At 69.3% G+C, this 54,070-nt stretch carries 53 protein-coding genes, 1 tRNA gene and 1 pseudogene (1 of these 55 cut by a window edge); 28 read left to right on the forward strand and 27 right to left on the reverse strand.

Going from position 1 to position 54,070, the window contains the following annotated elements; translation table 11 throughout:
* The 6 genes from selA to ABL843_RS24365 form a co-directional block, all read left to right on the forward strand.
* On the forward strand, positions 1-517 hold the end of the coding sequence (gene selA, locus ABL843_RS24340) for an L-seryl-tRNA(Sec) selenium transferase (RefSeq protein ID WP_418117624.1). It extends 932 nt beyond the left edge of the window; the window shows 517 of its 1,449 coding nt (coding positions 933-1,449); the start codon falls outside the window, past its left edge; it ends in the stop codon at positions 515-517.
* A gap of 34 nt (positions 518-551) precedes the next feature.
* Positions 552-1,667: an acyl-CoA dehydrogenase family protein gene (locus ABL843_RS24345; protein WP_418117625.1), complete on the forward strand. Its 1,116-nt coding sequence runs from the start codon at positions 552-554 to the stop codon at positions 1,665-1,667.
* Positions 1,668-1,683: 16 nt separating this feature from the next.
* A complete protein-coding gene (locus tag ABL843_RS24350; RefSeq protein WP_418117626.1) occupies positions 1,684-2,544 on the forward strand; it encodes a phosphate/phosphite/phosphonate ABC transporter substrate-binding protein in 861 nt (286 codons plus the stop codon).
* Positions 2,510-3,700, forward strand: coding sequence for a ferritin-like domain-containing protein (locus ABL843_RS24355; protein WP_418117627.1), 1,191 nt, complete (start codon positions 2,510-2,512; stop codon positions 3,698-3,700). The genes ABL843_RS24350 and ABL843_RS24355 overlap by 35 nt, the downstream gene beginning before the upstream one ends.
* 13 nt (positions 3,701-3,713) lie before the next feature.
* The gene (selB, locus tag ABL843_RS24360; protein WP_418117628.1) at positions 3,714-5,621 is read left to right on the forward strand and encodes a selenocysteine-specific translation elongation factor; all 1,908 of its coding nucleotides are present in this window, start codon (positions 3,714-3,716) and stop codon (positions 5,619-5,621) included.
* Between the two features lie 17 nt (positions 5,622-5,638).
* Positions 5,639-5,731: transfer RNA gene (locus tag ABL843_RS24365), tRNA-Sec, on the forward strand.
* A gap of 84 nt (positions 5,732-5,815) precedes the next feature.
* Here the strand turns inward: ABL843_RS24365 and selD are convergent.
* Positions 5,816-6,883 (reverse strand): selenide, water dikinase SelD, encoded by a 1,068-nt coding sequence (gene selD, locus ABL843_RS24370; RefSeq protein ID WP_418117629.1) that lies wholly within the window; start codon positions 6,881-6,883, stop codon positions 5,816-5,818.
* Positions 6,884-6,957: 74 nt separating this feature from the next.
* Between selD and ABL843_RS24375 the strand changes: the two genes are divergently transcribed.
* Genes ABL843_RS24375 through mnmH form a run of 5 tightly spaced genes read left to right on the forward strand, consistent with a single transcriptional unit; the run spans position 6,958 to position 11,428 of the window.
* Positions 6,958-7,815, forward strand: coding sequence for a putative selenate ABC transporter substrate-binding protein (locus ABL843_RS24375; protein WP_369661040.1), 858 nt, complete (start codon positions 6,958-6,960; stop codon positions 7,813-7,815).
* Between the two features lie 40 nt (positions 7,816-7,855).
* Entirely contained in the window at positions 7,856-8,683 is an 828-nt protein-coding gene (locus tag ABL843_RS24380; RefSeq protein ID WP_418117630.1) for a phosphonate ABC transporter ATP-binding protein, read from the forward strand.
* Entirely contained in the window at positions 8,680-9,507 is an 828-nt protein-coding gene (locus ABL843_RS24385; RefSeq protein ID WP_418117632.1) for a PhnE/PtxC family ABC transporter permease, read from the forward strand. The genes ABL843_RS24380 and ABL843_RS24385 overlap by 4 nt, the downstream gene beginning before the upstream one ends.
* Entirely contained in the window at positions 9,504-10,307 is an 804-nt protein-coding gene (gene phnE / locus ABL843_RS24390; RefSeq protein WP_418117633.1) for a phosphonate ABC transporter, permease protein PhnE, read from the forward strand. The genes ABL843_RS24385 and phnE overlap by 4 nt, the downstream gene beginning before the upstream one ends.
* 44 nt (positions 10,308-10,351) lie before the next feature.
* Complete coding sequence (gene mnmH / locus ABL843_RS24395) at positions 10,352-11,428, forward strand: tRNA 2-selenouridine(34) synthase MnmH (protein WP_418117634.1); 1,077 nt, start codon at positions 10,352-10,354, stop codon at positions 11,426-11,428.
* Here mnmH and fdhD read toward each other — a convergent pair.
* From fdhD to modB, 6 genes are all read right to left on the reverse strand, one after another.
* Positions 11,356-12,279, reverse strand: coding sequence for a formate dehydrogenase accessory sulfurtransferase FdhD (fdhD, locus tag ABL843_RS24400; RefSeq protein ID WP_418117635.1), 924 nt, complete (start codon positions 12,277-12,279; stop codon positions 11,356-11,358). The two genes, mnmH and fdhD, sit on opposite strands and share 73 nt — an antisense overlap.
* 31 nt (positions 12,280-12,310) lie before the next feature.
* On the reverse strand, positions 12,311-12,598 hold the full coding sequence (locus tag ABL843_RS24405; RefSeq protein ID WP_126024758.1) for a hypothetical protein: 288 nt from the start codon (positions 12,596-12,598) through the stop codon (positions 12,311-12,313).
* The gene (locus ABL843_RS24410) at positions 12,595-14,955 is read right to left on the reverse strand and encodes an FdhF/YdeP family oxidoreductase (RefSeq protein ID WP_418117636.1); all 2,361 of its coding nucleotides are present in this window, start codon (positions 14,953-14,955) and stop codon (positions 12,595-12,597) included. Before ABL843_RS24410 ends, ABL843_RS24405 begins: the two co-directional genes overlap by 4 nt.
* Positions 14,956-15,041: 86 nt before the next feature.
* Positions 15,042-15,833 carry an ABC transporter ATP-binding protein gene (locus tag ABL843_RS24415; RefSeq protein WP_184642509.1) on the reverse strand — a complete coding sequence of 264 codons (792 nt, stop codon included), beginning with the start codon at positions 15,831-15,833 and terminating at the stop codon, positions 15,042-15,044.
* Entirely contained in the window at positions 15,830-16,579 is a 750-nt protein-coding gene (modA, locus tag ABL843_RS24420; RefSeq protein ID WP_418117637.1) for a molybdate ABC transporter substrate-binding protein, read from the reverse strand. Before modA ends, ABL843_RS24415 begins: the two co-directional genes overlap by 4 nt.
* A 34-nt stretch (positions 16,580-16,613) precedes the next feature.
* Positions 16,614-17,297: a molybdate ABC transporter permease subunit gene (modB, locus tag ABL843_RS24425; RefSeq protein WP_184642511.1), complete on the reverse strand. Its 684-nt coding sequence runs from the start codon at positions 17,295-17,297 to the stop codon at positions 16,614-16,616.
* Between the two features lie 105 nt (positions 17,298-17,402).
* On the opposite strand from modB, the gene ABL843_RS24430 reads away from it, so the two are divergent.
* Positions 17,403-17,675: a hypothetical protein gene (locus ABL843_RS24430; protein WP_184642512.1), complete on the forward strand. Its 273-nt coding sequence runs from the start codon at positions 17,403-17,405 to the stop codon at positions 17,673-17,675.
* Between the two features lie 36 nt (positions 17,676-17,711).
* On the opposite strand, the gene ABL843_RS24435 is transcribed toward ABL843_RS24430, so the two are convergent.
* From ABL843_RS24435 to apbC, 4 genes are all read right to left on the reverse strand, one after another.
* Positions 17,712-18,059: a winged helix-turn-helix domain-containing protein gene (locus ABL843_RS24435; protein ID WP_126024752.1), complete on the reverse strand. Its 348-nt coding sequence runs from the start codon at positions 18,057-18,059 to the stop codon at positions 17,712-17,714.
* A gap of 89 nt (positions 18,060-18,148) precedes the next feature.
* The gene (locus ABL843_RS24440) at positions 18,149-19,846 is read right to left on the reverse strand and encodes an OFA family MFS transporter (protein ID WP_418117638.1); all 1,698 of its coding nucleotides are present in this window, start codon (positions 19,844-19,846) and stop codon (positions 18,149-18,151) included.
* Positions 19,847-19,987: 141 nt separating this feature from the next.
* Positions 19,988-20,932 carry a LysR family transcriptional regulator gene (locus ABL843_RS24445; RefSeq protein ID WP_126024750.1) on the reverse strand — a complete coding sequence of 315 codons (945 nt, stop codon included), beginning with the start codon at positions 20,930-20,932 and terminating at the stop codon, positions 19,988-19,990.
* 16 nt (positions 20,933-20,948) lie between these two features.
* Complete coding sequence (apbC, locus tag ABL843_RS24450; protein ID WP_184642514.1) at positions 20,949-22,040, reverse strand: iron-sulfur cluster carrier protein ApbC; 1,092 nt, start codon at positions 22,038-22,040, stop codon at positions 20,949-20,951.
* 86 nt (positions 22,041-22,126) lie between these two features.
* Between apbC and ABL843_RS24455 the strand changes: the two genes are divergently transcribed.
* Positions 22,127-23,329: a patatin-like phospholipase family protein gene (locus tag ABL843_RS24455; protein WP_418117639.1), complete on the forward strand. Its 1,203-nt coding sequence runs from the start codon at positions 22,127-22,129 to the stop codon at positions 23,327-23,329.
* A 22-nt stretch (positions 23,330-23,351) separates the two neighbouring features.
* Here ABL843_RS24455 and ABL843_RS24460 read toward each other — a convergent pair whose 3' ends face one another.
* From ABL843_RS24460 to ABL843_RS24470, 3 genes and pseudogenes are all read right to left on the reverse strand, one after another.
* Complete coding sequence (locus ABL843_RS24460; protein ID WP_369662404.1) at positions 23,352-24,560, reverse strand: M20 family metallo-hydrolase; 1,209 nt, start codon at positions 24,558-24,560, stop codon at positions 23,352-23,354.
* A 39-nt stretch (positions 24,561-24,599) separates the two neighbouring features.
* Positions 24,600-25,799 (reverse strand): annotated as a pseudogene (locus ABL843_RS24465) (diaminopropionate ammonia-lyase); the annotation flags it as partial.
* Positions 25,800-25,816: 17 nt separating this feature from the next.
* A complete protein-coding gene (locus ABL843_RS24470; RefSeq protein WP_418117640.1) occupies positions 25,817-27,004 on the reverse strand; it encodes a M20 aminoacylase family protein in 1,188 nt (395 codons plus the stop codon).
* Positions 27,005-27,100: 96 nt separating this feature from the next.
* On the opposite strand from ABL843_RS24470, the gene ABL843_RS24475 reads away from it, so the two are divergent.
* Entirely contained in the window at positions 27,101-27,571 is a 471-nt protein-coding gene (locus ABL843_RS24475) for an Lrp/AsnC family transcriptional regulator (RefSeq protein ID WP_184642518.1), read from the forward strand.
* Here the strand turns inward: ABL843_RS24475 and ABL843_RS24480 are convergent.
* The 3 genes from ABL843_RS24480 to ABL843_RS24490 form a co-directional block, all read right to left on the reverse strand.
* Positions 27,540-28,046, reverse strand: coding sequence for a hypothetical protein (locus ABL843_RS24480; RefSeq protein WP_184642519.1), 507 nt, complete (start codon positions 28,044-28,046; stop codon positions 27,540-27,542). The two genes, ABL843_RS24475 and ABL843_RS24480, sit on opposite strands and share 32 nt — an antisense overlap.
* 129 nt (positions 28,047-28,175) lie before the next feature.
* Positions 28,176-28,865: a YceH family protein gene (locus tag ABL843_RS24485; protein WP_126024743.1), complete on the reverse strand. Its 690-nt coding sequence runs from the start codon at positions 28,863-28,865 to the stop codon at positions 28,176-28,178.
* A 36-nt stretch (positions 28,866-28,901) separates the two neighbouring features.
* Positions 28,902-29,936: an isocitrate/isopropylmalate dehydrogenase family protein gene (locus ABL843_RS24490; protein ID WP_418117642.1), complete on the reverse strand. Its 1,035-nt coding sequence runs from the start codon at positions 29,934-29,936 to the stop codon at positions 28,902-28,904.
* Between the two features lie 366 nt (positions 29,937-30,302).
* On the opposite strand from ABL843_RS24490, the gene metG reads away from it, so the two are divergent.
* Both metG and ABL843_RS24500 read left to right on the forward strand, forming a co-directional pair.
* Positions 30,303-32,423 carry a methionine--tRNA ligase gene (gene metG / locus ABL843_RS24495; RefSeq protein ID WP_418117644.1) on the forward strand — a complete coding sequence of 707 codons (2,121 nt, stop codon included), beginning with the start codon at positions 30,303-30,305 and terminating at the stop codon, positions 32,421-32,423.
* Between the two features lie 28 nt (positions 32,424-32,451).
* The gene (locus ABL843_RS24500) at positions 32,452-32,658 is read left to right on the forward strand and encodes a hypothetical protein (protein WP_184642525.1); all 207 of its coding nucleotides are present in this window, start codon (positions 32,452-32,454) and stop codon (positions 32,656-32,658) included.
* A 15-nt stretch (positions 32,659-32,673) separates the two neighbouring features.
* On the opposite strand, the gene ABL843_RS24505 is transcribed toward ABL843_RS24500, so the two are convergent.
* Together ABL843_RS24505 and ABL843_RS24510 are read right to left on the reverse strand one after the other, a co-directional pair.
* The gene (locus ABL843_RS24505; RefSeq protein ID WP_418117645.1) at positions 32,674-34,389 is read right to left on the reverse strand and encodes an enoyl-CoA hydratase-related protein; all 1,716 of its coding nucleotides are present in this window, start codon (positions 34,387-34,389) and stop codon (positions 32,674-32,676) included.
* Between the two features lie 114 nt (positions 34,390-34,503).
* A complete protein-coding gene (locus ABL843_RS24510) occupies positions 34,504-34,965 on the reverse strand; it encodes an Lrp/AsnC family transcriptional regulator (protein ID WP_311737092.1) in 462 nt (153 codons plus the stop codon).
* 102 nt (positions 34,966-35,067) lie between these two features.
* On the opposite strand from ABL843_RS24510, the gene ABL843_RS24515 reads away from it, so the two are divergent.
* Entirely contained in the window at positions 35,068-37,335 is a 2,268-nt protein-coding gene (locus ABL843_RS24515) for an aminotransferase class V-fold PLP-dependent enzyme (RefSeq protein WP_418117646.1), read from the forward strand.
* Positions 37,336-37,396: 61 nt separating this feature from the next.
* Positions 37,397-37,903: a DsbC family protein gene (locus tag ABL843_RS24520; protein ID WP_184642529.1), complete on the forward strand. Its 507-nt coding sequence runs from the start codon at positions 37,397-37,399 to the stop codon at positions 37,901-37,903.
* On the opposite strand, the gene ABL843_RS24525 is transcribed toward ABL843_RS24520, so the two are convergent.
* A complete protein-coding gene (locus tag ABL843_RS24525; RefSeq protein WP_184642530.1) occupies positions 37,900-38,376 on the reverse strand; it encodes an outer membrane protein assembly factor BamE in 477 nt (158 codons plus the stop codon). The genes ABL843_RS24520 and ABL843_RS24525 overlap by 4 nt on opposite strands.
* Before the next feature lie 71 nt (positions 38,377-38,447).
* On the opposite strand from ABL843_RS24525, the gene ABL843_RS24530 reads away from it, so the two are divergent.
* The 7 genes from ABL843_RS24530 (at position 38,448) to ABL843_RS24560 (ending at position 44,102) form a co-directional block, all read left to right on the forward strand.
* Positions 38,448-38,654 (forward strand): DUF3460 family protein, encoded by a 207-nt coding sequence (locus ABL843_RS24530; protein ID WP_126024735.1) that lies wholly within the window; start codon positions 38,448-38,450, stop codon positions 38,652-38,654.
* Between the two features lie 79 nt (positions 38,655-38,733).
* Complete coding sequence (locus ABL843_RS24535; RefSeq protein WP_019656612.1) at positions 38,734-39,570, forward strand: segregation and condensation protein A; 837 nt, start codon at positions 38,734-38,736, stop codon at positions 39,568-39,570.
* Between the two features lie 10 nt (positions 39,571-39,580).
* A complete protein-coding gene (gene nadB, locus ABL843_RS24540; RefSeq protein ID WP_418117647.1) occupies positions 39,581-41,155 on the forward strand; it encodes an L-aspartate oxidase in 1,575 nt (524 codons plus the stop codon).
* A gap of 69 nt (positions 41,156-41,224) precedes the next feature.
* Positions 41,225-42,127: a 3-methyl-2-oxobutanoate hydroxymethyltransferase gene (gene panB / locus ABL843_RS24545; RefSeq protein WP_418117648.1), complete on the forward strand. Its 903-nt coding sequence runs from the start codon at positions 41,225-41,227 to the stop codon at positions 42,125-42,127.
* Positions 42,128-42,153: 26 nt separating this feature from the next.
* Positions 42,154-42,993: a pantoate--beta-alanine ligase gene (panC, locus tag ABL843_RS24550; protein WP_418117650.1), complete on the forward strand. Its 840-nt coding sequence runs from the start codon at positions 42,154-42,156 to the stop codon at positions 42,991-42,993.
* Positions 42,990-43,628, forward strand: a complete 639-nt coding sequence (queE, locus tag ABL843_RS24555; RefSeq protein ID WP_418117651.1) for a 7-carboxy-7-deazaguanine synthase — start codon at positions 42,990-42,992, stop codon at positions 43,626-43,628. The genes panC and queE overlap by 4 nt, the downstream gene beginning before the upstream one ends.
* A 36-nt stretch (positions 43,629-43,664) precedes the next feature.
* Positions 43,665-44,102, forward strand: a complete 438-nt coding sequence (locus tag ABL843_RS24560; protein WP_418117652.1) for a 6-carboxytetrahydropterin synthase — start codon at positions 43,665-43,667, stop codon at positions 44,100-44,102.
* 54 nt (positions 44,103-44,156) lie between these two features.
* Here the strand turns inward: ABL843_RS24560 and nadA are convergent, their stop codons facing one another.
* The 6 genes from nadA to ABL843_RS24590 form a co-directional block, all read right to left on the reverse strand.
* Positions 44,157-45,278, reverse strand: a complete 1,122-nt coding sequence (gene nadA, locus ABL843_RS24565) for a quinolinate synthase NadA (protein ID WP_418117653.1) — start codon at positions 45,276-45,278, stop codon at positions 44,157-44,159.
* 7 nt (positions 45,279-45,285) lie between these two features.
* Positions 45,286-46,164, reverse strand: coding sequence for a carboxylating nicotinate-nucleotide diphosphorylase (gene nadC, locus ABL843_RS24570; protein ID WP_418117654.1), 879 nt, complete (start codon positions 46,162-46,164; stop codon positions 45,286-45,288).
* Between the two features lie 25 nt (positions 46,165-46,189).
* The gene (locus ABL843_RS24575) at positions 46,190-47,242 is read right to left on the reverse strand and encodes an NAD(P)H-dependent glycerol-3-phosphate dehydrogenase (protein WP_418117655.1); all 1,053 of its coding nucleotides are present in this window, start codon (positions 47,240-47,242) and stop codon (positions 46,190-46,192) included.
* Positions 47,243-47,277: 35 nt separating this feature from the next.
* Complete coding sequence (gene secB / locus ABL843_RS24580) at positions 47,278-47,742, reverse strand: protein-export chaperone SecB (protein WP_093198195.1); 465 nt, start codon at positions 47,740-47,742, stop codon at positions 47,278-47,280.
* Positions 47,743-47,861: 119 nt separating this feature from the next.
* Positions 47,862-48,122, reverse strand: coding sequence for a glutaredoxin 3 (gene grxC / locus ABL843_RS24585; RefSeq protein WP_126024726.1), 261 nt, complete (start codon positions 48,120-48,122; stop codon positions 47,862-47,864).
* A 21-nt stretch (positions 48,123-48,143) separates the two neighbouring features.
* Positions 48,144-48,527, reverse strand: coding sequence for a rhodanese-like domain-containing protein (locus ABL843_RS24590; protein WP_221297874.1), 384 nt, complete (start codon positions 48,525-48,527; stop codon positions 48,144-48,146).
* Positions 48,528-48,632: 105 nt separating this feature from the next.
* On the opposite strand from ABL843_RS24590, the gene gpmA reads away from it, so the two are divergent.
* The 3 genes from gpmA (at position 48,633) to ABL843_RS24605 (ending at position 51,832) form a co-directional block, all read left to right on the forward strand.
* Entirely contained in the window at positions 48,633-49,376 is a 744-nt protein-coding gene (gene gpmA / locus ABL843_RS24595) for a 2,3-diphosphoglycerate-dependent phosphoglycerate mutase (RefSeq protein WP_126024724.1), read from the forward strand.
* Positions 49,377-49,501: 125 nt separating this feature from the next.
* On the forward strand, positions 49,502-50,944 hold the full coding sequence (locus ABL843_RS24600; RefSeq protein ID WP_126024802.1) for a S41 family peptidase: 1,443 nt from the start codon (positions 49,502-49,504) through the stop codon (positions 50,942-50,944).
* A 114-nt stretch (positions 50,945-51,058) separates the two neighbouring features.
* Positions 51,059-51,832: a HesA/MoeB/ThiF family protein gene (locus tag ABL843_RS24605; protein ID WP_126024723.1), complete on the forward strand. Its 774-nt coding sequence runs from the start codon at positions 51,059-51,061 to the stop codon at positions 51,830-51,832.
* Here ABL843_RS24605 and ABL843_RS24610 read toward each other — a convergent pair.
* The gene (locus ABL843_RS24610) at positions 51,829-53,871 is read right to left on the reverse strand and encodes an AsmA family protein (protein ID WP_418117656.1); all 2,043 of its coding nucleotides are present in this window, start codon (positions 53,869-53,871) and stop codon (positions 51,829-51,831) included. The genes ABL843_RS24605 and ABL843_RS24610 overlap by 4 nt on opposite strands.
* Positions 53,872-54,070: the final 199 nt, after the last annotated feature.

Raw genomic sequence — 54,070 nt, forward strand, 5'->3', positions numbered from 1 at the left:
CGGCCTCATCGTGGGAAGCAAGGAGGCCGTCGGCCGCATCCGCAAGTTCCCGATGAAGCGCGCGCTGCGCATGAGCAAGCTGCCGCTGGCGGCGCTCGAAGCCACCCTGTCGCTGTACCTGCGGCCCGAGCGCCTCGCGCAGGACCTGCCGACGCTGCGGCTGCTCACCCGCCCCGCCGATGCGATCCGGGAGATGGCCCAGGCGCTGTGCAAGCCGGTGCAGGCGGCCGTGTCGCCGCGCTTCACGGTCGAAGTGGTGCCGCTGCTCGGGCAGATCGGCTCCGGCTCGCTGCCGGTCGAGCGGCTGCCATCGGCGGGCCTTGCGATCGCACCGGCCGGCACCTCGAAGAAGGGCATCGGCACCGCGCTCGATGCCCTCGCCACCGCGCTGCGCGGCCTGCCGTTGCCGGTGATCGGCCGCGTCGCCGAAGACCGGCTGCTGCTCGACCTGCGCTGCCTGGAAGACAGCGCCCCGTTCACGGACCAGCTCGCCACCCTGCGCGAGCGCCTCCTGTAGATCGATTCCCTCAACCGCCTCCCTGGAGAAAGCGATGAACCCCCTCGACGTGCTCGCCGGTATCGAAACGCAAACGCTGAAGCCCCTGGCCCAGCGCACCGACGCCGAGGGACGCTTTCCACGAGAGACGATCTCGGCGCTGGGCGAGGCCGGCCTGCTCGGGCTGGTCTCGGCCGCGTCGGTCGGCGGCCAGGGCCTGGGCCTGAAGGAGGCCGCGCAGGTGGTCTCGCGCATCGCGCAGACCTGCCCTTCCACCGCGATGATCGTGTGCATGCACTACTGCGCCACGGCAGTGCTGGAACAGTTCGGCCCCGAGGAAACGCGCCGCGCGATCGCCAAGGGCACGCACCTGAGCACGCTGGCCTTTTCCGAGGCCGATTCGCGCAGCCACTTCTGGGCCCCCACCGGCACCGCGCGCGCGGACGGCGGCAACGTGGTGCTCGATGCGCGCAAGAGCTGGGTCACATCCGCCTTCGAGGCCGACAGCTACGTGTGGTCGAGCAAGCCGCTCGCCGCCGAAGGCGCCAGCACGCTGTGGCTGGTCGATGCCAAGTCCGACGGCCTGGGCCAGCCCGGCCGCTTCGACGGGCTGGGCCTGCGCGGCAACGCCTCCACGCCGATCACAGCGAGCAACGTGCGCATTCCCGCGAGCGCCAGGCTCGGCGAGGACGGCAAGGGCTTCGACGCCATGATGGGCGTGGTGCTGCCGTGGTTCTCGGTGCTCAGCGCCGCCTGCTCGACCGGGCTGATGGAAGGCGCGCTGCAGGCCGCCATCGGCCACGTGAGCCAGACGCGGCACGTGCACCTCGATTCGTCGCTGGCCGACCTGCCCACCATCCGCGCCTACCTGGCGAAGGCGCGCATCAAGGCCGACATGGCGCAGGCACTGCTGGACGACACCATCGCCGCCGTCGGCGCGGGCCGTGCCGACACCATGCTGCGCGTGCTCGAGGTGAAGGCAGCCGCGGCCGAGACAGCGCTCGAAGTCACCGACATCGCGATGCGCGTGTGCGGCGGCGCGGCCTTCCGCAAGGAGGCGGGCATCGAGCGCCTCTTCCGCGACGCCCGCGCATCGAGCGTGATGGCACCGACCTCCGACGTGCTCTACGACTTCATCGGCAAGGCCATCACCGGCCTGCCGCTGTTCTGAGGAAAGGATCGACTCCATGCCCGAACCCACGCTGATCATGGGCGCCGTGGCCTACGCGCCCAAGGTCGTCACCATCTGGGAAGGCTTCAAGGCCTTCTTCGCGAAGAACGGCCTGGCCTTCGACTACGTGCTGTATTCGAACTACGAAAGCCAGGTCGAGGCGCAGTTCGACGGCACGCTGCACCTCGCATGGAACTCGCCGCTGGCCTGGGTGCGCGCCGAGCGCATCGCGCGCAGCCGGGGCCTGAAGGTGCAGGCCGTGGCCATGCGCGACACCGACTGCGACCTTCGCTCGGCCATCGTCGTGCGCGCCGACAGCCCCGTGCAGTCGCTGACAGACCTGCGCGGCAAGACCGTCGGCCTCGGCGCGCTCGATTCGCCGCAGGCCACGCTGATCCCGCTCGACCACCTGCGCAGCGAAGGCCTGGTGAAGCAGCGCGACTTCGAGGCTCGCTACTTCGACGTGCTCGGCGGCAAGCACGGCGATCACATCGGCGGCGAGCGCGACGCGGCGCTGGCGCTGATGGCGGGCGAAATCGACGCCTGCTGCCTGATCGACGGCAACCACCTGGCCTTCGGCCTCGACGGCACGCTGCCGCCGGGCAGCACCCGCGTAGTGGCGCGCACCGGCGCCTACGACCACTGCAACTTCACTACCAGCCCCGGCGCGCCGGGGGCGCTGGTCGACCGCTTCGTCTCGCTGCTGATGGCGATGCGCTGGGACGACCCGCAGGTGCGCCCGCTGCTCGAGCTCGAAGGACTGCGCGAATGGCGCACCGGCCGCACCAGCGGCTATGCGCTGCTCGAACGCGCGGTGGACGACGAAGGTTTCTACGACGGCGATGGCCGCATCACCAATCCCGACTATCGATATTGAGTCGCTGGGCCTCGACCAGGGCGCCCTGCTGCTCATCCGCCGCGCACTGGCCGAACGGCCGGTGCGCGGCGAGCTGCGCGTGCGCGGACGCTCGCCGGACTGGCGCATGCACCTGGAGGCCTGGTGCCGGAGCCAGGGGCATGCGCTGCGCTTCGAGGCAGAAGATGCAGTGGTCACGCGCGGCCCGCATGCCGAGGGCCGCTGGCTCGGCGCGCAAACGACCGGCAGCGCCGACGATGCCCCCGCCGAAGATGCCGCTTCCGGCTGGGGCCTGGCCGCGCGCGGTGCCACGGTGGAAGCCGGCAGCCCGCCCTTCTTCTTCGCGCTGCACCGCCGCGACGAACTCTGGGCCGCGACGGCCGGCGAGCTCTACAGGCAGGCGGCCGCGGCCCAGTGGGACCCGGCCACCGCCATCGACTGGGACGCGCCCTTCGAGCTGCCGGACGCCGTCGAGGCTGCAGTCGTGCAGGTGATGACGTACCTCATCGAGAACGAGAACGCCGCGCTGCTGGTGCCGGCACGCCACCTGGGGCAGATCCATCCGCATTTCCGCGAGGTGCTGCAGCTGCTGGCGCTGCAGTGCGCCGACGAGGCGCGGCATGTCGAAGTCTTCACCCGGCGCGCCACGCTGCGCGGCCACCGGCCCGCGCTCTCGACCGCGGGCGGGCAGGCTTCGCTGCGCACGCTGTTCGACGCGCCCGATTTCTCTATTGCCACCTTCCTGCTGGCCGTGCTCGGCGAAGGCAGCTTCGTGAACCTGCTCAACTTTTTGCATGCGCACGCACCCGACCCGGTGACCCGGCAGATCGCGCGGCTCGCCGCACGCGACGAGGCGCGCCACGTCGCCTTCGGCATGGCGCACCTGGAATACCGGCTCTCGGTGCAGCCCGACTACCAGGTGCGGCTGCGCAACGCCATCGAGCTTCGCTACGACACGCTGGCCGGCACGGCGGGCCTCAACGAGGAAGTGTTCGACGCGCTGGTGCTGCTCGCGGCCGGCGAGCTTTCGCCCGCTGCCGTCGCACGCGGCCACGCGGCTGTGCAGCAGCTGCAACGCGACATGGCGGCCGGGCGACGGGCGCGGCTCTCGCGGCTGGGCTTCGGGCACGACGAGGCGCAGCGCCTCGCCGAGCTGCACACCCGCAACTTCATGTGACGGCACACCCACGATGATCATCGGCACCGCAGGCCACATCGACCACGGCAAGACCACGCTGGTGCGCGCGCTCACCGGCGTGGACACCGACCGCCTGCCCGAGGAGAAGCGGCGCGGCATTTCCATCGAACTCGGCTACGCGTACCTGCACGCGCCCGACGGCGTGTCGCTGGGCTTCGTCGACGTGCCGGGCCACGAGCGCCTGCTGCACACCATGCTGGCCGGCGCGACCGGCATCGACCATGCGCTGCTGGTGATCGCGGCCGACGACGGCGTGATGCCGCAGACGCGCGAGCATTTCGCGGTGGTGGCGCTGCTGGGCGTTCGCTCGGCGACGGTGGCTATCACCAAGATCGACCGCATCGATGCCGGCGTGCGCGAGGCGCGGCTCGCGGAGGTGCGGGCCGGCATCGCTGCCCTGCTAGCGCCCACGCCGCTGGCCGGTGCCCCGATGCTGGCGGTATCTGCGACGACGGGCGAAGGCATCGATGCGCTGCGCGAGCGGCTGCTCGACGTGGCGCGCCAGGAGCGCGCGCGAGAAGACGACCTGGCCTTCCGGCTCGCGGTGGACCGGTCGTTCAGCCTCTCCGGCGTGGGCACCGTCGTCACCGGCACGGTCTTCAGCGGCACGGTGCGTATCGGCGACGAGCTGCGCATCGCGCCGGGCAGCCGCACGGTGCGCGTGCGCGGCATCCATGCGCAGAACCAGCAGGCCGAATCGGCTCATGCGGGTCAACGCTGCGCGCTCGCGCTGGCCGGCATCGGCAAGGACGAGGTGCATCGCGGCGAGTGGGTCTGCGCGCAGTCCGTCGCGCTCGCCTCGGCGCGCATCGACGTGCTGCTCACGCTGTGGCCCGACGAGGCGAAGCCGCTGCGCTCGGGTGCGACGGTGCATGCGCACCTGGGCGCGAGCGACGTGATGGCATCGGTCGCGCTGCTCGACCGCGACGCGCTCGCGCCCGGCGAGACCGCGCTGGCCCAGCTGGTGCTGCGCGAACCCGTAGGCGCATGGCACGGCGACCGCGGCGTGCTGCGCGATGCCTCGGCCACGCGCACGGTGGCGGGCGTGCACGTGCTCGATCCCTTCGCGCCGGTGCGCTATCGGCGCACGCCCGAGCGGCTGCGCACGCTGGCGGCATGGGCCATCGACGACCGCGCTGCCCGCGTGACCGCGCTGCTGCACAACGCGCCGATGGGCATCGACACCGCGCAGGTGGTGCGTGCGCTCTCGCTGGCCGACGAAGAAGCGCTGCCGCTGCCTGCCGACGCGGTGCGCATCGGCCATACGGCGATCGCTCGGTCGCACCTGGGGGCGCTCGAAGAACAGATCGCCGAGCGCCTTGCGGATTTCCATCGCACCGCGCCCGACGAGGTCGGCCCCGACGCCCGCCGCCTCAAGCGCCTGGCCGGGCCGCGCACCGACGACGCGCTCTGGCGCCATGCGCTCGACGAGCTGGTCGCGCGCGGCACGCTAGTGCGCAGCGGCACATGGCTGCATCTGCCGGACCACGCCGCACGCCTCAACGAAGCCGAGCAGAAGCTCGCGCAGAAGCTGCTGCCCAGGCTTGCCGATGGCGGCTTCGATCCGCCATGGGTGCGCGACCTGGCGAAGGACTGCGCGGCGAGCGAGGCGATGGTGCGGCAGACGCTCGCGAGCCTCGCACGGCGCGGCGAGACCTTCCAGGTGGTGAAGGACCTGTACTATCCGCTGGCGACCGTGGAGCGCCTTGCGGCGATCGCGCGCGATTGCCTCGACGGGCCCGCAGGCCTGGAGGCCGCGAGCTTCAGGGACGCGACCGGGCTGGGGCGCAAGCGTGCGATCCAGTTGCTGGAATTCTTCGATCGTGTGGGTTACACGCGGCGCGTGAAGGACACGCACCTGCTGCGGCCGGATACGTCGCTGTTCGGGGCGAAGCCTTGAACGACGAAGCAGATCATGGGAGGGGATCGTCCCTGGTGGGGCGGCCGGGCTTCAAACCCGGTTGGTGGCGCCAGTCGTCGCCGGGAAGGTTCGACTCCTTCCCCCTTCCGCCGTCGAGCGGGCATTCGCCTGCTGCGCGATCCGAGCTTGCGACGGCGACTGCCGACTCGACGAGCCGGCGTAGAACCGCCTCTTCAGGGCACCACGTGCAGCGAAGGCTGGCCGGCTTCCACACGGCCGATGACGGCCGCGCGCGAGAAGCCCTCGTCATGGAAGACCTTCAGCACCGCATCGACCGCATCGGGCGCGCAGCTCACGAGCAGGCCGCCCGAGGTCTGCGGGTCGCTCAGCAGGTTCTGCGTGGTGGCGTGCAGTCCGGGCGCGAGGCTCACTTCGGCGCCGTAGCCGGCCCAGTTGCGGCCGGAGGCGCCGGTGACGAAGCCTTCGGCGGCCATGGCCAGCACGTTCTCCAGCAGCGGCACCTTCGACCATTCGACGACGGCCCTGAGCTTCGCGCCGCGCGCCAGTTCGAGCGTGTGGCCGGCCAAGCCGAAACCGGTGACGTCGGTCAGCGCGTGCACGCCGCCGAGCGCCGAAAGCGCGATGCCGGGCGTATTGAGCTTGGTCGTGCTTTCGATGAGCTGGCGGTAGCCGGTCTCGGAGAGCTGTTCCTTCTTGAGCGCGGCGGAGAGCACGCCCACGCCCAGCGGCTTGCCCAGCACGAGCACGTCGCCGGCCTTCGCGTCGGCGTTGCGGCGCACGCGCTCAGGGTGCACCAGGCCCATGGCGACGAGGCCGTAGATCGGCTCGACCGAATCGATGGTGTGGCCGCCCGCAATCGGGATGCCGGCCGCGCGGCACACGTCCTGCCCACCGCGCACGATCTCGGCGATGACCTCCACCGGCAGCTGGTTGATCGGCATGGCCACGAGCGCCAGCGCCATGATCGGGCGCCCGCCCATCGCGTACACGTCGCTGATCGCGTTGGTCGCGGCGATGCGGCCGAACTCGTACGGGTCGTCGACGATGGGCATGAAGAAGTCGGTGGTCGCGATCAGCGCCTGCTGGTCGTTGAGCCGGTAGACGGCCGCGTCGTCGGCGGTCTCGATGCCCACCATGAGCTCGGGCGGAATCAGCCCGCCGGCCTGGTCCTTCAGGATCTGCGACAGCACGCCTGGCGCGATCTTGCAGCCGCAGCCGCCACCATGCGAAAAGCTCGTGAGGCGCAGGGGCGCGAGCGGGTTCATGAGAGTCGGGTTCATGGCGCGATTATCGAATCGGGCCCGCTTTCTACAATCCCGTCCTTTCCAAAACCGCAAGCCTCCGAGGCGCATCCATGAAAAAGACACTCACCCGACTGGCCCTTGCCCTGAGCTTCTGCGCCGCAGGCGCCGGCGCCTTCGCGCAGGGCGTGCTGCGCGTCTCGGCCATTCCCGACGAAGCGCCCACCGAGCTTCAGCGCAAGTTCACGCCGCTGGGCGACTATCTCAAGAAGGAAACCGGCATGGACGTGCAGTTCACGCCCGTGACCGACTACGCCGCCGTGGTCGAGGGCCTGGCCACCAATAAGATCGACCTGGCCTGGCTCGGCGGATTCACCTTCGTGCAGGCGCGCATCCGCACCAACGGCGGCGCGGTGCCCATCGTGCAGCGCGCGGAGGACGAGGTGTTCACCAGCAAGTTCATCGTGCCGGTTGACAGCACCGCCAAGACGCTGGCCGACCTGAAGGGCAAGACCTTCGCCTTCGGCGCGCCCTCCTCCACCTCGGGCAGCCTGATGCCGCGCTACTTCCTGCTGCAGGCTGGCATCAACCCCGAGAAGGACTTCAAGACCGTCGCGTTCTCGGGCGCGCACGACGCCACCGTGGCCTTCGTGGCCGCCTCGCGCGCCGAGGCCGGCGTGCTCAACGCGTCGGTGTGGGACAAGCTGGTGGAGGCAAAGAACCCCAACGCCGCCAAGGTGCGCGTGCTGGCCACCACGCCGACCTACTACGACTACAACTGGACGGTGCGCCCCGGCCTCGACCCCGCGGTCACGAAGAAGCTGACCGACGCCTTCCTCAAGCTCGACCCGGCCAACCCGGCGCACAAGGAAATCATGGCGCTGCAGCGCGCGAGCAAGTTCATCCCGACCAAGTCGTCGAACTACGACGGGATCGAGACGGCAGGCAAGTCGGCCGGCCTGATCAAGTGATTTGTCCGGAGGCGGGTTCGGCCCTCGAAAGCCAGCCGGCATGAGCTTCGCCCTGGACGCCGTCGGCGTGATCCACCCCAACGGCCAGCGCGCCCTGGCCGGCGTGACGCTGTCCGCGCGCGACGGCGAACGCATCGCCGTCATCGGGCCCTCGGGCGCCGGCAAGACCACGCTGCTGCGCGTGCTCGGCGCGGCGCTGCGGCCCACCGAGGGCGAGGTGCAGGCGCTGGGCACCAGGCCTTGGCAACTGCCGGCCGCAGCGCTGAAGAAGCTGCGCGCCAGCATCGGCACCGTGCACCAGTCGCCGCCCATTGCGCCGAGGCTGCGCGTGGTCACCGCCGTGCTCGCGGGGCGCCTCGGCGAGTGGTCGACGCTGCGCGCGCTGGGCTCGCTTTTCCATCCATCGGACATCGCCGGCGCGCACGAGGCGCTCGCGCGGCTGGGCATGGAGGAGCGGCTCTTCGAGCGCTGCGACCGGCTCTCCGGCGGTCAGCTGCAGCGCGTGGGCATCGCGCGCGTGCTGTACCAGCGGCCGGCGCTGCTGCTGGCGGACGAGCCCGTGTCCGCGCTCGACCCCACGCTGGCCGACGCGGCCATCGGCCAGCTCGTCGCGCAGAGCGAATCGACAGGCGCCACGCTGATGGCCTCGCTGCACGCGGTGGACCTGGCGCTGCGCTGGTTTCCGCGCATCGTCGGCATGCGCGGCGGCGCGGTGATGTTCGACCTGCCGGCCGCACAGGTCACGCCCGGGATGCTCGATGCGCTCTACGCGAGCGAAGGCGGCATCGCGACGCAACGACCGCTGCCGGCGGATGCCGCAACAGTCGCGGTAGTGGAGGCGGCCTTCCACCGGCCGGACTGCCCTTGAGCACGGCCGCAGCTTTGCGCGATCCGCACGCCGCGCGCCGGCTGGCTGCATGGACCGCCGTGCTGGTCATCGCATGGCCGATGCTGGCGCTGTCCGAGTTCAAGCCGTGGGCGCTGTTCGGCAGCGGCAATCTCGCGGTCATCGGCGGCTTCCTGGCGGGCTTCTTTCCGCCCGATGGCTCGCCGGCCTTTCTCGCCCTGCTCTTCAAGGCCACGCTGGAGACGCTGGCCATGGCCACGGCCGGCACTGCCCTCGCATTGCTGATCGGCGCGCCGCTGGGCTTCGTGACGACGCGCGCGCTGTCCATCTCGCGCATCGGGCCGGGGCCGGGCCGGGTGCAGGCCGGCGTCGTGCGGCAGGCCGCGCGCTGGCTGCTGATGGTGCTGCGGGCGATTCCGGAGATCGTCTGGGCGCTGCTCTTCGTGCGCGCGCTCGGGCTCGGGCCGGCCTCGGGTGTGCTGGCGCTGGCCATCACCTACGGCGGCATGCTGGGCAAGGTCTACGCGGAGATCCTCGAATCGGCCGACACGCGCCCGGCCCGCGCCCTGCTCGAAGGCGGCAGCGGCCGGCTCGCGGCGCTGTGCTACGGCCTGCTGCCGAACACTGCGCAGGAGCTGGCCTCGTACACCGTCTACCGCTGGGAATGCGCGGTGCGCGCCTCGGTGGTGATGGGCTTCGTGGGCGCGGGCGGCCTCGGGCAGCTGATGGACCAGTCGATGAAGATGCTCAACGGCGGCGAAGCCAGCAGCATCCTGCTGGTGTTCCTGGCGCTGGTGCTGCTGGCCGACCTGCTGAGCAGCGCGCTGCGGAGGCTCTTGGCATGACGACGAAGACGCTGCCTCCGCGCCCGGCGCCGTGCTGGCGCTGCCGCATCGCCCTGCTGCTGATCGGCACGGCGGTGGTCGCGAGCTTCGCCTACCTGGGCATCGACTACCGCGCGCTCGGTTCGATGGAGTCGCTGCGTCTCATGGGCAAGTTCATCGTGGAGTTCTTCCCGCCGGACCTCTCGCCCGACTTCCTCGCCAAGGCGGGCACCGGCGCCCTGCAGACGCTGGCGGTATCGGCCCTCGGCACCGTGCTGGCCGCGCTCGCGGGCGCGGTGCTGGCCTTGCCCGCATCGGGCCGCGCAGGCTGGCCGCCACGCCATGCCGCACGCTTTGCGCTCAACTTCCTGCGCAGCGTGCCCGAGCTGGTGTGGGCTGCGCTGATGGTGCTGGCCGCCGGCATCGGCCCCTTCGCGGGTGCGCTGGCGCTGTCGCTGCACACCACGGGCGTGCTTGGGCGCCTCTTCGCCGAAGCGCTGGAGAACGCGCCGCGCGAGCCCGAGCAGGCGCTGACGCTGTCGGGCGCGAATGCAGTCACTGCCTTCAGCTACGCCAGCCTGCCGCTGGTGCTGCCGCAGTGGGTGGCCTACACGCTCTACCGCTGGGAAATGAACATCCGCATGGCCGCCGTGCTGGGCTTCGTGGGCGGTGGCGGACTGGGGCAGCTGCTGTACTTCCACCTGTCGATCTTCCAGCAGCAGCAGGCGATGACGGTGCTGATCGCGATGTTCGTGCTGGTCACGCTGGTGGACTTTGCCAGCGCTCGCTTGCGCAAGGGGCTCGGGCCAGCCTACGCCTGATCGCCCCTGTCACCGACAATCGGGGGCATGAGGTTCCTTTTGCCATGAGTCATCGCCAGCCCGTGCGGGTGGCCGACCGCCACGCCTTCGACACGCTGATCGACGCCCGCTCGCCGGCCGAGTTCGCGCTCGACCACATCCCGGGCGCCATCAACTGCCCGGTGCTGAACGACGAGGAGCGCCACATCGTCGGCACCGTCTACGTGCAGACCGGCGCCTTCGAGGCGCGGCGCATCGGCGGCGCGATGGTGGCGGCCAACATCGCCAGGCACCTGCGCGAGACGCTGGCCGACCGGCCCGAGAACTGGAAGCCGCTGGTCTACTGCTGGCGCGGCGGCATGCGCAGCGGCTCGATGGTCACCTGGCTGCGCCTCGTCGGCTGGGACGCCCAGCAGCTCGCCGGCGGCTACAAGAGCTTTCGCCGGCACGTCATCTCGCAGATCGATACGCTGACCCCGAAGCTCGACCTGCGCGTGATCTGCGGCGCCACCGGGAGCGCCAAGACCCGGGTGCTGCACGCGCTGGCCGCGCGCGGCGCACAGGTGCTCGACCTGGAAGATTTCGCCCGCCACAAGGGTTCGCTGCTCGGTTCGCTGCCGGGCGTGGCGCAGCCTTCACAGAAGCACTTCGAGACGCGCATCGCGGCGGTGCTCGAGACCGTCGACCTCTCGCGCCCGCTATACGTGGAGGGCGAGAGCATCCGCATCGGGCGGCTGTCGCTGCCGCTGCCGCTGGTGGCGCAAATGCGCGCCGCGCCATGTATCGAGGTGGCAGCCCCGCCCGAGGCACGGCTGGCTTATCTGCTGCGCGACTACGCCTATCTGGGTGATGACCGGGACGCGCTGGCCGACAGGCTGGGCGCGCTCAAGGAACTGCAGGGCAAGGAGACCGTCTCGCGCTGGCAGCAGTGGGCGCATGAGGCGGATCTACCGCATCTGTTCGCGGAGCTGATGGCGCTGCATTACGACCCGCACTATCTGAAGTCGCAGGAGCTGCATTTCCGCGCCTGGGCGCAGCGGCAGCGCGTGGCGGCCGGCGATCTTTCGGATCAGGGGATCGAAGTGGTAGCCGATGCGGTGCTGGCGCTCGAAAGAACCGCCCCGCCCAGCCCATCGGCATAAAGCACGCCCCGCGGCGCGCGGCACAGCCCCCAGAACCGCAGGCCGCACAGCTCGGCCATGCGCACGCCCATGGCGGTCGGCGCGGAGATGGTCGCCATCGACGCGATGCCCACGCGCGCGCACTTGCGCACGAGTTCGTGGCTGCCGCGGCTGGACATCAGCACGAAGCCCGGCTCCTGCAGGCGGTTCGCGCGTGCGAGGCTGCCGATGAGCTTGTCGAGCGCGTTGTGGCGGCCGACGTCTTCCATCAGGTCGGTGAGTTCGCCGTCGACGGTGGCCCATGCGGCCGCGTGGATCGCACCTGCCTCGGCGTTGAACACCTGGCGCGGCGGCATGCCCGCGAAGGCGCGCAGCACGGTGGGCAGGTCGATGCGTTCGATCCAGTCGCGCCGGGGCACGGGCTGCGGAGACAGGTCGAGCCCCGCGAAGCTCTCGACGCCGCACACGCCGCAGCCGGTGCGGCCCGCGAGGCTGCGGCGGCGGTCCTTCAGGCGCTCGAAGCTGCGCGTGGAAATCTCGAGCTGTACCTCGATGCCGGGCATGCCGGCGGGTAGGCCGGCTTCGGAAGCATCGACGGTGCGCACGTCGATGCCGCGGCAGTCGGCGGCGGTGTCGAGGATGCCCTCGCTCAGCGCGAAGCCGAGTGCGAAGGCATCCATGTCCTGCGGGGTGGCCATCATCACCGCGTGCGAGACGCCGTTGAACACCAGTGCCACCGGCACCTCGGCAGCAAGGATGTCGTCGCGCAGCTCGCCTTCGGGCGCGACGCCTCGCTCGCCGAACACGCGCACGGCGTGCCGCGACAGCGGCGGCAGGGTGTCTTCGGAATCGTCGTGATCTGGCTTCGACATGGGGGCTCCGGCTGGTCGAGCCATTGTCGGCTCAGTCGCGGTTCTCGTCTTCGGGAGGAAGTGTTCCCACCTGCGCCCGCCCGGCTTCGAGCAGGTGCGCGACCCAGCGGTCGTCTTGCTGCACCACGCGCACCCAGCCCGGGCCGCGCACGCCGCCGATGGCGGCATCGCCCATCATCGTGAGCCGGCGCATCAGCACGCTGGCACCCTGGCCCAGCCGCTTGCCCAGGCGCGGCAGCGAGACGCCCGTGCCGTCGGGCTCCTGCGCGAGCATGCGCAGGATGGCCACCGACAGGCTGTCCTGCAGCAACGCACTCATGCCGCCACCATGCCGTCTGCCTCGTCCTCCGCCAGTTTCTGGATCGGCAGCTCGTGCGGCACCAGCACCACGGGAATGGACTTGGAAGTCGGCGTGCCGGCGTTCTCGGCCACGGCCGACAGCGGCACCAGCGGATTGGTCTCGGGGTAGTAGGCCGCGATGTTGCCGCGCGGGATGTCGTAGGCCACCAGCTTGAACCGGTCGGCGCGGCGCTCCTGGCCGTCGTTCCACACGGTCTGGATGTCGACCCAGTCGCCGTCCTTCAGGCCGAGCGCGCGGATGTCTTCCTTGTTGATGAAGACCACGCGGCGCTGGCCGAACACGCCGCGGTAGCGGTCGTCCATGCCGTAGATGGTGGTGTTGTACTGGTCGTGCGAGCGCGTGGTCAGCAACGTGAAGACGATGGTGTCGCCCTTTTTCGCGAATCGTGCCCGGGCACGGTGCGAAGGCGTGTCCAGCGGCACGGCATGCGTGAAGAACACGGCCTTCTTCGACGAGGTGTTCCACACGCGCTCGTTCGCGGTGTTGCGCAGGCGGAAGCCGCCGGGGTGCGCCACGCGGGCGTTGAAGTCCTTGAAGTCGTCGAACACGGCTTCGATCTTGTCGCGGATGCGCGAATAGTCCTCGATGAGCCACAGCCACGGCGTGTTGCTGCGCGCGCCCAGCGTGGCCGCGGCGAGCCGCGCGACGATGGCCGGCTCTGACAGCAGGTGCTCCGACGCGGGCGGGTTGATGCCCATGGAGATGTGCACCATGCTCATGGAGTCTTCCACCGTCACGCCCTGCTGGCCGCCGGCCTGCATGTCGATCTCGGTGCGGCCCAGGCACGGCAGGATCAGCGCTTCGCGCCCGTGGATCACGTGGCTGCGGTTGAGCTTGGTGGTCACGTGCACCGTGAGCTCGCACTGCTTCAGCGCCTTCCAGGTCTGGTAGGTGTCGGGCGTGGCGGCCGCGAAGTTGCCGCCGAGCGCGAAGAAGACCTTGCCCTTGCCGTCGAGCATCGACTGGATCGCCTCGACGGTATCGACGCCGTTGCGGCGCGGCGGCTCGAAGCCGAACACCTTCTGCAGGCGGTCGAGCAGCGCGGCGGGCGGCTTCTCCCAGATGCCCATCGTGCGGTCGCCCTGCACGTTGCTGTGTCCGCGCACCGGGCAGGCGCCCGCGCCCTCGCGGCCCATGTTGCCGCGCATCATGAGCAGGTTGCCGATCATCTGGATCGTGGCCACCGAATGCTGGTGCTGCGTGATGCCCATGCCCCAGCAGGCGATGACGCGCTCGGCGCCCAGGTAGACGTCGGCCGCAGCGCGAATCTGTTCCTCGCTCAGGCCCGATTCGCGCACCAGGATGTCCCACTGCTCGGCGCGCAGGTCGGCCGCCAGTGCATCGAAGCCGGTGGTGTGCTCGGCGATGAATGCATGGTCGAGCACCGAAGGCTCGCCGCGTGCCACGGCCTCGTCCTCGCGCTCGATGACGTGCTTCATCATTCCCTTGATGGCGGCGAAGTCGCCGCCCACGCGCAGCTGGAAGTAGTGCGTGCTGATGGGCGTGGAGCCCAGGGTCGCCATCTCCAGCTTGTCCTGCGGGTCGGCGAAGCGCTCAAGGCCGCGCTCGCGCAGCGGGTTGAAGCTCACGATGCGCGCACCGCGCTTCGACGCCGCGCGCAGCTCGCCGAGCATGCGCGGGTGGTTGGTGCCGGGGTTCTGGCCGAAGATGAAGATCGCGTCGGCCTTCTCGAAGTCGTCGAGTGTGACCGTGCCCTTGCCCACGCCGAGCTGCGGGCGCATGCCGCTGCCGCTGGGCTCGTGGCACATGTTCGAGCAGTCGGGAAAATTGTTGGTGCCGTACTCGCGCACGAAGAGCTGGTACAGGAAGGCCGCTTCGTTGCTGGCCCGGCCCGAGGTGTAGAAGATGGCCTGGTCGGGGTCGGGCAGCGCGTTCAGGTGCCGGGCGATGCGCGCGAAGGCGTCGTCCCATTCGATCGGCACGTACTTGTCGCTCGCAGCGTCGTAGGCCATCGGGTGGGTGAGCCGGCCCTGGTCTTCGAGCCAGAAGTCGCTCTGCCCGGCCAGTTCGGCCACCGTGTGCTTCGCGAACAGCTCGGGGCCTGCGCGGCGCGCGGTGGCCTCGGCGGCCACGGCCTTCACGCCGTTCTCGCAGAACTCGAAGGTGGAGGCGTGGTTGCGGTCGGGCCAGGCGCAGCCCGGGCAATCGAAACCGTCAGGCTGGTTGGCCGAGAGCAGCGTCTTCGCGCCCTTGATCGGAATGTCCTGCCGCAGCAGCGCATTCGTCACGCTGCGCAATGCGCCCCAGCCGCCCGCCGGGCCCTTGTAAAACTCGATCTTCTGCTCGCTGCTCATGCGAGCGAGTGTTCGCCGCGGGCCGCTGGAGCGTCAAATTGAATCGGGACATGCGGCGATTCAAAAAGGAAATGAAGCCAGCCGCCTCAGACTCCGCGGGTGTCCCTCATCAGCAGCCCCCTCAGCTTGCGCCGCAGCGGCGTGTCTTCCGCGAGGCGAGCACCGGCCGCCTCGTGCAGCGCGACATCGCGGCTCTCGGCGTTGTGCAGGTCGATCTCGCGGACCACCCGGCCTTCGCTGTAGACGAAGGCCACGTCGGCCAGGGCGAGCACGTCCTCGATGTCGTGCGTGATCATCAGCACCGGAATGCCCCACTGCCTGCGCACCTGGGCGAGTTCCTCGCGCAGTTCGGCGCGCAGCATGGGGTTGAGGGCGGCGAAGGGCTCGTCGAGCAACAGCACCTGCGGCTCGCAGGCCAGGGCGCGGGCCAGCGCGACGCGCTGGCGCTGGCCGCCCGAGAGGTTCTGGGGGCGGCTGTCGGCCAGCGCGGCGAGGCCGAAGCTTTCGAGCAGGGCATGGACGCGCTCGGCGTCCTTCGCGGCGGGCCTGCGGCGATGCCATGCGGTCAAGCCGAAGGAGACGTTCTCGCGCACGCTGAGATGCGGGAACAGTGCGTAGTCCTGGAAGAGATAGCCGATGCGCCGCGCCGGCGCGGGCACGTCGATGCCCTGGGCCGAGTCATACAGCGTGCGGCCGTCGAGCCGCACGTGGCCCGAGCTGGGATGCAGCAGGCCGGCGATGGCCTGCAGCGTGAGCGACTTGCCCGCACCCGACGGGCCGTAGAGCGCGGCAAAGGGTACGTCCGTCGCGAAACGCACTGCGAGATCGAAGCGCCGGCGGCCGTCGGCCACCGTGAGCTTCAGATCGACATCGATCATGGCTTGCCGAATCCGTAGCGCGCGAGCACTTCCTGGGCGGCGGGCGTCGAGAGGAAGGCGATGAAGTCGCCGGCCAGCGCCTTCTGCCTGCTTTCGGCGACCACGGCGATCGGGTAGGTCACGGGCGTGTGGCCGGTGGGCGTGAAGGCGATCTTCACCTTGTCGCCGGCGATGGCCGCGTCGGTGCGGTAGACGAAGCCGGCCTCAGCCTCGCCGCGGCTCACGTAGTCGAGCACCTGGCGCACGCTGTCGGCCTGCACGAACTTGGGCTCCAGCGCGGTCCAGAGGTTGGCGTTGTCGAGCACCTGCCTGGTGTAGCGGCCGACCGGCACGGTCGCGACCTTGCCCACGGCGATCTTCCTGACCCCGGCGCCGCCCAGGTCCTGCAGCGACTTCAGGCCCAAGCCCTCCTTCGCGGGCTCGATGAGCACCAGGCTGTTGGTGACGAAGTCCTTGCGCGTGGCGGCATCGATGGCCTTCTGCTCGACGCCGCGGTTCATGGTTTCCTGGTCGGCGCTGGCGAACACGTCCACCGGCGCGCCCTGGCCGATCTGCTGCAGCAGCACGCCCGAGGCGGCGAAGTTGAAGCGCACCGAGGCGCCGGCCTTGGCGGCTTCGAACTTGGGTCCGATCTCCTTGAACGCATCCGTCAGGCTCGCGGCGGCGGACACTGTGATCTGCTGGGCCGAGGCGGCCAGCGGCAATGCGAGCGCGACGACGAGGGACAAGAGACGGAACGGACGCATTGCAACTCCTTGTGGGTATGGATGGAACACGAGATCAGCGAAGCGAGAAGAAGCGGTTCGACAGCACCAGCACGGTGATGGACAGCAGCGAAGTGACGATGACCAGCAGCAGCGCGAGGTCGTCGTGCCCGGCCTGCACCGCGTCGTAGATGGCCATCGACAGCGTCTGGGTCTGCTTCGGAATGGAGCCGGCCACCATCAGCGAGGCGCCGAATTCGCCCATGGCGCGCGCGAAAGCCAGCAGCGTGCCGGCCAGGATGCCGGGCCAGGCCAGCGGCAGCGTGACGCGCAGGAACACCGAGAACGGCGACTGCCGCAGCGTGCTGGCGGCTGCTTCGAGCGAGCGGTCCACACCCGCGAACGCCGCGCTGGCCGACTTGAGCACCAGCGGCAGCGCCACCACGGCCGAGGCCACCACCGCGCCGTGCCAGCTGAAGATGATGGTGTAGTCCAGGTGCTCGCGCAGCCAGCCGCCCAGCGGGCTGCGGCGCCCCGCGGCCACGAGGATGGCGTAGCCGATCACCGTGGGCGGCAGCACCAGCGGCAGCATGAAGACGGCTTCGAGCACGTTGCTGCCGAAGAATTTCTTGCGCGCGAACACCCAGCCCAGCGCCACGCCGATGATCAGCGCCAGCACGGTCGCCACGGCGGCGACCTTGAGCGACAGCACCAGGGGGAACCAGTCGGTCGAGGCGATAAGCGAGTTCGTCATGTTCATGAAAATACGGCGCGATTGTTACACGTTCAGCCCTATGTTCTTTCAGGAGTGCGCAAATCGGTCATCCTCCATATACTGACGGATATAGCGTAGGAGACACCCGCCATGCGCGCATCCGCCCACGACGCCGTCGTCCGTTCGATCTCGGGCCGGCCGGAGCTTCGCCATCGCGTGACACGGGTACAGGAATGGCGCATCGAACGCACCATGGATGCCGCTGGCTTCGTGCTGTCCATCGTCGGCGCGGACGGCGCAAGCCAATCGTTCTTCGTGGGCGCCACCGACGCGGGCGACATCGGCGAGGTGCTGCGCCGCGAGGCGGCGTGGGCCGTACCGCCGGCCGGAAGAGGCATTCAGGGAGCTATCAAGGAGCAATGAACCGCGCGTCCGGCAGCTCAATGGTCGCTTGCGGACCTACTGCGCCAGCAACCGTGTCAGCGCACGGATGTCGGCCGCGGCGGCAAGGCGCGCAGCATTTTCGATGGCCCGGTAGTGCTTGACGATCTCCTCGCCCACCGGGGTGAGCGCCGTGCCGCCGCCGCGCGAGCCGCCTGCCGCCGTGTTCACGGCCGGAGAGGCCAGCGACTGGTTCATCTCGTCGATCAGCATCCAGGCCCGCCGGTAAGACATGCCCAGCAGCCGGGCCGCCGCCGAGATCGAGCCGGTCTCGGCCACGGCTTCGAGCACCGCGATCTTGCCGGGACCGATGGCGATGGCGTCGTCCCGGTAGACGCGCAGACGGAACTGGACTTTGGATTTCATGTGGGCGCCAAGCGTAAACCAATGCTGGGCGCCATTGTCAGCCTGCAACGGCCGGCAGCCGGGGTGCCGACTGCCGCGGCCGACCGTCTTCAGTGGAAGAACTTGGCGGCGCTCATCAGCGTCTTGTAGACGCCCCAGGCCAGCGGAATGCCCACCGCCAGCCAGGCCAGCGCGACGACCGCCGGGCTCACCGTGTCGGCGCGGCCCGAGCCGGCCCCCACCTCGGCGGCAGATGCCTTCTCGTGCGCCAGCTTCTTCTCGACGGCAAGTTCCTCGTCGCTCATGAAGTGCCTGTCGGCCACGGGGCGCACCAGCAGGTTGGCGATGAAGCCGATCACCAGCATGCCCACGAGGATGTACATGGTCTGGTTGTAGACCTGCTCGCGCGGCAGGCCCAGGCCCAGCTGGTATTCGCGCATGTAGTTCACCACCACCGGGCCCAGGATGCCGGCCGTGGCCCATGCGGTCAGCAGGCGGCCATGGATGGCGCCCACGAACTGCGTGCCGAACAGGTCGGCCAGGTAGGCCGGCACGGTGGCGAAGCCGCCGCCGTACATCGACACGATCACGCAGCACGCGCCCACGAAGAGCAGCTTGCTGCCCGCGCCCGCCGAAGAGGGAATGCTCGCGTACAGGATGCCGCCGAGCACGAAGAACACCGTATAGGTGAGCTTTCGGCCCAGCTTGTCCGACATGCTCGCCCACACGAAGCGCCCGCCGATGTTGAAGAGCGAGAGCAGCGCGGTGAAGCCGCCCGCCACCACGGCGATGGCCGCGAGCTGCGTCTTGTCGAGTTCGCCGTACTTGGCCGGCAGGTCGATCAGCGCGCCGCCGAACACTTCCTGCAGCATGGGCGAGGCCATGCCGATCACGCCGATGCCCGCGCTCACGTTCATGCACAGCACCAGCCACACGAGCCAGAACTGCGGAATGCCCCAGACCTTGCGCACGTGCACGTGGCGCTGCGTGATCATGGTGTTGCTGACCTGCGCCGGAGGCGGCGTCCAGCCTTCGGGCTTCCAGCCCGAGGGCGGCACGCGGTACCCCAGCGCGCCGGCCATCATGAAGACGAAGTAGCCCAGCGCCATGACCACGAAGGTCTGCATCACGCCCACGTCGGTGGCGGTGGAGAAGCGCTTCATCAGGTCGACCGCCAGCGGCGAGCCGATCATCGCGCCGCCGCCGAAGCCCATGATGGCCATGCCGGTGGCCATGCCGCGGCGGTCGGGAAACCACTTGATCAGCGTGCTCACCGGCGAGATGTAGCCCAGGCCGAGGCCGATGCCGCCGATCACGCCGGAGCCGAGGATCATCAGCCAGAACTGGTGCAGGTGGATGCCCAGTGCCGACAGCAGCATGCCGCCGCACCAGCACAGCGCCGACACCACGCCGGCCTTGCGCGGGCCCGCGCGTTCGAGCCAGCCGCCCCACAGGGCCGCCGAGCAGCCGAGGAAGACGAAGAACAGCGTGTACATCCAGCCGAGGGTGGCCACGCGCCAGTCGCAGTTGGTGGCGAAGAGCTCGGCGAAGAAGCTCATGTCCTTGGCGCAGGACTGCGCGCCGGTGCCGGCGGTGCCCAGCGCCTTCGACAGCGGCAGCCAGAACACCGAGAAGCCGTAGGCCATGCCGATGCACAGGTGGATGGCCAGTGCGGCCGGTGGAACGAGCCAGCGGTTGAAGCCGGGGCCCGCGATGATGCGTTCCTTTTCCAGGAAGCCGGGCTGCGGTTGCGCCCCTGCTCCAACGATGCGCTCTCCTTCGAGAACGCCTGCAGATGAACCTGCCATATTTCTCCTTGTTCGCCGGATGTGTAAGTTTTTGCTAATCCGGGGCGCGGAGTGTCTGCGAACGGTTTAAGCGCCGTCAAATTCGATCAGGGCATGGCCTGATTCAATAACTAAATGAGAGCGGCAAAGAGAGGCCGCCGATCAATCGCCCAGCGACCCGTCATGCTCCTGCAGATGCGCCTGCCATTCGGGCGCCTGCATGAATGCCAGCGCGGCCTCGAGGGCGCGGGAAGCGCGCACGCCGTCCTGCGTCATGAAGCCGATGGGCGTGCGCACGTCCGGCCCCACCAGCGGCAGTGCTTCCAGCTCTCGGTGGGTGCGCACGGCATCCACCATGCCGCCGGGCAGCACGCTGCAGACCTTGCCCGCGCTCACCGCGAGCGCGAGCGCCAGCACCGAATTGGTCTCGATGGCCGGATTCACCGGCGCGCCCGCTTCGCGCAGCGCCTGGTCGACGATGGCGCGGTTGTGCATGTCGGAGGTCAGCAGGCACAGCGGCAGCTTGCCCGCCTCGGCCCAGGCGATGGGCTCGCCGATGCGCAGTTCGTCAGACGATGGCTTATTCGCACGGCGCAGCAGGAAGTAGTGCTCCACGCTCTGCGGCCAGGCGCTGAGCTTGATGCCCGGGAGGTGCATGCGCTCGGTGTAGCCCAGCGCGAGGTCGATGGAGAGGCTCTCCAGTCCCGTCTCCAGGTCCTGCGAACTCATCGAGAGCACCGCCGGCACGATGCCCGGGTGCCGCTCCTGCAGCATGGCCGCGAAGCGCGAGAGCATCGGAATCGCCGTAGGCACGGCCGCCATGCGCAGGCGCCCGTGCGGGTTGTCCACGTCGCTGCGCAGTTCCTGCAGCAGCACCTCGTTGTCGCGCAGCATGCGCTGGGCCGTGGCCAGCACGCGCTCGCCCTCGTGCGTGAGGCCCACGTACACGCGGGCCCGCTTGACGATGACGACACCGAACTCGGTCTCCAGCGCGCGCAGCGCATTCGACAGGGCCGGCTGCGTGATGTGGCAGGCCTGGGCCGCGCGGCCGAAGTGCTTGTGCTCGTTCAGCGCCACCAGGTAGCGCATCGAGGCGAGCAGGTTCATCGGGAAAGGCCGTTCTTCAGGTGTTCTTGCTGATCGAGATCGTCGGGAACTTCGCGGAAAAGTCCTTCGCCTTCTCTGCGATGCCCACGGCCACGCGGCGGGCGACCGCCTTGTAGATGCCGGCGGCCTCGCTGTCGGGCTGGGATACCACCGTGGGCGCCCCGCTGTCGGCCTGCAGCCGGATATTGATGTCCAGCGGCAGCGCGCCCAGGTACTCCATCTGGTACTCGGCCGCCATCTTCTTTCCGCCGTCGGCGCCGAAGATGTGCTCGGCATGGCCGCAGTTCGAGCACACATGCACCGCCATGTTCTCGACGATGCCCAGGATCGGCACGCCGACCTTCTCGAACATCTTGATGCCCTTCTTGGCGTCGAGCAGCGCGATGTCCTGCGGCGTGGTGACGATCACCGCGCCCGTCATCGGCACGCGCTGGCTCAGCGTGAGCTGGATGTCGCCGGTGCCCGGGGGCATGTCGACGACGAGGTAGTCGAGGTCTTTCCAGTTGGTCTGGCGCAGCAGTTGCTCCAGTGCCTGGGTGGCCATGGGGCCGCGCCAGATCATGGCCTGGTCCTGGTCGACCAGGAAACCGATGGACATGACCTGCACGCCGTGGCGCTCCATCGGCTCCATGGTCTTGCCGTCGGCGCTGTCGGGACGGCCTTCGATGCCCATCATCATGGGCTGGCTGGGGCCGTAGATGTCGGCGTCGAGCAGGCCGACCGTGGCGCCTTCGGAGGCCAGCGCCAGCGCCAGGTTGGCCGCCGTGGTGCTCTTGCCCACGCCGCCCTTGCCGGAGGCCACCGCGATGATGTTCCTGACGTTCGGCATCAGCTGCACGCCGCGTTGCACCGCGTGGCTGATGACCTTGGTGACGATGTTCACCGACACGTTCTCCACGCCCGGCAGCGCCTTGGCGGCCGCCACCAGTTCCCTGCGGATGGCAGCGTGCTGGCTCCTGGCCGGGTAGCCGAGTTCGAGGTCGAACGAGACGTCGCCCTCCGAGACCTGGAGGTTCTTGAGCGAGCGGGTCGCCGCGAAAGGCTTGCCGGTGTTAGGGTCCTGGACAGCCTTGAGCGCCTCCATGAGCCCTTCTGGGGTGAGTGCCATTGATCAAACTCCTGAATGGCCGGTAGTCTAAGGCGCTCGCCAAGCTGGCACCCCGAGCCCTTCCAATAGCCCGACAACGAACAAAAATGCCCGACACAAGCCCCGTCACCGGCCTTCTGCTCACCGGGGGCGGCGCGCGGGCCGCCTACCAGGTCGGCGTGCTCGAAGCCATCGCCGAGATCCGCCGGGCGGCCGGCACGGCGATCACCGGCGCGGCCAACCCCTTCCAGGTCATCACCGGCACCTCGGCCGGCGCCATCAACGCGGCGGCGCTGGCCTGCGGCTGCGACGACTTCGACTACGTGGTGGGCCATATCGCCGACGTCTGGGGCAAGTTCCGCGCCGAGCAGGTGTACCGCGCCGATTCGCTCTCGGTGATCGGCAGCGGCACGCGCTGGCGCATGCTGCTGGGCTTCGGGCGCTTCGCGGCCAACTGGATGCGCATCAAGCCGAAGTCGCTGCTGGACAACACGCCGCTGTCGCAGCTGCTGCGGCGCATGGTGCCGCTCGACCGCCTGCCGCAGCTGATGAAGGACGGCCACCTGCAGGCGCTGGCTGTGACCGCGTCGAGCTACAGCTCGGGCGAGCACGTCACCTTCTTCGAGGCGGCCGTGCCGATGGAGCCGTGGGTACGCTCGCAGCGCCTGTCGGTGCGCGACAGCATCACGCACGAGCACCTGCTGGCCTCGTCGGCCATTCCCTTCGTGTTCCCGGCCACGGCATTGCCGATGCAGGGCCACACCGAGTACTTCGGCGACGGCTCGATGCGGCAGTCGGCCCCCATCGCAGCGGCCATCCACCTTGGCGCGCAGCGCATCGTGGTGATAGGCGCGGGCCGCATGCACGAGCCGCGCGACGCCACCGCGCCCAACACCCACAGCGGCTATCCGACCATGGCGCAGATCGCGGGCCACGCGCTGTCCAGCATCTTCCTCGACGCGCTGGCAGTGGACATCGAGCGCCTGCGCCGCATCAACCACACGCTGGGGCTGATCCCGGAAGAGGCGCGCGCGGCGAGCACGCTGCGCCCGCTCGACCTGCTGGTGATCTCGCCCTCGGAGCGCCTGGACGTGATCGCGGCGCGCCACGTCGATGCCCTGCCCGGCGCGGTGCGGCACCTGCTGGGCGGCTCGAAGGTCGCGGCCGACGTGAAGGGCGGCGCACTGGCCAGCTATCTGCTTTTCGAGTCGGCCTACACGCGCGAGCTCATGGCACTGGGGCGCGCCGACACTCTGAAGCAGCGCGACGAGGTGCTGCGCTTCTTCGGCTGGACGCCGGCGGCGGCCTGAGGCTCCCGCCGTTCAGGCTGTTTCAGGCGGTTGGCGGCTCGTCCGCCAGCGCCAGCATCACATCCAGCAGCACGCTCGCGCCGTTGGCCAGCTCGGCCGGTGCCGTGTGCTCCCTCGGGTTGTGGCTGATGCCGCGCTCGCTGGGCACGAAGATCATGGCGGCGGGGCAGATGCGGGCCATCATCTGCGCGTCGTGCCCGGCACCCGAGGTCATGCGCCGGCTCGGCAGTCCTCGCGCGCGGGCCGAGGCCTCGATGCGGCGGACCAGCCCCGCGTCGAACACCACGGGCTCGAAGCGGGCCAGACGGCGCGCCTCGATGGTGACGCCCTCCTCCTTCTCCAGCTCGCGCAGAAGGGCTTCCAGTTCGGCTTCGGCGCGCCGCAGCATCGCCTCGTCGGTGTTGCGCAGGTCGACCGTCAGCGTCGCGCGCGCGGCGATGACGTTGATGAGGTTCGGATGCAAATCAAGCACGCCCACCGTGCCGACCTGGCTGCCGCCGTAGCGCCGCGCCAGGTCGCGCACGAAGACCGCGATGGCCGCCGCGCAGTAGCCCGCGTCGTGGCGCAGCCTCATGGGCGTGGTGCCGGCGTGGTTCGACTGGCCGACGATGGAAATCTCCTGCCACGAGATGCCCTGCAGGTCCTGCACCGCCCCGATGGCCAGGCCCTCGGCTTCGAGCACCGGCCCCTGCTCGATGTGCAACTCGACGAAGGCATGCGGCACGATGGCGCCGCATGCCATGTCGCCCGCGTAGCCGATGCGCGCGAGCTCGTCGCCCAACCGCGCGCCGTCGGTGCCGAGCGTGTCGAGGGCGGCGTCGGGCGAGAGGCCGCCCGCGTGCACCAGCGAGCCCATCATGTCGGGCATGAAGCGCACGCCCTCCTCGTTGGTGAAGGCCGCCACCACGATGGGCCGCAGCGTGCGGCGCCCCCGCGCGTCGAGCCAGCGCACCACCTCCAGCCCAGCCATCACGCCGTAGTTGCCGTCATAGCGGCCGCCGGTGGCGACGGTGTCGATGTGCGAGCCCGTCATCACCGGCGCTGCATCGGTGATGCCCGCGCGGATGCCGAAGATGTTGCCGATGCGGTCGATGCGCACCTCCAGGTCCAGCTCCTTCATCCAGCGCACCAGCTGGTCGCGGCCCTGGCGGTCGGCGTCGGTCAGCGCGATGCGGCAGACTCCGCCGCCGTCGATCGCGCCGATGGCGGCATGCGCCTCGATGCGCGCCATGAGCGCGTCTTCCGCAATGCCCTCGCGCCACAGCCACTGCGCCTGCGCGGCGACGACCTCCTCGCCGGAGCGGCCGGTGATGCCCCGGTAGACGCCGGGCGCCGTCGCGCCCTCGGTGCTGATGAGCAGCACGCGCGCATCGGGGTCCAGCCCTGCGGCATCGCGCGCGGCGGGGTCGGCCGCCAGCGCCTGCAATGCGGCGAGGCCGGCAGCCCCCGATTCGCCGCTGAGCACGGGCACATCGCCAGCATCGCCGTTCGCGAGCGTGCGCATCGCCTGCTCGGCCTGCGCGTCGTTCACCGTCATGAAGACGTCAACGGCGGGCTGCAAGAAACGCCATGCGAGCGGCGATGTCTCTCCGCACGCCAGCCCGGCCATCACCGAATCGACCGACCCCGTCGCGCGGCTCGGGTGACCGTTGCGCGCACTCTGCAGCAGGCAATCGGCCTGCTCGGGCTCGACCACGACGAAGTTGGGACGGGCCGCCCCGTAGCGCTCCCAGAAATGGCTGACGACGCCCGCGGCCAGCCCGCCCACGCCGCCCTGCACGACGACGTGGGTGAAGGGGCACGGCGTATCGGCGGCGCTGCTCTCGAGCAGCTCATCGGCCAGGATGCCGTAGCCCTGCATCACGTCGCGCGGCACTTCCTCGTAGCCTTCGTAGGAGGTGTCGGAAACCACCTCCCAGCCGTTGGCGCGAGCCAGCCGGGCGGCTTCCTCGACCGACTCGTCGTAGTTGCCCGCGATGCGCACGATCTCCGCACCCAGCGCCGCAATCGGCGCCTCGCGCTCCTCGCTGACCTGCGCGTGCAGCACGATCACGCAGCGGCAGCCGATGCTCTGCGCGGCTGCGGCCAGCGCGCGGCCGTGGTTGCCGTCGGTGGCGCTGACGACCACGAAGTCGCGCAGCGCATCGGCATGCCTGCCGGCGAGAAGATCGGCGGGCGTCCAGCCGGCGTCGGGCCAGCGGCGCAGCACCAGCCTCAGCAGGGCCACGGGCGCACCGAGCACCTTGAAGCTGCCGAGCGTCGAGCGCGCCGACTCGTCCTTCACCGTCAGCGCGCCGATGCCGAGCTGCCGCGCGAGCCCCGGCAGCGACCATGCCGGAGTAGGCGCAGGCTGCAGCCGCTTCCATGTCGACAGCCACTGCCGGCTCTCCTTGCCGCGGGCGATGCTCATCACCTCGCGCAGCGATTCGTCGTATGCGCGTCGCCGCGCCTGGGGATTCCTGAAAAGCATGTCGTTCGCTCAATCAATCAGTTGGTGGTGTGGCCCTGCGCGGGCAGGCGCATGCGGACGATCTCCGCGAAATAGCGGGCGCCCGTGGAGAGCACCTCGTCGTTGAAGTCGTAGCTGCCGTTGTGCAACGGCGTGCCGCCGGGCTCGCCCTCGGCGCCGTTGCCCAGGAACACGAAGGCGCCGGGCACGGCCTGCAGGAAGGCGCCGAAGTCTTCCGAGATCATCATCGGCGCCACGTCGGCGTTCACGTTCTCCGCGCCCACCACGGCCGTGGCGGCAGCCACCGCCGTGGGCACGCACCCGGCCCAGTTCGCCGTGGGCGCGAACTCGTGCGTGTAGCTGAACTCGCAGCCGGCACCGTGCATGCGGCAGATGCCCTCGCTGATCTCGCGCATGCGCGCGGCCAGCATGCGCTGCACCTCGGGGTCGTAGCTGCGCGTGTCGCCCTTGATGACGACGTTCGACGGAATCGCGTTGCGGATGCCGTCGGTGATGAACTCGGTGCACGAGACCACCGCCTGCGCGCTGGGGTCGAGCGTGCGCGAGACGATGGTCTGAAGCGCCAGCACGATCTGCGCACCGATCACGATGGGGTCGATGCCCATGTGCGGCCGCGCGGCGTGCGTGCCCCGGCCCTTCACGTGGATCACGAAGTTGTCTTCGCTGGCCATCAGGCCGCCCGCGCGCGTGGCGAAGGTGCCGGCGCGCATGCCGGGCATGTTGTGCAGGCCGTAGATCTCGTCGACCGGGAAGCGCTGGAACAGGCCGTCTTCCATCATGGCCTTCGCGCCGCGGCCGTGCTCCTCGGCTGGCTGGAAGATGAAGCGCACGGTACCGTCGAAGTCGCGCCGCTCGCTCAGCAACTGCGCCGCGCCGAGGATGATCGACATGTGGCCGTCGTGGCCGCAGGCGTGCATCTTGCCGGGCGTGGTGGAGGCGTAGGCGCGGTCGGCGGGCAGCTCGGTGATGTTGAGCGCGTCCATCTCGGCGCGCAGGCCGATCGTGCCCTTGCCGCTGCCCACCTTCAGGTTGGCCACGAGGCCAGTGCCGCCGATGCCGGTGTGCACCTCCAGGCCCAGCGCCTTCAGCACGCGGATGACGAAGGCGGATGTCTTCGCCTCCTCGAAGCCGGTCTCGGGAATCGCGTGCAGCGCGCGGCGCCAGCCGGTGAGCGTGTCGCGCAGGGGTGCGTCTTGGAGGTTCATGGCGGGATGCTATTGACAATGGTGCGAGACAGGTACGCAAAATCGAGGCTTCCGACGCAACGTTTTTGCGCGCACCAAGCATCCGACCAGGCACCCATGACCCCGCTAGACGCCCTCGACCTTCGCCTGCTGGAGCTGATCCAGGCCGACAGCCACATGCCCCAGAGCGAACTGGGCGAGCGCGTGCACCTGTCGACGGCGGCGGTGAACCGAAGGCTCAAGCGCATGCGCGACGAGGGGGTCATCCAGCGCTACGGCGCGGTGTTGTCGCCCGCCGCGCTGGGCCATCCGCTGACCATCGTGGCCGAGGTCGAAGCCGAAAGCGAGCAGATCGAGCGGCTGGACGCGATGAAGAAGAGCTTCAAAGACTGTCCGCAGGTGCAGCAGTGCTACTACGTCACCGGCGAGTGGGACTTCATCCTGGTCTTCGTGGTGCGCGACATGGCGCAGTACACGGCGCTCACGCGACAGCTTTTCTTCCAGAGCAACAACGTCAAGCGCTTCCGAACTCTGGTCACGATGGACCCGGTGAAGCTCAGCCTGGACGTGCCGGTGTCCGGGAGCTGAATTCCGCGCGGCGCGCGTCGGCGGACGGCATCAGCATCGAGCGCAGCAGCAGGGTCACCGCGCAGACGATGGGCAGCAGCGCCAGCAGTCGTCCCGGCTCGAAGGCCAGTCCGGCGGCCACGCCGACGGCGCAGCCGGTTTTGATCCACGGCGCCACCGCATCCCACCCGCGCCGATGCGTCGCGGCAAACCCGACGAGCGCGATCCAGCCATAGAAGCCGCCGAAGACGGAAAAGACCCAGCTCAGCAGGTAGTAGACCGTGTCCATGTCGCGGAACACGATCGCCGTGCCCAGGCTCCGCCAAGTGTGGCGATAGCCGTCGAAAAGAAAGAAACCGGTGGCCGAGGCGGCCCACCAGAAGAAGGCATACAGGCTCGCGATGCCGGCCAGTGCCGCGAGCCACGCGAGCGCGCGGCGCGTGATGTCGTCGAAGGGCATGTGGTCGCGCCACGCGACGGTGTGTCCGTTGTCCATGCAGGGCTCCAGGTGTGTTCGCAATGGAGGCCGAAGTTAGACACCGGGTGTGCGGGCTGCGTGAAGCCCGTGTGAAATGGCGCGATCAGAGGGCGCTCATGAGGCGCTCATGAGGCGCTCAGGGGCCCGTCACCCCGCCTCCGAAATCCCCAGCTCCGAACACACCCGCCCCAGCAGCGCCTTCAGCGACGCCACCTCGGCTTCCAGCCGCGCGACGTTGGCCTTGAGCGCCGCGACTTCGCCCAGCGACACGTCGTGCGACGCCTGCCCCGAATCGGACGACACACCGGCGGGCCGCATGCTTTCCTCGGGCGGCGGACCGCTCAGCAGATGCGCCCAGCGGCTCTCCCGCGCGCCGGGCAGGCGCGGCAGCTTCACCACCAGCGCGCCGGCGGGGCGCTCGGCAAGTTCGTCGAGGAAGCCCTCCACCGACGAGATGTCCGCGAAGTTGTGCATGCGGTCGCAGGCGATGCGCAGCTCGCCCGCCGTCTGCGGGCCGCGCAGCATCAACACGGTCAGCAGGATCACCGACTGCGACGGGATGCGCAGCACGCGGTCGACGTTGTGCTCGTAGCGGAAGGCTCGCCCGCCGCTGGTCTCGGCCACGAGGCTGTAGCCCCGGAGGCTGTCGACGGCGGCCTGCACCTGCGACTCGGTGAGTTCGAGCACCGGGTTGCGGCTGGTCTTCTGGTTGCAGCCCGACACCAGCGAGTTGAGCGTGAGCGGGTAGCTGTCGGGCACGGTGCGCTGCTTTTCGGCGAGCACGCCGAGCACGCGGGTTTCGACCAGGGAGAGGACTGGAAGGGTTGTCGATGACATGGGGGCTCGGAAAAGAAAACGCGGCCGCAGCGGGGCTCAAGCGCCGTTGATGCGGCTGACCAGCGCCTTCGTGAAGGCTGCCGTACCCGCCGTGCCGCCCAGGTCGCCGGTGCGCACCTTGTCGATGTTCAGCGTCTCGTCGATGGCGGTGCGCAGGCGCGTGGCCAGTTCGGGCAGCTTCACGTGGTCGAGCATCAGCGCGGCGGCCAGCAGCAAGGCCGTGGGGTTGGCGATGCCCTTGCCGGCGATGTCGGGCGCGGAGCCGTGCACGGCCTCGAAGATCGCCGCGTCGGTGCCGATGTTGGCGCCCGGCGCCATGCCCAGGCCGCCGACCAGCCCGGCCACGAGGTCGGAGAGGATGTCGCCGAACAGGTTGGTCGTGACCAGCATGTCGAACTGCCAGGGGTTGAGCACCAGCTTCATCGCGCAGGCGTCGATGATGACCGTGTCGAGCTCGAACTTGCCCTTGTACTTCTTCTCGTAGAGGTCCAGGCCGGTCTCCAGGAAGATGCCCGTGAGCGCCTTCATGATGTTGGCCTTGTGCACGAGCGTGACCTTTTTGCGGCCGGTGGCGATGGCAGTCTCGAAGGCGTATTCGAGCAGGCGGCGGCTGCCCTGGCGGGTGTTGATGCCGGTGGCCATGGCCACGGCATGCGGGTCGCCGTCGATGGGCACGTAATGCTCGTGGCCGATGTACAGGCCCTCGAGGTTCTCGCGCACCACCGTCAGGTCGATCTTGTCGAAGCGGCCGCCGGGAATGATGGTGCGCGCGGGGCGCAGGTTGGCGTACAGCTGGAATTCCTCGCGCAGCCGCACGTTCGACGAGCGGTAGCCGCCGCCCGAGGGCGTCTCCAGCGGCCCCTTCAGGGCCAGCCGGGTCTTGCGGATGCTGTCGAGCGTGGCCTGCGGCAGCGGGTCTCCCGAAGCCTTGACGCCGCCCAGGCCGGCGATCTGCGTGTCCCAGGCGAAGGGCGCCTTCAGCGCGTCGAGCGCGGCCAGCGTGGCGTCGACGATCTCGGGGCCGATGCCGTCGCCGGGGATGAGGGTTGCGGGAATGGAGGTGGTGGTCATCGGCTTCGTCTCGCTTTCTGTCTGCGCTTTCTGGGTCGGGGGCTGGAGCATACGTCGCCCGCGCGACAGCGGCTCGTCGAGTGCCCCCACGTTGAGGCCACCTTTGAGGCCCTTCGCCGTTGCTGCCTCGCCGGCAGGCGCCCACGGCCACGAAGCGTCCGGCCCGACGCTCAGCGCTCCTTCGCTGGAAGGCAACTGCCAAGGCGCCAGGGGCGAGCTCGCGGAACCTGCCAAGAGAGCGGCGATACAGGCGGTGAAGTCGATGGCGTGCGGCGTGGGGTCGATGGCGCCATCGGACGCCCCCGGCAGCCATGCAACCTAAAATGCCCGGTTCCCCGTCAGCCACTCCCGAAAGCGCCCTCCCCGATGTCCGCCCCGCGCAAGCTCTTCGTCACCACCGCCCTGCCATACGCCAACGGCAAGTTCCACATCGGCCACATGATGGAGTACATCCAGGCCGACATCTGGGTGCGGAACCAGCGAATGAACGGCGCCGACGTCAACTTCGTGTGCGCCGACGACGCCCACGGCGCGGCCATCACCATCGCGGCCGACAAGGCCGGCGTGACGCCGCAGGCCTTCGTGGCCGAGATCGCCGCGGGCCGCAAGCCGTACCTCGACGGCTACTACATCTCCTTCGACAACTGGCACTCGACCGACGCGCCCGAGAACCATCAGCTCGCGCAGGACATCTACCGCGACCTGCGCGCCAACGGCCTGATCAGTACCAAAAGCGTCGAGCAGTTCTACGACCCCGAAAAGGGCATGTTCCTGGCCGACCGCTTCATCAAGGGCGAGTGCCCCAACTGCCATTCGAAGGACCAGTACGGCGACAACTGCGAGGTGTGCGGCGCGGTGTACGCGCCCACCGAGCTGATCAACCCCTACTCGGCCCTCTCGGGCGCCAAGCCGGAGCTGCGCAGCTCCGAGCATTTCTTCTTCAAGCTGTCGGACCCGCGCTGCGAGGCCTACCTGAAGGAATGGACCGCCGCCGCCGGCCACGTGCAGCCCGAGGTGCAGAACAAGATCCGCGAGTGGCTCTACAAGGACGACGAGGGCAAGGGCGGCCTCGGCGACTGGGACATCAGCCGCGACGCGCCCTACTTCGGCATCGAGATTCCCGACGCTCCCGGCAAGTACTTCTACGTGTGGCTCGACGCCCCCGTGGGCTACTTGGCCTCGCTGAAGAACCTGCTGGACAAGCGCTGCATCGAGCTGGGCGGCGACGGCATCTCGTACACCGAGTACATGGCCGACCCCGAGCTGGAGCAGGTGCACTTCATCGGCAAGGACATCATCACCTTCCATACGCTCTTCTGGCCCGCGATGCTGCACTTCAGCGGCCGCAAGGCGCCCGACGCGGTGTACGTGCACGGCCACCTCACGGTGAGCGGCGAGAAGATGAGCAAGAGCCGCGGCACCGGCATCGACCCGATGAAGTACCTGGCCATCGGCCTGGACCCCGAATGGCTGCGCTACTACATCGCCGCCAAGCTCAACGGCCGCAACGAGGACATCGACTTCAACCCCGAGGACTTCGTCGCGCGCGTCAACAGCGACCTCGTGGGCAAGTACATCAACATCGCCAGCCGCGCGGCGGGCTTCATCGGCAAGCGCTTCGGCGGCAAGCTGGGCGAGGTCTCGGCCGACGGCGACGCGCTGCTGTTCACGCTGCGCGACGCGGCGGCGCAGCTGCATTCGCTCTACGACGGCCGCGACTACGCCCGAGCGCTGCGCGAGGTGATGGCGCTGGCCGACAAGGTCAACGAGTACGTCGACCAGAACAAGCCCTGGGAGCTGGCCAAGAAGGAAGGCGCCGAGGCGCGCCTGCACGACGTGTGCACCGTGTGCATCGAGGCCTTCCGCCTGCTCACGCTGTACCTGAAGCCGGTGCTGCCGGCGCTGGCGCTGAACGTCGAGGCCTTCCTGAAGATCTCGCCGCTGACCTGGGCCGACGCCGCGCAGCCGCTGCCCGCGGGCCATGCCATCGGCGAGTACAAGCACCTGATGCAGCGCGCCGACGCCAAGCTGGTCGACAAGCTCTTCGACGCGCCCGAACCGGCCGCCTCGGCAACTCCGGCCGCAGCCGAGGCGACGGAGCTGCCGGGCGGCGAAGCCATCGCGCCCACCATCACCATCGACGACTTCGCGAAGATCGACCTGCGCATCGCCAGGATCGTGGCCTGCGAGAAGGTCGAAGGCTCGACCAAGCTGCTGCGCCTGACGCTGGACGCCGGCGAGGGCACCGACCCGCAGGGGAGTCCAATTCTTCGCAACGTGTTCAGCGGCATCGCCTCGGCCTACCAGCCCGAGCAGCTGGTGGGCAAGCTCACCGTGCTGGTCGCCAACCTCGCGCCGCGCAAGATGAAGTTCGGCGTGAGCGAAGGCATGGTGCTGGCCGCCAGCCATGGCGACGAGAAGGCCCACCCCGGCATCCACGTGCTCGAACCCTGGCCGGGCGCGACGCCGGGCATGCGGGTTCGCTGACCGGCTTCATTCAGGAAAAGGAACCGCCATGACAGCACTGCTGCGCCGAGCCCTTCTGCTTGCATCGCTTTCGTCCCTGCTGGGCGGCTGCGCGGTGGTGACGGTGGCCAGCACGGCGGTGAGCGTGGGCGCCGGCGCTGTCGGGCTGGCTGCCGACGCGGCCATCGGCACGGCGCGCATCACGGGCAAGGCCGTGGGCGCGGCAGCCGATGCGGTGATTCCCGACAGCCAGTGAACAGGCCCGGCAGGCTCAGTCCGCCAGGCCCAGCCGCGCCACGTGCGGCGGCGTGTGCAACGCCTTTTCCTTGCGCACGAATGCCGACCTGAGACCCGCATGCGGCTCTCGCGCGTCGAAGAAGTTGCGGCGCATGTGGGTCAACTCCTCGTCGCGGTAGCGCTGCAGCGGCTTGATCGACTCGTCCTGCTCGCGCATCGCTTTCTTCCGCGCGATGCGATCGGCCAGCTCCTGCGAAGCGGCCAGTTCCGCAGCCAGCCGGGCCACTTCGGCGCCCAGCTCCTCGGGCGCGGCCTGCAGCACGCGCTGCGCCATGCCGAGTTCGACCGCGCGCTTCGCGCTCACCGGCAGCGCCGACTGCGTGAGCCGCAACGCCTCGCTCTCGCCCACGCGGCGCGGGAGGATATAGGTCCAGTATTCCGAGCCGTGCAGGCCCATCAGCCTGTAGTGCGGGTTGAGCACGGCGCCATCGCGGCACCAGACCTCGTCGGCCGCCAGCGCGAGCATCACGCCGCCGGCCGCCGCGTTGCCGCCGAGCGCCGACACGGTGAGCCGGTCGGTGGTGGTGAGCACCGCCTCGACGAGGTCGTTCATCGCGTGGATGTTGGCCCAAGACTCCTCGGCCGGGTCCTCTGCCGCCTCGATCACGTTGAGGTGGATACCGTTGGAAAAGAAGTCGCGTACGCCGCCCAGCACCAGCACGGAGGTCGGCCGGGTGCAGGCGAAGCGGTAGGCCTCCAGCAGCCGGCAGCATTGCGCGGTGCTCATCGCGCCGCCCGGAAAGCTGAAGTTCAGAACGCCGACCGCGCCCTGCTCGCTGTAGCGAATGTCTGAGAAGGTACGACGGCCCGCCGGCAGCTGCAGCGGCGCCGGCACCTCGGGCACTTCGAAGGGCAGCAGGTCGCCCAGCGCCTCGACGGCCGGCAGCTTGTAGGTGGGCAGGCGCGAGCCGGGTTCGCGCCAGGGACGCAGCTGCTGGATCCACACCGCGCCGTCGACGGTGGCGCGGCAGATGGCGCCGGCGCGGGTGGCGATCAGCTCGCCGGGGCGGCTGCCGCGCAGCTCGTCCTCGGGATGGCCGCCGTGCAGGTACCAGCGCGCACCCAGCAGTTCGTCGAGCACGCCGGGCTGCGAATCGGCCGCGCGCAGCTTGCGCAGCACCGTTTCGGTCGGGTCGGAGGTCCAGTCGATGCGCCGCTCTTCCTGCTTCATGAAGGGCCGCCAGCCGGCGGCGAGCGCGGCGGCCTCCTGCTTCTGCGGCTTGTGCCTGCCCGATGCGAAGCGCTCGACGGCGAGCAGCACGGCGTCGAGCGCCGCGTCGGCCACCTCGCCGCGGTACAGGTCGCTCTTGCCGGCCAGCGGCGGCAGCTTCAGCGGCGACCAGGCCCAGACGTCGCCCGCGTCCATCTCGGCCACGGCCTCGAGCACGGTGACGCCCCAGCTTTCGGCGGCGCCCTGCAGTGTCCAGTCGAGCGACGAGGGGCCCCGGTCGCCGGGCGGGCCGGGGTGCACGATCAGGCAGGTGTGGGCGGTCCAGATGTCTTGCGGGATCGCCGTGGTCAGCATCGGCGCCACGATGAACTGCGGCGCATGCACCCGCACCGCCTCGCGCAGTGCGTCGTCATTGCCGAGGGCCAGCGTCACGCCGACGGTGTGGCCCTGGTCCTGGAGTTCGGCGAGAACCCGTTGCGTCAGGCTGTTGAACGCGCTCGCGACAAGCAGGATGTGCATCGGACGGCCCCGGTAATGTCGGTGACTAAATGTCAATGAATGTCAAAAATGTATCTGCAACCTTTCTTCCGGATAAGTTGACTGAAAGTTCGCACGGCGGCCTCGCCGCTGTTTTCATTCGACGTAAGAGAGCGGCAGCGCGGTGGTGAACTTGATTTCCTCCATCGCGAAGCTGGAGCTCACGTCCGACAGGTCGGTGTCGGCGATGAGGCGCTTGTAGACCTTGTCGTAGGCCGCGATGTCGGGAACGACCACGCGCAGCAGGTAGTCGATGTCGCCGCTCATCCGGTAGAACTCGACGACCTCGGGAATCACGTCGACCACTGCCTTGAAGTGCTCGAACCAGGCCTGCGAGTGCGTGCGGGTGCGCACGGCGACGAACACGGTGACGCCCACGTTCACCTTCTGCGGGTCGACCAGCGTCACGCTGCGGGTGATGACGCCGGCCTCCTTCAGGCGCTGGATGCGGCGCCAGCACGGTGTCTGCGAAAGGCCGACCCGCGCGGCCAACTCGGCGACCTGCCATTCGGCGTTCTGCTGCAGCAGTTCGAGGATCTTTCGATCCATGGAATCAATTTTTATCTTCTTCATGTTTTTGAGAATCTGATTCTCAAATACTGAAGAATCGGAGCCTGGAACGCAAGCCTTTTCCCGATGCGGCTTTGCAGAATCCTGTCCATGGAAATCTATCTGGACGCCAACGCCACCACCCCCGTCCTTGCCCAGGCCCGCGCCGCGGCGCTCGCCGCCATGGCCGGCGATTTCGGGAACCCCAGCAGCATCCACACCACCGGCCTGAAGGCCCGGGCGCTGATGGACGCCGTGCGCACCCGCGCCCGCCGGGTGATCGGCGCGCCCTCGGGGCGGCTGCTGTTCCTCAGCGGCGCGACCGAAGGCATCCAGACCGCCGTGCTCTCGGCCCTTAGCGCGATGCGTGCCCGGCGCCAGGCCGGCGACACCACCGCCGATCTGCTGCTCTACGGCGCGACCGAGCACAAGGCCGTGCCCGAGGCGCTCAAGCACTGGAACGCGCTGCTGGGCCTGAACCTGGAGGTGCTCGCCATTCCCGTGGGCCGCGACGGCCGCCACGATCTCGGCTGGCTGCGCGCCCATGCGCCGCGCGCCGGCATGGTTTGCACGATGGCGGCCAACAACGAGACCGGCGTGGTGAGCGATCTCGACGGCATTGCCGCCGCGCTCGCAAGCAGCCCGGCACTGTGGATGGTCGACAGTGTGCAGGCCCTGGGCAAGCTGCCGCTGTGGCTGGGCGAGCGGCCCATCGACTACGCGCCTTTCTCCGGGCACAAGCTCTATGCGCCCAAGGGCATCGGCATGCTGTACGTGCGCCAGGGCGCGCCCTTCACGCCGCTGATGGCCGGCGGCGGCCAGGAAGACTCGCTTCGCTCCGGCACCGAGAACATGTCGGGCATCGCGGCGCTGGGCGCCGTGCTGGAGGCGCTGGAGGAAGGTGGGACCTTCCAGGACCACGGCACGCTCGCCGCCTGCCGCGATCGCCTCGCCGCCGCGCTGCGCGACGCCTTCCCCGGCCTGGTGTTCAACGCGCCGCCCGAGCTGTCCCTGCCGACCACGCTGAACTTCTCGGTGCCCGGCCTGAGCTCGAAGCTGCTGCTGGACCTGTTCGATGCCGCCGACATGCGCGTCAGCGGCGGCTCCGCCTGCGGCGCATCGAAGGCCCGGCCGAGCTACGTGCTGGAGGCGATGGGGCTGCCCGCGTGGCGCACCGCCTCGGCGGTGCGGCTGTCCTTCGGCCCGGCCGCCGACGATGCCTTCATCGACGAGGCATGCGCCCGCATCCGCGCATGCGGCGAATCGTTGCGCGACAGCTGCCTGAGCACCACGCCGCAGAGCCACGCGCTGCCGCCCGAGCGGCTGACCCGCTTCGTGGTCGATGGCGCCTGCTGCTACCTGCTGGCCGATGTCGCCAGCCGCCGCTGCGTGGTCATCGACCCGCTGCCCGAGCTGACCGGCCAGCTCACGCAATGGCTGGGCTGCCACGGGTACACGCTGGCCGCCGTGCTCGACACGCACAGCCATGGCGACCACGCCTCCTCCGGCCCCGAGCTGCTCGCCGCCGTGCCCGAATCGCAACGCGAGGCCGGCCCCGTGGACGCGCTCGGATGGCCGCAGGGCGCGCAGCAGATCGGGCTCGGCGCGCAGCGGCTCACCAGACTGGCGCTGCCCGGCCACACCGCAGACTCCACCGCCTACCTGCTGCACGATGCCGGCGGCCTGCGCCTGGCCTTCGTCGGCGACACCCTGATGCCCGGCGCGCTGGGGCGCAGCGACTTCGCTCAGAGCGAGCCGCTGGCCTACGGCCCCTCGCTGCTCAAGCTGCAGCAGGCGCTGCAGCCGGGCACGCTGATGCTTCCGGGCCACGACTACGACGACCGCTTCGCCGCCACGCTGGACACCGAATGCGCGGCCCAGCCGCTGCTGAGGCAGGTGCTCTCCGGCGCCCTGGACGCGGCCGGCTTCGCGAGCGCCAAGGAGGCGCTGGAACGCGGCCTCGCGCTCACCGAATACCAGACCATGGCCTGCGGCGCCCGTGTCGACACCTGCACCGCCGGCCCGGCCTTCGACCTGAGCCCCGAGGCCCTGTCCACCCTGCAGCAGGCGCACCCCGGCCTCGTGCTGGTCGACGTGCGCGAGCCCTACGAGCAGCGTGTCGGCCACGCGCCCGTGCTGGACGCGGCGACCCGGCTGCAGGCCGTGCCGCTGTCGAGGCTGCCCAACGCCCTGCCCGACTGGCTGGCGCTGCCCGAAGAGACGCCGGTGGTGTTCTTCTGCCGCAGCGGCAACCGCAGCGCGCAGGCCGCCAAGGCTCTGCGCCGGCTGGGCCATGCGCAGGCCTGGAGCCTGGCCGGAGGGCTCGCGCTGTGGCCGCGAGAATCATCCGCCGAAGCGCTGCATGCGCAGGCCGCCTGACCTCTTGAAAGCCCCAGTGAATCTACGCCGCGAACTTCTCCTCACCGCTTGCGCACTCGGCATGCTGCCGTCCGCCTTCGCCCAGCGCCGCTCCGACTCCGTCGAAGGGCGCTTCGGCAAGCTCGACGGCATGCGCTTCGAGCAGTTGCCCTTCCAGGACGCGATCAAGGTCGTGCACGGCGACGGCAAGCGGCAGATCGCGGTGTTCTCCGACCCGAATTGCGGCCATTGCAAGCGCGTCGACAAGGACCTGAAGGCGCTCGGCAACGTCACGGTGCACGTGTTTCTCTATCCGGTGCTGGGCGAGGATTCGTCGGCCAAGGCGCGCAATCTGTGGTGCGGCGGCAGGAACAGGGCCGCAGCGTGGGAAGCCTGGATCGAGAAAGGCGCCGAGCCCACGTCATCCGCCGGCGGCTGCGACACGTCGGCGCTGCAGCGCAATGCCGCGCTCGGGCGCAGGCTGGGCATCCGGGGCACGCCCGCGCTGGTCTTCGGCGACGGCACCTTCGTGCCTGGTGCGATTCCCGTGCGCTGGATCGAGCAATTGCTCGCGACCGGCCGGAGCTAGGGGGCTTCGGTGCCGCGATCGGGCGAAGAGCCGCTGCGCACCACGCGCTGGTCGTCGTCGAGCGTGGCGGTGAAGACCATGGCCGAGTTCGGCGGCTGCACCCAGCGCCATTCCCATTCGGTCTCGCGCCTGAGCGCGTAGGGCGTGACCTTGGCGGGCTTGCCCAGCATCTTGCGCAGGTCTTCCATCATCATGCCGGGCTGCACCTTGGCGAAGTTCTCGGGCGTGAGCACCTGCCGCAGGGCGCTCATCTTCCCGTCGGTGCCGATGGTGATCATGTAGTTCTTCTGGCCCGCGGGCTGGCGGTTGTACTCGAACACGCGCGCGCCGCCCGCGCCGTCCCAGATGTTCTCGGGCTGGCCGAAGCGGGCCCGCACGTCGGCCTCGGTGGAGACACCTTCCTCCAGTTCGCCGATGTTCTTCGAGTCGCATGCGGCGAGCCCGATCGCAGCCGCCAGACACCCGATTGCCATGCCGATCCGCCACCCTTGAAGTTGCTTCATGCCGTCCCCGGTAAAATTCGCGCCGATTAAAGGTCCAGTCTATGTCCATCTTCCGCCGCCCCCACTACACCTCCGAGATCACGAACTTCATCGAGGAGATGAAGGAAAAGAAGCCGACGCTGGAGGCCGAGCAGCGCGCCGGCCGCGCCCTGCTGTGGGACAAGCACCTCGACCGCGGCCTGCTGGAGGAATACAGCGAAGCCCGCGTGCCCCAGCAGCCCTACGTCTACCAGACCCAGACCAAGTAAGCCATTCGCCGATGCCGAATTGGCAGCAAATCTCCGTCCGCATTGCGTCGGCCGCTATTGAAACGGTAGCACCGGCACGATGAACAGCGACGAGGACAACGGCACGCTGGTGGTCGACATGCCCGAGGTGGTCGACCAGGTCGCGCTCGCGAGGCTCTATGGAGAGCCGCTGTTCGCGATGCCGAAGGACCTGTACATCCCGCCCGAGGCGCTGCAGGTGTTCCTGGAGGCCTTCGAGGGCCCGCTCGACCTGCTGCTCTACCTGATCCGCAAGCAGAACTTCAACATCCTCGACATCCCGATGGCGGGGCTCACGCGGCAGTACCTGAGCTACGTCGACGAGATCCGCCAGAGCAACCTCGAGCTCGCGGCCGAGTATTTGCTGATGGCCGCGATGCTGATCGAGATCAAGTCGCGCATGCTGCTGCCGCCCAAGAAGGTGGCCGACGGCGAAGAGGCCGAAGACCCGCGCGCCGAACTCGTGCGCCGCCTGCTCGAGTACGAGCAGACCAAGCTGCAGGCCGCCGCCATCAGCGCCATGCCGCAGTACGGCCGCGACTTCTGGAAGGCGCAGGTCTACATCGAGCAGTCGCTGAAGCCGCGCTTTCCCGACGTGGACGTGATCGAGCTGCGCGACGCGTGGGCCGACATCATGAAGCGCGCCAAGCTCGTGCAGCACCACAAGATCTCGCGCGAGGAACTCAACGTGCGCGAGCACATGAGCATCGTGCTGCGCCACCTGCAGGGCCAGCGCTTCGTGGAGTTCGAGAAGCTCTTCGACGTATCGCGCGGCGTGCCGGTGCTGATCGTCACCTTCATCGCGATGCTGGAGCTCGCGAAGGAGACGCTGATCGAGATCACGCAGGCGGAAGCCTTCGCTCCCATCTACGTGCGGCTGGCGTACTCCCCTTCCTGATTCATACCTCGTGCGCGACTTCGACGTCCTCATCGTCGGCAGCGGACTGGCCGGCCTCTCGGCGGCGCTGCACCTGGCGCCCACGCACCGCGTGGCCGTGCTGACCAAGCGCGCGCTGAACGACGGCTCCAGCGCCTGGGCGCAGGGCGGCATCGCGGCGGTGCTGGCCGCGGGCGACAGCTTCGACGCGCACGTCGAGGACACGCTGGTCGCCGGCGCCGGCCTGTGCGACCCCGAGGCCACGCGCTTCGTGGTGGAGCACGCGCCCGAGGCCATCGGCTGGCTGCGCGAGCTGGGCGTGCCCTTCTCGGAAGAAGATGGCGGCCTGCACCTGACGCGCGAAGGCGGCCACAGCCAGCGCCGCATCGTGCACGTCACCGACGCCACCGGTGCGGCGGTGCAGCAGGTGCTGATCGAACGGGTGCGCCGCACGCCGAACATCGCGCTGTTCGAGAACCACACGCTGGTCGACCTCATCACCGGTCCGAAGATCGGACTCGACGACCCTGCCTGCCTGGGCCTCTACGCACTCGACGGCGAAACCGATGAGGTGCTGGCCTTCCGCGCGCCGCACACCATCCTGGCCACCGGCGGCGCGGGCAAGGTGTATCTCTACACGACCAATCCGGACACGGCCACCGGCGACGGCATCGCCGCCGCGTGGCGCGCGGGCTGCCGGGTGTCGAACATGGAGTTCATCCAGTTCCACCCGACCTGCCTGTATCACCCGCACGCGAAGTCCTTCCTGATCAGCGAGGCGGTGCGCGGCGAAGGCGGCCTGCTGAAGCTGCCCGATGGAACCCGCTTCATGCCGAAGCACGACGAGCGCGCCGAACTGGCCCCGCGCGACGTGGTGGCCCGCGCCATCGACTTCGAGATGAAGAAGCACGGCCTGGACTGCGTGTACCTCGACATCTCGCACCAGCCGGCCGCGTTCCTGAAGGAGCACTTCCCCAACATCCTGGCGCGCTGCCTGGAGCTGGGCATCGACATCACGCGCGAGCCCATTCCGGTGGTGCCCGCCGCGCACTACACCTGCGGCGGCGTGCTCAGCGACCTGAGCGGGCGCACCGACATCCCGGGCCTCTACGCCATCGGCGAGACCGCCTGCACCGGCCTGCACGGCGCGAACCGGCTTGCGAGCAACTCGCTGGTCGAGTGCATGGTGTTCGCGCGCGCGGCGGCCGGCGCCATCGCCTCGGCACCGGTGCGCGAACTCGCCGAACTGCCCGCCTGGGACGACAGCCGCGTCACCGACGCCGACGAGACCGTGGTCATCTCCCACAACTGGGACGAGCTGCGCCGCTTCATGTGGGACTACGTCGGCATCGTGCGCACCAACAAGCGCCTGGAGCGCGCGAGCCACCGCATCGCGCTGCTGCAGGCCGAGATCCAGGAGTTCTACGCGAACTTCCACGTCACGCGAGACCTGCTCGAGCTGCGCAACCTGGTGCAGGTGGCCGAGCTGATCGTGCGTTCCGCGCAGGCCCGCCACGAGAGCCGTGGCCTGCATTTCAGCCGCGACTACCCCTCGCTCGCCGAGCCCACCGCACCCACGGTGCTGGCGCCTCCGGCAGACCGATAACCCCCACCCGTTCGTTTTTCTTCACTCAAGGATGCCCGGCCACCGACGCCCGCAGGGAGAAACCCAACCATGTCGAACATCACGCCCACCCCCGCCACCACCGAAGCACCGCCGGCCTCGCCCTACGGCACGCTGCCGCCGGCCTCCCCGCCCGCGTCGCGCAAGCCGGTGAGCCTGCCGAGGCTGGCCGACATGCACGCGCGCGGCGAGAAGATCGCGATGCTCACCGCCTACGACGCTACCTTCGCCGCCATGGCCGACGCAGCCGGCATCGATTGCCTGCTGGTCGGCGACTCGCTCGGCATGGTCTGCCAGGGCCTGAACAGCACCGTGGGCGTGAGCCTGGACACCATGCGCTATCACACCGACAGCGTCTCTCGCGGCCTGCGCCGCGTGCAGGGAACGGCCTGGCTGATCGCCGACCTGCCCTTCGGCAGCTACCAGGAGTCGCGCGAACAGGCGCTGCGCAGCGCCACCGTGCTGATGCAGGCCGGTGCGCACATGGTCAAGCTCGAAGGCGGCGGCTGGACCACCGACACGGTGCGCTTCCTGGTCGAGCGCGGCATTCCCGTGTGCGCCCACCTCGGCCTGACGCCGCAGACGGTGCATGCGCTGGGCGGCTACCGCGTCCAGGGCAAGGGCGACACGGCCGGCGCGCTGCTGAAGCAGCAGGCCCACGAACTGCAGGACGCGGGCGCCGCAATGCTCGTGCTCGAGATGGTGCCGGCCGCGCTGGCCGCCGAACTCACAGCCGAGCTGAAGCACTGCGCCACCATCGGCATCGGCGCGGGCAAGGCCACCGCCGGACAGGTGCTCGTGCTGCACGACATGCTGGGCATCAACCTCGGGAAGATGCCGAAGTTCGTGCGCAACTTCATGGCCGACGCGCCGGGCGTGCTGCCCGCGCTCAAGGCTTACGTGCAGGCCGTCAAGGACGGCAGCTTCCCCGACGACCGACTCCACGCCTGGTAGGCAGACAAGGAAAAAGGAAACCCCTCATGCACATCGCACACACCATCGCCGAACTGCGCGATCACCTGGACGCCTTCAGGCGCCCCGCCTTCGTCCCGACCATGGGCAACCTGCACGACGGCCACCTGGCCCTGGTGAAGCAGGCGAAGCCGCTGGGCGACGTGACGGTCGCCAGCATCTTCGTGAACCGCCTGCAGTTCCTGCCGCACGAGGACTTCGACACCTACCCGCGCACCTGGGAGAGCGACTGCGAGAAGCTGCGCTCGGCCGGCTGCGACGTGCTGTTCGCGCCCGACGAGAAGACGCTCTACCCCGAGCCCCAGACCTGCAAGGTGCACCCCGACCCGGCGCTGGCCGACATCCTCGAAGGCCACTTCCGCCCGGGCTTCTTCGTCGGCGTGTGCACGGTGGTGATGAAGCTCTTCCAGTGCGTGCAGCCGCGCGTGGCCGTGTTCGGCAAGAAGGACTACCAGCAGCTGATGATGATCCGGCACATGGTCCGGCAGTTCGCGCTGCCCATCGAGATCGTGGGCGGCGAGACCTTCCGCGCCGAAGACGGCCTGGCGCTCTCGTCGCGCAACGGCTACCTCAGCGAGAGCGAACGTGCCGAGGCGGTGCAGCTTTCGAAGGCGCTGAAGGCGATGGCCGAGGCGGTGCGCTCGGGCGAACGCGACCTCGGCGCGATCGAGGCCCGCGCCATGCAGGCGCTCGCGCAGCGCGGCTGGCAGCCCGACTACCTGGTGCTGCGCCGCCGCTCCGACCTGCAGGCGCCGGCTGCCGGCGAGCCGCTGGTGGCGCTGGCCGCCGCGCGGCTGGGCAGCACGCGGCTGATCGACAACCTCGAGATCGAGACGGCTGCCCCATGACCTACAGCGTCAAGGAAATCTTCTACACGCTGCAGGGCGAAGGCGGACAGGCCGGCATGCCGGCCGTGTTCTGCCGCTTCGCGGGCTGCAACCTCTGGACAGGCCGCGAGGAAGACCGCGCCTCGGCCATTTGCCGTTTCTGCGACACCGACTTCGTCGGCACCGACGGCACGCTGGGCGGCAAGTTCAAGACCGCCGCCCTGCTGGCCGACACCATCGCCGCGCAATGGCCAGCCACCGATGCCGATCACCGGCTGGTGGTGCTGACCGGCGGCGAGCCGCTGCTTCAGGTCGACAAGGCGCTGGTCGACGCGCTGCACGCGCGGAGCTTCCGCATCGCGGTGGAGAGCAACGGCACGGTCGCAGCGCCCGAGGGCATCGACTGGCTGTGCATCAGCCCCAAGGCCGGCGCGCCCTGGGTGCAGCAGCGCGGCCAGGAGCTGAAGCTGGTGTGGCCTCAGCCAGGCATCGACCTCGACGCCATGGCACGCACCGGCGAGTTCACCCACCGCTTCCTGCAGCCCATGGATGGGCCCGACCGCGTCGCGAACACCGAGCTCTGCATTGCCGAATGCATGAAGCAGCCCGTGTGGCGCCTGAGCGTGCAGACCCACAAGATCACCGGCATCCGCTGAGGCGGAACCCTTTTCCCCGAGTTTTTGTTTTTGACGATGCGATTCACCATCAGCCAACGCTTTTTCTTCGACGCCGCCCACACGCTCAAGCGCGAGATCGAGGCCGAAGGCAGCCGCCGTATCCACGGCCATACCTATCACGCGGAGGTGTGGCTCTCGGGCGAGCGCGATCCTGTGACCGGCATGGTGATCGACCTGGGCCTGCTGCGCCGCCGGCTCGAGGACGTGCGCGAGCAGCTCGACCACCGCCTGCTGGACGACGTGCCGGGGCTGCATCCGCCGACGCTGGAGAACCTGTGCGTGTTCATCGCGGATGCGCTGCCGGACCTGCGGCCCTCGCTGGCGCGCGTGCGGGTGTGGCGCGAGGCGATGGGCGATTCCTGCACCGTGGATTTCCAGGGGCTTGCTCCCTCTCCCCTTGGGGAGAGGGTTGGGGTGAGGGCTGACGGCATCGAAGGCCACGCGGTGTTGTAAGGCCCGAGACCCTCACCCTGACCCTCTCCCGCACGCGGGAGAGGGAACAACACCTCAGGCGGCGCCGATGCCCGCCACCAGGCTCCCCGGCGCCAGCCCGTTCTTCAACCCGGCCGTGAACGCCAGCATCCGATCGATCGGCACCCGCGCCCGCAGCCCCAGCGCCGGATCGACGTGGATCTCCCCCGCCCCCGTCTCCAGCGCATTCGCCAGCTCCACCAGTCCGTTCATCGCCATCCACGGGCAATGCGCGCAGCTCTTGCAGGTGCCGCCGTTGCCGGCCGTGGGCGCCTCGATGAAGACCTTGCCGGGGTTCAGCGTGCGCAGCTTGTGCAGCATGCCGCTATCGGTGGCGACGATGAACTCCTTGGCATCCATGCGCTGAGCGGCGTTGAGGATGGCCGAGGTGGAGCCGACCGCATCGGCCAGCTCGATCACGTCGGAAGGCGACTCGGGGTGCACCAGCACCTTGGCCTTCGGGTGCTCCTTCATCAGCAACTCGAGCTCCAGCGCCTTGAACTCGTCGTGCACGATGCAGGCGCCGTTCCAGCTGACCATGTCGGCGCCGGTCTGGCGGCGGATGTAGTCGCCCAGGTGGCGATCGGGGCCCCACAGGATCTTCTGCCCCGCCGCATGCAGCGCGTTCACCACGTCGAGCGCGCAGCTGGAGGTGACCAGCCAGTCGGCGCGCGCCTTCACGGCCGCGCTGGTGTTGGCGTAGACGACCACGGTGCGGTCGGGATGCTGATCGCAGAAGGCGCTGAACTGGTCGACGGGGCAGCCCAGGTCGAGCGAGCAGTTCGCGTCGAGGTCGGGCATCAGCACGCGCTTCTCGGGCGAGAGGATCTTCGAGGTCTCGCCCATGAAGCGCACGCCCGACACCACCAGCGTCTGCGCGGCGTGGTCGCGGCCGAAGCGCGCCATCTCGAGCGAGTCGCTCACGATGCCGCCGGTTTCCTCGGCGAGGTCCTGCAGGTCGGGATGCACGTAGAAGTGCGACACCATCACCGCATTGCGCTCGCGCAGCAGGCGGCGGATGCGCTCCTTCAGCGCGATGCGCTCGTCGGGCGATGGCTCGGGCGGCACGCGCGCCCAGGCGTGGCGGGTGTCGCAGACGGCGCCGGCCCTGGTTCCGGCGGGCTGCTCGTAGTCGACGTCGATGACCGTGGACGGCATGGGCAGATCAGCCTTCCTGGAAACGCATCGAGTAGTCGATCGCCTTGACGTCCTTGGTCAGGGCACCGACGGAGATGCGGTCGACGCCGGTTTCGGCCAGGGCGCGCAGGCCGTCCAGCGTGACGCCACCCGAAATCTCGAGCACGGCCTTGCGGCCTTCGCCAGCCCCGTCGTTGATGCGCACGGCCTCGCGCAGCGTGGGCAGGTCCATGTTGTCGAGCAGCACCATGCGCGCCCCGGCGTCGAGCGCCTCGCGCAGCTGGGCCAGCGTCTCGACCTCGACCTCGACGAACTCCGCCTTCGCGGCGGCAGGCGCCACCGCACGCAGGGCTGCCGCCACGCCGCCGGCTGCGGCGATGTGGTTTTCCTTGATGAGCACCGCGTCGTACAGGCCGATGCGGTGGTTCAGGCCGCCGCCGGTGCGCACCGCGTACTTCTGCGCGAGGCGCAGGCCGGGAATGGTCTTGCGGGTGTCGACGATGCGCGCGCGGGTGCCGCGCACGGCGTCGGCATAGAGCGCGGTCTTGGTGGCGACGGCGCTCAGCAGCTGCAGGAAGTTGAGCGAGGTGCGCTCGGCCGTCAGCAGCGCGCGGGCCGAGCCTTCGATCTCGAGCACCGTCTGGCCGGCCTCGCAGCGCTCGCCCTCGGCGCAGAGCCACTGGATGCGCACCTGCGGATCGAGCTGCCGCAGCGTGGCCTCCACCCAGGGCGCGCCGCAGACCACGGCCTCCTCGCGGGCCAGCACGCGGGCGCGGGCGCTGCGGGCGGGGTCGACCAGCGAAGCGGTGAGGTCGCCGTCGGCGACGTCTTCCTGCAATGCGCGGGTGGCATCGGACAGGGCCAGCGCGGCCACGGCCGACGCTGAAAAATCAAAGCGAAGGCTCATGGCTCTCTTTGTCTCTGCGTTTTTCTCAGGGGGATTGACGGGGGGAAGCGGTGGCGCCCGGCTGGGGCTGCTGCACCGATTCCGGCACCGGCTCGCGGCCGACGAGGGCCGCCACGGCGTCTTGAGGGCTCATTCGGCCGTCGAGCAGCGCGACCACGCCCTCGGCGATCGGCATCTCGATGCCGAGACCGCGCGCGCGCTGCACCACGGTGCGGGCGCAATACACGCCCTCGGCCACGTGGCCCAGCGAATCGACGGCCTGCGCCAGCGTGCGGCCCTGCGCGAGCAGCAGGCCGACCTTGCGGTTGCGCGACAGGTCGCCGGTGGAGGTCAGCACCAGGTCGCCCAGGCCAGAAAGGCCCATGAAGGTTTCCGCGCGAGCGCCCAGCGCGAGGCCGAAGCGCGTCATTTCGGCAAGGCCGCGGGTGATGAGCGCCGCGCGGGCGTTGAGCCCCAGCGCGAGGCCGTCGCACAGGCCGGTGGCGATGGCCAGCACGTTCTTGACCGCGCCGCCCACCTCCACGCCCACGATGTCCTCGTTGGCATAGACGCGCAGCGCGGGGCCGTGGAAGGCGTCGACCAGCATGGCGCGCACGGCGGCGTGCGGACTGGCGGCCACCAGCGCGGTCGGCCGCCCTTCGGCGACTTCCTGCGCGAAGCTGGGGCCGCTGAGCACGCCCGCTCTCAATTCAGGAGCAACCTGGGCCCAGATCTCGTGAGCCAGCAGGCCGAAGGATGTCGAGGAGGAGCTGTCCAGCGCGGGCTCGACGCCCTTGCACAGCCAAGCCACAGCGGCGCTGGTACCGCGCAGCGCAATGAGTTGCGCGCGCAAGGCGGCCATCGGCGTGGCCACGATGACGAGGTCGGCGCCGGCCTGCGCCTGGGCGATGTCGCCGGCGCGCACGGCCAGCGAGGCCGGCAGGGCCAGCCCGGGCAGGTAGCGGGAGTTCTCTCGCACGGCCGACATGGCGTCGGCCTGGGCGGCGTCGCGCGCCCAGAGGGTGACTTCGTGGCGGGCCGCCGCATTGACGGCCACCGCCGTGCCCCAGGCGCCGGCGCCATGAACGCAGATCTTCATCGGCGTCGGTGGCTGCTACGGCTGCAGTGCCGCGATTACTGTGCCAGCGAGGGCGCAGCCTGGCCGGCGGCCTGGGCCTGCTGCTGCTCGTACATGGCCTGGAAGTTGATTTCGGCCAGGTGCACGGGCGGGAAGCCGCCGCGCTGGATCACGTCGGCGACGTTGCCGCGCAGGTAGGGGTAGACGATCTGCGGGCAGGCGATGCCGAGGATGGCGCCCATCTGCTCTTCGGGCAGATGGCGGATCTCGAAGATGCCGGCCTGCTTGGCTTCGACCAGGAACACGGTCTTGTCGCCGATCTTGGTCTGCACGGTGGCGGCCACGGTGATCTCGAAGATGCCTTCAGCCACGGGCTGTGCGTCTACGCCGAGCTGGATGTCGACGGTGGGCTGCTCCTGCTCCAGCAGGATCGCGGGCGAATTGGGCTGCTCGAGCGACAGGTCCTTGAGGTAGACGCGCTGGATCTGGAAGACGGGATCTTGGGCTTGCTGGTCGGCCATGGCTGAACTTTCGAGGATCAAAACAATGCCCGCCGGGGAGGGGGTCCCGCAGCGGGCTGCAGATGAGTGAACTGGCGATTATGGCCCCGTCGCAGGACGGTTCCGGGGCAGGGCCGGTTTCAGGCGCCCTGCAGCAGCGGAACCAGGCCGCCGCGGCTGTCGAGCGCCATCAGGTCGTCGCAGCCGCCCACGTGGGTGTCGCCGATGAAGATCTGGGGCACCGTGCGGCGCTGGGTGATCTCCATCATGGTGTTGCGGGCCTGGGGGTCGGTGTCGATGCGGATCTCCTCGATCTGCTCGACGCCCTTGGACTTCAGGATCTGCTTCGCGCGTATGCAGTAGGGGCAAACGGCGGTGGTGTACATCTTGACTGCTTGCATACGCTCCATCTCGGGGGGATTTCAGGCTTTTTCAACCGGCAGGTTAGCCTCTTTCCACGCCTTCAGCCCGCCGGACACCGCTTGGGCCTGCTCGTAACCGAGCTTCTTGGCCACCGCCACGGCGCGCTGGGCGCGGGCGCCGGTGGCGCAGACCAGCAGCAGCGGCACGTTCTTGTTCTTGACCGTGCCGGCGAGCTTTTCCTCGAGCTGGTTCAGGGGAACGTTCCTGGCGCCGATCATGTGGCCGGTGGCGAACTCCTCGGGCTCGCGCACGTCGACAAGCACGGCGCGCTCGCGGTTGATGAGCTGCACGGCGCCCTGTGCCGTGAGCGTTCCGCCGCCCGCCCCCCGCACCAGCGGCCAGGCCAGCATGGCGCCCGAGCTGAGCGCGATCAGGATCAGCATCCAGTTCGCGGTGACGAATTCGATCAATTTCACGGGGGTTCCTTGAATGGCAAACCGGGGATTTTAGAATGCGGGGTTTCGCAAGCGCAGCCAAAGGCCTCCCACATGCACAAACTGGTATTGATCCGTCACGGTGAATCGACCTGGAATCTCGAAAACCGCTTCACCGGATGGACCGACGTCGACCTGACCGAAACCGGCGTCGAACAGGCCAAGCAGGCCGGCCGGCTGCTCAAGGCCGAAGGCTACGACTTCGACGTCGCCTACACGAGCGTGCTCAAGCGCGCCACCCGCACCCTGTGGCACACGCTCGACGAACTCGACCGCACCTGGCTGCCCGTGGTGCATTCCTGGCGCCTCAACGAGCGCCACTACGGCGGCCTGCAGGGCCTGAACAAGGCCGAAACCGCCAAGAAATACGGCGACGAGCAGGTGCTGGTCTGGCGCCGCAGCTACGGCACCCCGCCCCCGCCGCTGGAAGCAGACGACCCGCGCAGCGAACGCGGCGACGTGCGCTACGCCAAGCTGTCGCCCGAGCAGATCCCGCTGACCGAGTGCCTGAAGGACACGGTGGCGCGCGTTCTGCCCTTCTGGAACGAATCGATGGCGCCGGCCATCCGCACCGGCCGCCGGCTGGTGGTGGCGGCCCACGGCAACTCGATCCGCGCGCTGGTGAAGTACCTCGACGGCATCTCCGACGACGACATCGTCGGGCTGAACATCCCCAACGGCATCCCGCTGGTGTACGAGCTCGACGACGACCTCAAGCCCCTGCGCCACTACTACCTCGGCGATGCCGCGGCCGCCGAGAAGGCCGCCGCCGCGGTGGCATCGCAGGGCAAGGGCTGAGAGGCCCGCCAAGAGCGCCCTGAAAAGCCCCCGTCCGGCGCTCCACCCGTGGAACCCCGGCAAACAATTTGCTTCCAAGCTGTGTATATTGGACTGACAGCCGCCGACAAGGACAACCACTCATGATGGGCCAGAAACTCAAGATCACCGGCTGGGTCGCCGCCGGCGCCGTTGCAGGCGTCCTGACCACCGTCTCGCTGCAGACAGTCGCGCGCGGCTCGCTCGCGCCCCTGCCGCTCGAGGAATTGCAGCAGCTCGCCGCCGTCTTCGGAATGGTCAAGAGCGACTACGTGGAGCCGGTCGACGAGAAGAAGCTGATCTCCGACGCCATCTCCGGCATGGTCGCCGGACTCGACCCCCACTCCCAGTACTTCGACAAGAAGTCCTTCAAGGAATTCAGGGAAGGCACCACCGGCCGCTTCGTCGGCGTGGGCATCGAGATTTCGCAGGAAGACGGCCTCATCAAGGTCGTCTCGCCCATCGAGGGCTCCCCCGCCTTCCGCGCGGGCCTCAAGCCCAATGACCTGATCACCAAGATCGACGACACCGCCGTGCGCGGCCTGTCGCTGAACGAGGCGGTCAAGCGCATGCGCGGCGAAGCCAACACCAAGGTGCTGCTGACCATCTTCCGCAAGGACGAGAGCCGCACCTTCCCCGTGACCATCACGCGTGAAGAGATCCGCACGCAGTCGGTTCGCGGCAAGATGATCGAGCCCGGCTACGGCTGGATCCGCCTCTCGCAATTCCAGGAGCGCACCGTCGACGACTTCGTCAAGAAGATCGACGAGCTCTACAAGGAAGACCCGAACCTCAAGGGCCTGGTGCTCGACCTGCGCAACGACCCGGGCGGCCTGCTCGACGCGGCCGTGGCGGTGTCGTCGGCCTTCCTGCCCGAGAACGTCACGGTGGTCACCACCGACGGCCAGCTGGCCGAGAGCAAGTCGGTCTACAAGGCAGCGCCGGAGTTCTACCAGCGCCGTTCGGGCAGCGACCCGCTGCGCAGCCTGCCGGCCGCGCTGAAGACCGTGCCGCTGGTGGTGCTGGTGAACGAAGGCTCGGCTTCCGCCAGTGAGATCGTCGCCGGCGCGCTGCAGGACCACAAGCGCGCCACCATCATGGGCAGCCAGACCTTCGGCAAGGGCTCGGTGCAGACGGTGCGCCCGCTCGGCCCCGACACCGGCCTGAAGATCACCACCGCGCGCTACTACACGCCCAGCGGCACCTCGATCCAGGCCAAGGGCATCGTGCCGAACGTGCTGGTCGACGAAAGCGCCGAGGGCAGCCCCTTCGCCGCCCTGCGCATGCGCGAGGCCGACCTCGAGAAGCACCTGGCCAGCGGCCAGGGCCCAGAAGTCAAGGACCCGGAACGCGAAAAGGCCCGCGACGAGGCCCGCAAGCGCCTCGAGGAAGAAGCCAAGAAGCCGCCGCAGGACCGCAAGGTGCCCGAGTTCGGCACCGACAAGGACTTCCCGCTCGTGCAGGCGCTCAACCGCCTGAAGGGCCAGCCGGTGCTCGTGAGCAAGACGCAGGTCATCGTCGACAACAAGGAAGAGAAGAAAGAGAACTGAGCCGGCAAGTCGGTTCTTTTCAGGAATACCGCGGAACCGGCCTTGCCGGGCCGCCGGTATTGCCCCCGATAGGGTGTGGGCGGCCACACGAAGTGGGCAAGCCTGGGGGCGAGCATGAATGATCACCAGCTGCTGCGCTATTCGCGCCACATCCTTCTGGAAGAATTCGGCATCGACGGGCAGGCCCGAGTCAGTGCCGGACGGGTTCTGGTCATAGGCGCCGGCGGGCTGGGCTCGCCGGTGGCCCTTTACCTTGCGGCAGCGGGCGTCGGCCACATCGTGCTGGTCGACGACGACGAAGTCGACCTCACCAATCTCCAGCGCCAGGTGGCCCACACCCATGCGCGCGTCGGCCTGCCGAAGGTCGAATCAGCCGCGCAGGCCATGCGCGACATCAACTCCGACATCGCCATCGAAACCCACGCACTGCGCGCCGACGAGGCGCTGCTGTCGCGCCTCGTGGCCGAGGCCGACGTGGTGGTCGACTGCTGCGACAACTTCGCCACCCGGCAGGCCGTCAACCGTGCCTGCGTGGCGCATGCGAAGCCGCTGGTGGCGGGCGCGGCGATCCGTTTCGACGGGCAATTGAGCGTCTACGACACCCGCGACGCCGCCTCGCCCTGCTATGCCTGCCTGTTCCCGCCCGATGCGAGCTTCGAGGAAACGCGCTGCGCGGTGCTCGGCGTGTTCGGCCCGGTGGTCGGCACCATCGGCACGCTGCAGGCCAGCGAGGCACTGAAGCTTCTGGCCGGCATCGGCCCGTCCCTGGCGGGCAAGCTGCTGATGTTCGACGGGCGCAGCACCTCGTTCGACACGCTGCGGGTGGCGCGCGATCCGCACTGCAGCGTCTGCGCGCAACGCGCGACCTTCCCCTCCACTCCGGTCTAGTTGGGCTGCTTCGCGCCCTTCGCCCGGGCGGCGCCCTTGGCTGCCGCCCCCGCCGTGGGCTTGTTCGCCTGCGCCACCACGCCCTGGCAGTTCGAATCCTCGCCCGGGCCCGGCTCGATGGTCGCGGCGAGTGCCAGCAGCGGATTGACCGCACCCAGCGCCAGCGCGGCCAGCCCGCGCCCGGCCAGCGGGCCGACCTCCAGGCCGCCCTTGGGATCGCCGAATGTGCCGCCCACCACCAGCGGCGTGCGGATCGAGAGGATGTTCTTGCTCTTGGGCTCGGGGCGGATCACGAAATCCAGCCCCTCGGTCGCCAGGTTGGCCTGGCCGGTGGCGATGAAGACGGCGTTGGTGGTGTCCACCACCAGCGTGCGCCCGGTCATCAGGCCCTTGTTGACGTCGAAGGCCAGGGCCGCGCAGCGCAGCTCCACGTTGCGGTCGCCGCGCAGGATGAACTTGATGATGTCGCCGCCCACCAGCGTCGCGAACACCGGCAGCAGGTTGCCGAACTGCCCGCGTCCGGAGATGACCGCCACATCGCCCGACGCGCCGCCGAGCCAGTTGGCGACGGTGCTGCCGGAGCCCGAGAGATTGATGCGCCCGTCCAGCCTGCCGACGCTGTTTCCGGTGGTTTCGAGCTTCGGGAACAGCCGCACCAGCTGCATGGCCCGGGCGTCGAGCGAGGCGCGGATGTCCGCGGGCTTCTTCGAGCCGTCGATGCGGATCGCGCCGCTGAGCCTGCCGCCGGCCACGCCCAGGTCGAGCGGATCGAGCGTGAGCACGCCTTCGGCCAGCTTCACCTGCACGCTGCCGCGCTCCAGCGGCACCTCGCGCACGTTGCGGATGCGATCGGCCGTGTACTTCACGTCGGCGTTCATGGCGCGCAGGCGATCGAAGTCCAGCGGCGCCGTGGGCAGCACCTTGCCGCCGGGCCGCTTGACCTGGGTGACTGTGGGCGGCGGCGCGACCCCTTCCACCGTGGCGGCGGTGCGCGCCGTGGGCGGCAGGCCGATCAGCGGGCCCAGGTCGTCCATGTCCATCACGTTCGAGCGCAGGTCGCCCGCCAGGTGCGGCAGCTTGCCGGACTGGTCGAAGCGCATGTCGCCCGCGATGTCGGACAGGCCCAGGCGCCCCTTCAGGCCCGAGGCCTCCCACAGCTTGCCGCGCTTGTCGAGCTTGCCGCTCAGGGTGTAGGGCGAGGTCTGCGGCAGCGCGATGCCCAGCAGCGGGAACAGCGCACCCAGCGTCTGGCCCTTGATGTCGAACCTGGCGTCGATGCCGTCCAGGTCCGACAGGCGCGCGACCGTGCCGGCCGCCCTCAGCTGCGTCTGGCCCGCGGCGGCGCGGATCTCGATCGGGAAAGGCGGCGCGTTCGTGGCCTCGATCTGCAGCACATTGCCCGTGCGCCCGCTGGCGGTCAGCGGCTGGCCCTTGTAGCGGCCCTTGATGCGGTAGTCCAGCGGCATCTCGCCGCGGCCGCTGTCGTAGTTCAGATCGGCATGCAGGTCCACGCCCAGGTGCTTGGCCAGGAAGTCGACCGCGCCACTGTCGATCTGCACCTGGCCGATGGTGGGCACGGTGCCGCCTTCGGAGCTGTCCTTGCCTTCCTTGCCCAGCGACCATGTGCGGCGGCCGTCGGCTTCCATCTGCAGTCCCACCGTGGGCGAGGAAAGCGCCAGCCTGGGAATGACGATGCTGCTCGAGATCAGCGGCCAGAGGCGTATGTCGAAGTCGGCACGCTCCGCCTTCACCAGATAGGGATCGCGCGCCCATGAGGGGTTGGCGAACTCCACGCCGTCCAGCCTCACTGTGGCCTGCCGCCACCCCAGGCCCACGTCGAGCCGCCGGGTGATCTCGAACTTGCGCCCGGTCTTCTCGCTGACGTAGCGGTTGACCGGTTCGCGCAGCACGTCCCAAGGGAAGAAGGCGAGCCCGATCGCCAGCAACGCAACCAGCAGCACGAGGCCCGCCAGCAGCTTCTGCCAGAGCGGCCGGCCGCGCAGGACGCCGGCCTTCTTCGGTACGTTCGTCGTTGCCATGGGCTCCTTGTAACTCAGTCGATCGCCCCGCCGCGGTCGGCCACGAACCGCAGAGATCGTGAGGGATTGCCTACTGGAGGCGCCTGCGCAGGCCGCGTCGGAACCCGCCTACAGCCACCAGCCGCCGAAGCTTGCATGATGCGCGCAGGGGACGAAGCAAAGTCGAGCGGCAGGCAGTTCCTGCCAACGGGCGCACGCT

The organism is Variovorax sp. 350MFTsu5.1, from assembly GCF_048302515.1.
In the GTDB taxonomy this organism is placed as follows: domain Bacteria; phylum Pseudomonadota; class Gammaproteobacteria; order Burkholderiales; family Burkholderiaceae_C; genus Variovorax; species Variovorax guangxiensis.

Excerpts from the sequence above, each read along its gene's own strand:
- ABL843_RS24345 (WP_418117625.1), top strand. The coding sequence starts at position 552 with ATGAACCCCCTCGACGTGCTCGCCGGTATCGAAACGCAAACGCTGAAG.
- ABL843_RS24350 (WP_418117626.1), top strand. The coding sequence starts at position 1,684 with ATGCCCGAACCCACGCTGATCATGGGCGCCGTGGCCTACGCGCCCAAG.
- ABL843_RS24355 (WP_418117627.1), top strand. The coding sequence starts at position 2,510 with ATGGCCGCATCACCAATCCCGACTATCGATATTGAGTCGCTGGGCCTC.
- selB (WP_418117628.1), top strand. The coding sequence starts at position 3,714 with ATGATCATCGGCACCGCAGGCCACATCGACCACGGCAAGACCACGCTG.
- selD (WP_418117629.1), bottom strand. The coding sequence starts at position 6,883 with ATGAACCCGACTCTCATGAACCCGCTCGCGCCCCTGCGCCTCACGAGC.
- ABL843_RS24375 (WP_369661040.1), top strand. The coding sequence starts at position 6,958 with ATGAAAAAGACACTCACCCGACTGGCCCTTGCCCTGAGCTTCTGCGCC.
- ABL843_RS24380 (WP_418117630.1), top strand. The coding sequence starts at position 7,856 with ATGAGCTTCGCCCTGGACGCCGTCGGCGTGATCCACCCCAACGGCCAG.
- phnE (WP_418117633.1), top strand. The coding sequence starts at position 9,504 with ATGACGACGAAGACGCTGCCTCCGCGCCCGGCGCCGTGCTGGCGCTGC.
- mnmH (WP_418117634.1), top strand. The coding sequence starts at position 10,352 with ATGAGTCATCGCCAGCCCGTGCGGGTGGCCGACCGCCACGCCTTCGAC.
- fdhD (WP_418117635.1), bottom strand. The coding sequence starts at position 12,279 with ATGTCGAAGCCAGATCACGACGATTCCGAAGACACCCTGCCGCCGCTG.
- ABL843_RS24405 (WP_126024758.1), bottom strand. The coding sequence starts at position 12,598 with ATGAGTGCGTTGCTGCAGGACAGCCTGTCGGTGGCCATCCTGCGCATG.
- ABL843_RS24410 (WP_418117636.1), bottom strand. The coding sequence starts at position 14,955 with ATGAGCAGCGAGCAGAAGATCGAGTTTTACAAGGGCCCGGCGGGCGGC.
- ABL843_RS24415 (WP_184642509.1), bottom strand. The coding sequence starts at position 15,833 with ATGATCGATGTCGATCTGAAGCTCACGGTGGCCGACGGCCGCCGGCGC.
- modA (WP_418117637.1), bottom strand. The coding sequence starts at position 16,579 with ATGCGTCCGTTCCGTCTCTTGTCCCTCGTCGTCGCGCTCGCATTGCCG.
- modB (WP_184642511.1), bottom strand. The coding sequence starts at position 17,297 with ATGAACATGACGAACTCGCTTATCGCCTCGACCGACTGGTTCCCCCTG.
- ABL843_RS24430 (WP_184642512.1), top strand. The coding sequence starts at position 17,403 with ATGCGCGCATCCGCCCACGACGCCGTCGTCCGTTCGATCTCGGGCCGG.
- ABL843_RS24435 (WP_126024752.1), bottom strand. The coding sequence starts at position 18,059 with ATGAAATCCAAAGTCCAGTTCCGTCTGCGCGTCTACCGGGACGACGCC.
- ABL843_RS24440 (WP_418117638.1), bottom strand. The coding sequence starts at position 19,846 with ATGGCAGGTTCATCTGCAGGCGTTCTCGAAGGAGAGCGCATCGTTGGA.
- ABL843_RS24445 (WP_126024750.1), bottom strand. The coding sequence starts at position 20,932 with ATGAACCTGCTCGCCTCGATGCGCTACCTGGTGGCGCTGAACGAGCAC.
- apbC (WP_184642514.1), bottom strand. The coding sequence starts at position 22,040 with ATGGCACTCACCCCAGAAGGGCTCATGGAGGCGCTCAAGGCTGTCCAG.
- ABL843_RS24455 (WP_418117639.1), top strand. The coding sequence starts at position 22,127 with ATGCCCGACACAAGCCCCGTCACCGGCCTTCTGCTCACCGGGGGCGGC.
- ABL843_RS24460 (WP_369662404.1), bottom strand. The coding sequence starts at position 24,560 with ATGGCGCGCATCGAGGCGCATGCCGCCATCGGCGCGATCGACGGCGGC.
- ABL843_RS24470 (WP_418117640.1), bottom strand. The coding sequence starts at position 27,004 with ATGAACCTCCAAGACGCACCCCTGCGCGACACGCTCACCGGCTGGCGC.
- ABL843_RS24475 (WP_184642518.1), top strand. The coding sequence starts at position 27,101 with ATGACCCCGCTAGACGCCCTCGACCTTCGCCTGCTGGAGCTGATCCAG.
- ABL843_RS24480 (WP_184642519.1), bottom strand. The coding sequence starts at position 28,046 with ATGGACAACGGACACACCGTCGCGTGGCGCGACCACATGCCCTTCGAC.
- ABL843_RS24485 (WP_126024743.1), bottom strand. The coding sequence starts at position 28,865 with ATGTCATCGACAACCCTTCCAGTCCTCTCCCTGGTCGAAACCCGCGTG.
- ABL843_RS24490 (WP_418117642.1), bottom strand. The coding sequence starts at position 29,936 with ATGACCACCACCTCCATTCCCGCAACCCTCATCCCCGGCGACGGCATC.
- metG (WP_418117644.1), top strand. The coding sequence starts at position 30,303 with ATGTCCGCCCCGCGCAAGCTCTTCGTCACCACCGCCCTGCCATACGCC.
- ABL843_RS24500 (WP_184642525.1), top strand. The coding sequence starts at position 32,452 with ATGACAGCACTGCTGCGCCGAGCCCTTCTGCTTGCATCGCTTTCGTCC.
- ABL843_RS24505 (WP_418117645.1), bottom strand. The coding sequence starts at position 34,389 with ATGCACATCCTGCTTGTCGCGAGCGCGTTCAACAGCCTGACGCAACGG.
- ABL843_RS24515 (WP_418117646.1), top strand. The coding sequence starts at position 35,068 with ATGGAAATCTATCTGGACGCCAACGCCACCACCCCCGTCCTTGCCCAG.
- ABL843_RS24520 (WP_184642529.1), top strand. The coding sequence starts at position 37,397 with ATGCTGCCGTCCGCCTTCGCCCAGCGCCGCTCCGACTCCGTCGAAGGG.
- ABL843_RS24525 (WP_184642530.1), bottom strand. The coding sequence starts at position 38,376 with ATGGCAATCGGGTGTCTGGCGGCTGCGATCGGGCTCGCCGCATGCGAC.
- ABL843_RS24530 (WP_126024735.1), top strand. The coding sequence starts at position 38,448 with ATGTCCATCTTCCGCCGCCCCCACTACACCTCCGAGATCACGAACTTC.
- ABL843_RS24535 (WP_019656612.1), top strand. The coding sequence starts at position 38,734 with ATGAACAGCGACGAGGACAACGGCACGCTGGTGGTCGACATGCCCGAG.
- panB (WP_418117648.1), top strand. The coding sequence starts at position 41,225 with ATGTCGAACATCACGCCCACCCCCGCCACCACCGAAGCACCGCCGGCC.
- panC (WP_418117650.1), top strand. The coding sequence starts at position 42,154 with ATGCACATCGCACACACCATCGCCGAACTGCGCGATCACCTGGACGCC.
- queE (WP_418117651.1), top strand. The coding sequence starts at position 42,990 with ATGACCTACAGCGTCAAGGAAATCTTCTACACGCTGCAGGGCGAAGGC.
- ABL843_RS24560 (WP_418117652.1), top strand. The coding sequence starts at position 43,665 with ATGCGATTCACCATCAGCCAACGCTTTTTCTTCGACGCCGCCCACACG.
- nadA (WP_418117653.1), bottom strand. The coding sequence starts at position 45,278 with ATGCCGTCCACGGTCATCGACGTCGACTACGAGCAGCCCGCCGGAACC.
- nadC (WP_418117654.1), bottom strand. The coding sequence starts at position 46,164 with ATGAGCCTTCGCTTTGATTTTTCAGCGTCGGCCGTGGCCGCGCTGGCC.
- ABL843_RS24575 (WP_418117655.1), bottom strand. The coding sequence starts at position 47,242 with ATGAAGATCTGCGTTCATGGCGCCGGCGCCTGGGGCACGGCGGTGGCC.
- secB (WP_093198195.1), bottom strand. The coding sequence starts at position 47,742 with ATGGCCGACCAGCAAGCCCAAGATCCCGTCTTCCAGATCCAGCGCGTC.
- grxC (WP_126024726.1), bottom strand. The coding sequence starts at position 48,122 with ATGCAAGCAGTCAAGATGTACACCACCGCCGTTTGCCCCTACTGCATA.
- ABL843_RS24590 (WP_221297874.1), bottom strand. The coding sequence starts at position 48,527 with ATGCTGATCCTGATCGCGCTCAGCTCGGGCGCCATGCTGGCCTGGCCG.
- gpmA (WP_126024724.1), top strand. The coding sequence starts at position 48,633 with ATGCACAAACTGGTATTGATCCGTCACGGTGAATCGACCTGGAATCTC.
- ABL843_RS24600 (WP_126024802.1), top strand. The coding sequence starts at position 49,502 with ATGGGCCAGAAACTCAAGATCACCGGCTGGGTCGCCGCCGGCGCCGTT.
- ABL843_RS24605 (WP_126024723.1), top strand. The coding sequence starts at position 51,059 with ATGAATGATCACCAGCTGCTGCGCTATTCGCGCCACATCCTTCTGGAA.
- ABL843_RS24610 (WP_418117656.1), bottom strand. The coding sequence starts at position 53,871 with ATGGCAACGACGAACGTACCGAAGAAGGCCGGCGTCCTGCGCGGCCGG.